Origin of the sequence: Marinactinospora thermotolerans DSM 45154 (genome assembly GCF_900167435.1) — a bacterium.
Classification (GTDB): domain Bacteria; phylum Actinomycetota; class Actinomycetes; order Streptosporangiales; family Streptosporangiaceae; genus Marinactinospora; species Marinactinospora thermotolerans.
This window is the reverse complement of sequence record NZ_FUWS01000001.1, coordinates 539,313-596,983: the sequence shown is the minus strand read 5'-3', so window position 1 is coordinate 596,983 and position 57,671 is coordinate 539,313. Positions and strand designations below refer to the sequence as shown.

At 70.8% G+C, this 57,671-nt stretch carries 48 protein-coding genes, 1 tRNA gene and 1 pseudogene (1 of these 50 only partly in view); 42 read left to right on the top strand and 8 right to left on the bottom strand.

The genetic code is table 11. The annotated features are described in order from the left end of the window. On the top strand, positions 1-951 hold the 3' portion of the coding sequence (locus B5D66_RS02530) for an ABC transporter ATP-binding protein (protein WP_078759903.1). It extends 891 nt beyond the left edge of the window; only the last 951 of its 1,842 coding nucleotides appear in the window; its start codon lies beyond the left edge, outside the window; its stop codon occupies positions 949-951. A 24-nt stretch (positions 952-975) separates the two neighbouring features. On the opposite strand, the gene B5D66_RS02525 is transcribed toward B5D66_RS02530, so the two are convergent. Continuing rightward, positions 976-1,971 carry an SIS domain-containing protein gene (locus B5D66_RS02525; protein ID WP_078759902.1) on the bottom strand — a complete coding sequence of 332 codons (996 nt, stop codon included), beginning with the start codon at positions 1,969-1,971 and terminating at the stop codon, positions 976-978. A gap of 137 nt (positions 1,972-2,108) precedes the next feature. Between B5D66_RS02525 and hisI the strand changes: the two genes are divergently transcribed. From hisI to B5D66_RS02460, 13 genes and pseudogenes are all read left to right on the top strand, one after another. Further along, positions 2,109-2,501: a phosphoribosyl-AMP cyclohydrolase gene (gene hisI / locus B5D66_RS02520; protein WP_078759901.1), complete on the top strand. Its 393-nt coding sequence runs from the start codon at positions 2,109-2,111 to the stop codon at positions 2,499-2,501. Next, entirely contained in the window at positions 2,498-3,175 is a 678-nt protein-coding gene (locus B5D66_RS02515; RefSeq protein ID WP_078759900.1) for a Trp biosynthesis-associated membrane protein, read from the top strand. The genes hisI and B5D66_RS02515 overlap by 4 nt, the downstream gene beginning before the upstream one ends. Continuing rightward, positions 3,175-3,555 (top strand): HGxxPAAW family protein, encoded by a 381-nt coding sequence (locus tag B5D66_RS02510; RefSeq protein WP_078759899.1) that lies wholly within the window; start codon positions 3,175-3,177, stop codon positions 3,553-3,555. The genes B5D66_RS02515 and B5D66_RS02510 overlap by 1 nt, the downstream gene beginning before the upstream one ends. Before the next feature lie 233 nt (positions 3,556-3,788). Continuing rightward, entirely contained in the window at positions 3,789-4,169 is a 381-nt protein-coding gene (locus tag B5D66_RS02505; protein WP_078759898.1) for a CD225/dispanin family protein, read from the top strand. Beyond that, positions 4,169-4,600: a DUF2752 domain-containing protein gene (locus tag B5D66_RS02500; protein ID WP_078759897.1), complete on the top strand. Its 432-nt coding sequence runs from the start codon at positions 4,169-4,171 to the stop codon at positions 4,598-4,600. The genes B5D66_RS02505 and B5D66_RS02500 overlap by 1 nt, the downstream gene beginning before the upstream one ends. Positions 4,601-4,866: 266 nt before the next feature. After that, a complete protein-coding gene (gene trpC / locus B5D66_RS02495; protein ID WP_078759896.1) occupies positions 4,867-5,673 on the top strand; it encodes an indole-3-glycerol phosphate synthase TrpC in 807 nt (268 codons plus the stop codon). 212 nt (positions 5,674-5,885) lie between these two features. Then, positions 5,886-7,115, top strand: coding sequence for a tryptophan synthase subunit beta (gene trpB / locus B5D66_RS02490; RefSeq protein ID WP_078759895.1), 1,230 nt, complete (start codon positions 5,886-5,888; stop codon positions 7,113-7,115). Further along, a complete protein-coding gene (gene trpA, locus B5D66_RS02485) occupies positions 7,112-7,927 on the top strand; it encodes a tryptophan synthase subunit alpha (RefSeq protein WP_078759894.1) in 816 nt (271 codons plus the stop codon). The genes trpB and trpA overlap by 4 nt, the downstream gene beginning before the upstream one ends. A 207-nt stretch (positions 7,928-8,134) precedes the next feature. Next, positions 8,135-8,695: a MauE/DoxX family redox-associated membrane protein gene (locus B5D66_RS02480; protein ID WP_078759893.1), complete on the top strand. Its 561-nt coding sequence runs from the start codon at positions 8,135-8,137 to the stop codon at positions 8,693-8,695. A gap of 130 nt (positions 8,696-8,825) precedes the next feature. Further along, a complete protein-coding gene (locus B5D66_RS02475) occupies positions 8,826-9,842 on the top strand; it encodes a DsbA family protein (protein WP_078759892.1) in 1,017 nt (338 codons plus the stop codon). Next, positions 9,839-10,796, top strand: a pseudogene (gene lgt / locus B5D66_RS02470) (prolipoprotein diacylglyceryl transferase); the annotation flags it as partial. The gene B5D66_RS02475 and the pseudogene lgt, both read left to right, overlap by 4 nt. Before the next feature lie 90 nt (positions 10,797-10,886). Continuing rightward, positions 10,887-12,008, top strand: coding sequence for a hypothetical protein (locus B5D66_RS02465; RefSeq protein ID WP_144290661.1), 1,122 nt, complete (start codon positions 10,887-10,889; stop codon positions 12,006-12,008). 300 nt (positions 12,009-12,308) lie between these two features. Continuing rightward, entirely contained in the window at positions 12,309-13,112 is an 804-nt protein-coding gene (locus B5D66_RS02460; protein WP_144290660.1) for a hypothetical protein, read from the top strand. A 69-nt stretch (positions 13,113-13,181) separates the two neighbouring features. On the opposite strand, the gene B5D66_RS02455 is transcribed toward B5D66_RS02460, so the two are convergent. Beyond that, entirely contained in the window at positions 13,182-14,795 is a 1,614-nt protein-coding gene (locus tag B5D66_RS02455) for a bis-aminopropyl spermidine synthase family protein (protein ID WP_078759890.1), read from the bottom strand. A gap of 718 nt (positions 14,796-15,513) precedes the next feature. Between B5D66_RS02455 and gltB the strand changes: the two genes are divergently transcribed. From gltB to pyk, 5 genes are all read left to right on the top strand, one after another. Next, positions 15,514-20,076 carry a glutamate synthase large subunit gene (gene gltB / locus B5D66_RS02450; protein ID WP_078759889.1) on the top strand — a complete coding sequence of 1,521 codons (4,563 nt, stop codon included), beginning with the start codon at positions 15,514-15,516 and terminating at the stop codon, positions 20,074-20,076. A gap of 31 nt (positions 20,077-20,107) precedes the next feature. Next, a complete protein-coding gene (locus B5D66_RS02445; RefSeq protein WP_078759888.1) occupies positions 20,108-21,562 on the top strand; it encodes a glutamate synthase subunit beta in 1,455 nt (484 codons plus the stop codon). A gap of 174 nt (positions 21,563-21,736) precedes the next feature. Further along, positions 21,737-22,639: a prenyltransferase gene (locus tag B5D66_RS02440; RefSeq protein ID WP_144290659.1), complete on the top strand. Its 903-nt coding sequence runs from the start codon at positions 21,737-21,739 to the stop codon at positions 22,637-22,639. Between the two features lie 302 nt (positions 22,640-22,941). Further along, positions 22,942-23,496 carry a type 1 glutamine amidotransferase domain-containing protein gene (locus B5D66_RS02435; protein WP_078759887.1) on the top strand — a complete coding sequence of 185 codons (555 nt, stop codon included), beginning with the start codon at positions 22,942-22,944 and terminating at the stop codon, positions 23,494-23,496. A gap of 71 nt (positions 23,497-23,567) precedes the next feature. Beyond that, complete coding sequence (gene pyk / locus B5D66_RS02430; RefSeq protein WP_078759886.1) at positions 23,568-24,998, top strand: pyruvate kinase; 1,431 nt, start codon at positions 23,568-23,570, stop codon at positions 24,996-24,998. A gap of 87 nt (positions 24,999-25,085) precedes the next feature. Here pyk and B5D66_RS02425 read toward each other — a convergent pair whose 3' ends face one another. The 3 genes from B5D66_RS02425 to B5D66_RS02415 all read right to left on the bottom strand — a co-directional run bounded on the left by B5D66_RS02425 (position 25,086) and on the right by B5D66_RS02415 (position 27,221). Beyond that, positions 25,086-26,030 carry a DUF1266 domain-containing protein gene (locus tag B5D66_RS02425; RefSeq protein WP_078759885.1) on the bottom strand — a complete coding sequence of 315 codons (945 nt, stop codon included), beginning with the start codon at positions 26,028-26,030 and terminating at the stop codon, positions 25,086-25,088. Positions 26,031-26,248: 218 nt separating this feature from the next. Further along, entirely contained in the window at positions 26,249-27,028 is a 780-nt protein-coding gene (locus B5D66_RS02420) for a hypothetical protein (protein ID WP_078759884.1), read from the bottom strand. A 109-nt stretch (positions 27,029-27,137) separates the two neighbouring features. Next, positions 27,138-27,221: transfer RNA gene (locus B5D66_RS02415), tRNA-Leu, on the bottom strand. A 120-nt stretch (positions 27,222-27,341) separates the two neighbouring features. Here B5D66_RS02415 and B5D66_RS02410 point away from each other — a divergent pair. From B5D66_RS02410 to B5D66_RS02390, 5 genes are all read left to right on the top strand, one after another. Beyond that, a complete protein-coding gene (locus B5D66_RS02410; RefSeq protein ID WP_078759883.1) occupies positions 27,342-27,938 on the top strand; it encodes an ANTAR domain-containing response regulator in 597 nt (198 codons plus the stop codon). Between the two features lie 254 nt (positions 27,939-28,192). Then, complete coding sequence (locus B5D66_RS02405) at positions 28,193-29,578, top strand: branched-chain amino acid ABC transporter permease (protein ID WP_200813482.1); 1,386 nt, start codon at positions 28,193-28,195, stop codon at positions 29,576-29,578. A gap of 9 nt (positions 29,579-29,587) precedes the next feature. Then, positions 29,588-30,574, top strand: coding sequence for a branched-chain amino acid ABC transporter permease (locus B5D66_RS02400; RefSeq protein ID WP_078759881.1), 987 nt, complete (start codon positions 29,588-29,590; stop codon positions 30,572-30,574). Continuing rightward, complete coding sequence (locus B5D66_RS02395; protein WP_394330022.1) at positions 30,564-31,445, top strand: ABC transporter ATP-binding protein; 882 nt, start codon at positions 30,564-30,566, stop codon at positions 31,443-31,445. The genes B5D66_RS02400 and B5D66_RS02395 overlap by 11 nt, the downstream gene beginning before the upstream one ends. After that, positions 31,442-32,281 carry an ABC transporter ATP-binding protein gene (locus B5D66_RS02390; protein WP_078759880.1) on the top strand — a complete coding sequence of 280 codons (840 nt, stop codon included), beginning with the start codon at positions 31,442-31,444 and terminating at the stop codon, positions 32,279-32,281. The genes B5D66_RS02395 and B5D66_RS02390 overlap by 4 nt, the downstream gene beginning before the upstream one ends. A gap of 307 nt (positions 32,282-32,588) precedes the next feature. Here B5D66_RS02390 and B5D66_RS02380 read toward each other — a convergent pair whose 3' ends face one another. From B5D66_RS02380 to B5D66_RS02370, 3 genes are all read right to left on the bottom strand, one after another. Then, positions 32,589-33,830, bottom strand: coding sequence for an ABC transporter substrate-binding protein (locus tag B5D66_RS02380; protein WP_078759878.1), 1,242 nt, complete (start codon positions 33,828-33,830; stop codon positions 32,589-32,591). 351 nt (positions 33,831-34,181) lie between these two features. Next, positions 34,182-34,988 carry a DUF554 domain-containing protein gene (locus B5D66_RS02375; protein ID WP_078759877.1) on the bottom strand — a complete coding sequence of 269 codons (807 nt, stop codon included), beginning with the start codon at positions 34,986-34,988 and terminating at the stop codon, positions 34,182-34,184. A 69-nt stretch (positions 34,989-35,057) separates the two neighbouring features. After that, entirely contained in the window at positions 35,058-35,483 is a 426-nt protein-coding gene (locus B5D66_RS02370) for a PaaI family thioesterase (protein ID WP_078759876.1), read from the bottom strand. A gap of 153 nt (positions 35,484-35,636) precedes the next feature. Here B5D66_RS02370 and polA point away from each other — a divergent pair, with 153 nt between their 5' ends. From polA to scpB, 18 genes are all read left to right on the top strand, one after another. Next, positions 35,637-38,408, top strand: coding sequence for a DNA polymerase I (polA, locus tag B5D66_RS02365; RefSeq protein WP_078759875.1), 2,772 nt, complete (start codon positions 35,637-35,639; stop codon positions 38,406-38,408). Positions 38,409-38,446: 38 nt separating this feature from the next. Beyond that, positions 38,447-38,863: an alternative ribosome rescue aminoacyl-tRNA hydrolase ArfB gene (gene arfB / locus B5D66_RS02360; protein WP_078759874.1), complete on the top strand. Its 417-nt coding sequence runs from the start codon at positions 38,447-38,449 to the stop codon at positions 38,861-38,863. Between the two features lie 381 nt (positions 38,864-39,244). Beyond that, the gene (rpsA, locus tag B5D66_RS02355) at positions 39,245-40,726 is read left to right on the top strand and encodes a 30S ribosomal protein S1 (protein WP_078759873.1); all 1,482 of its coding nucleotides are present in this window, start codon (positions 39,245-39,247) and stop codon (positions 40,724-40,726) included. A 122-nt stretch (positions 40,727-40,848) separates the two neighbouring features. Continuing rightward, positions 40,849-41,376: a GNAT family N-acetyltransferase gene (locus B5D66_RS02350; protein ID WP_078759872.1), complete on the top strand. Its 528-nt coding sequence runs from the start codon at positions 40,849-40,851 to the stop codon at positions 41,374-41,376. 9 nt (positions 41,377-41,385) lie between these two features. Next, a complete protein-coding gene (gene coaE / locus B5D66_RS02345; protein ID WP_200813481.1) occupies positions 41,386-41,985 on the top strand; it encodes a dephospho-CoA kinase in 600 nt (199 codons plus the stop codon). A 309-nt stretch (positions 41,986-42,294) separates the two neighbouring features. After that, the gene (locus B5D66_RS02340; RefSeq protein WP_235000655.1) at positions 42,295-43,548 is read left to right on the top strand and encodes an ArsB/NhaD family transporter; all 1,254 of its coding nucleotides are present in this window, start codon (positions 42,295-42,297) and stop codon (positions 43,546-43,548) included. Between the two features lie 103 nt (positions 43,549-43,651). Further along, positions 43,652-45,745, top strand: coding sequence for an excinuclease ABC subunit UvrB (gene uvrB / locus B5D66_RS02335; RefSeq protein WP_078759870.1), 2,094 nt, complete (start codon positions 43,652-43,654; stop codon positions 45,743-45,745). A 169-nt stretch (positions 45,746-45,914) separates the two neighbouring features. Further along, on the top strand, positions 45,915-46,400 hold the full coding sequence (locus B5D66_RS02330) for a DUF3060 domain-containing protein (protein WP_078759869.1): 486 nt from the start codon (positions 45,915-45,917) through the stop codon (positions 46,398-46,400). A 283-nt stretch (positions 46,401-46,683) separates the two neighbouring features. Continuing rightward, positions 46,684-47,679 carry a GNAT family N-acetyltransferase gene (locus tag B5D66_RS02325; protein WP_078759868.1) on the top strand — a complete coding sequence of 332 codons (996 nt, stop codon included), beginning with the start codon at positions 46,684-46,686 and terminating at the stop codon, positions 47,677-47,679. Between the two features lie 241 nt (positions 47,680-47,920). After that, positions 47,921-49,717, top strand: coding sequence for a gamma-glutamyltransferase (ggt, locus tag B5D66_RS02320; RefSeq protein WP_235000654.1), 1,797 nt, complete (start codon positions 47,921-47,923; stop codon positions 49,715-49,717). Positions 49,718-49,809: 92 nt separating this feature from the next. Beyond that, positions 49,810-50,712, top strand: coding sequence for a hydroxymethylglutaryl-CoA lyase (locus B5D66_RS02315; protein WP_078759867.1), 903 nt, complete (start codon positions 49,810-49,812; stop codon positions 50,710-50,712). 263 nt (positions 50,713-50,975) lie between these two features. Then, the gene (locus B5D66_RS02310) at positions 50,976-52,619 is read left to right on the top strand and encodes a CTP synthase (RefSeq protein WP_078759866.1); all 1,644 of its coding nucleotides are present in this window, start codon (positions 50,976-50,978) and stop codon (positions 52,617-52,619) included. Next, positions 52,616-53,260: an NUDIX domain-containing protein gene (locus B5D66_RS02305; protein ID WP_235000652.1), complete on the top strand. Its 645-nt coding sequence runs from the start codon at positions 52,616-52,618 to the stop codon at positions 53,258-53,260. Before B5D66_RS02310 ends, B5D66_RS02305 begins: the two co-directional genes overlap by 4 nt. Before the next feature lie 166 nt (positions 53,261-53,426). After that, positions 53,427-54,410, top strand: a complete 984-nt coding sequence (locus B5D66_RS02300; protein ID WP_078759865.1) for a site-specific tyrosine recombinase XerD — start codon at positions 53,427-53,429, stop codon at positions 54,408-54,410. A 204-nt stretch (positions 54,411-54,614) separates the two neighbouring features. Then, positions 54,615-55,580, top strand: a complete 966-nt coding sequence (locus B5D66_RS02295) for a ParA family protein (RefSeq protein WP_078759864.1) — start codon at positions 54,615-54,617, stop codon at positions 55,578-55,580. Then, positions 55,553-55,978 carry a hypothetical protein gene (locus B5D66_RS02290; RefSeq protein ID WP_078759863.1) on the top strand — a complete coding sequence of 142 codons (426 nt, stop codon included), beginning with the start codon at positions 55,553-55,555 and terminating at the stop codon, positions 55,976-55,978. Before B5D66_RS02295 ends, B5D66_RS02290 begins: the two co-directional genes overlap by 28 nt. A gap of 79 nt (positions 55,979-56,057) precedes the next feature. After that, positions 56,058-56,888, top strand: coding sequence for a segregation and condensation protein A (locus B5D66_RS02285; protein ID WP_078759862.1), 831 nt, complete (start codon positions 56,058-56,060; stop codon positions 56,886-56,888). Next, positions 56,885-57,487 (top strand): SMC-Scp complex subunit ScpB, encoded by a 603-nt coding sequence (gene scpB, locus B5D66_RS02280; protein ID WP_078759861.1) that lies wholly within the window; start codon positions 56,885-56,887, stop codon positions 57,485-57,487. The genes B5D66_RS02285 and scpB overlap by 4 nt, the downstream gene beginning before the upstream one ends. The last annotated feature ends 184 nt before the right edge of the window (positions 57,488-57,671 follow it).

Sequence of the window (57,671 nt, the reverse complement as noted above, 5' to 3'; positions counted from 1 at the left end):
GGCGTGCTCCTGGGGGTGGCCGGCGACCTCACGGCGGGCGAGCTCGTGGCGTTCCTGTTCCTGGTGACGCTCTTCGTGTCGCCGATGGTCATGGCCACCGAGATCTTCAACGAGGCGCAGAACGCGATCGCCGGCTGGCGGCGGGTCCTCGGTGTGCTCGACACCGTTCCCGACGTCGCCGACCCGGGAGAGGACGGCGTCCAGCTCCCGCGGGGCCCCGTGGGGGTGCGTTTCGAACGGGTCTCCTACGCCTATCCCGGCGGTCCCACCGTGCTCGACGAGGTGGACGAGGAGATCCGGCCCGGTACCCGCGTCGCCGTGGTCGGCGAGACCGGCTCCGGCAAGACGACCTTCGTCAAGCTCCTCACCCGCCTCATGGACCCCACCGAGGGGACCGTCCACCTCGACGGGGTCGACCTGCGCCGCGTCGCCTTCTCCTCGCTGCGCCGGCGTGTGGTCATGGTCCCCCAGGAGGGGTTCCTCTTCGACAGCTCGCTCGGCGACAACATCCGCTTCGCCCGGCCCGACGCCGGCGACGCCGAACTGGAGGCCGCGATCACCGACCTCGGGCTGTCCGACTGGCTCGCCGGCCTCGCCCACGGACTGGACACGCCCGTTGGCCAGCGCGGCGAGTCGCTGTCGGCGGGTGAACGCCAGCTCGTCGCCCTGGTACGGGCCTACATCGCCGACCCCGACCTGCTGGTCCTGGACGAGGCGACCTCGGCGGTGGATCCGGCGACCGAGGTGCGCATCCAACGCGCCCTGGACCGCCTCACCGCCGGTCGCACCTCCGTCACCATCGCCCACCGGCTGTCCACGGCCGAGGCGGCCGACGAGGTGTTCGTCTTCGACGCCGGACGTGTCGCGCAGCGCGGCTCCCACGCCGAATTGGTCGGACGTCCCGGTGTCTACGCCGACCTGCACGCTTCGTGGGTGCGCAGCTCGGCGTGAACCCGCCGTGGCGGGCCACCGGTCTCACACCGGTCGGCCCGCCCACCAGTGCGCCGCGAGCAGCTCGCCGACGATCGGCTCGGTCAGCAGGCGCACGTCGGGGTCGGTGTCGCCGAGATAGCGCACCTGCGCGGCGGCCCCCGTCACCTCGCCTCCCACCGCGACGAAGGTGCCGCGAAGCTGGAGAAGCTGTTCGGCCACCCGGTCGTCGTAGGCCGAACCGGTGAAGAGCAGCGCGCGGTAGTCCTCGATCGCGGCGAGGAAGCGGTCGGTGTGCGACCACTCGCCGCTCTCGCAGGCGTACGCGGCGACGACCGGCCCGTGCCGCATGGCCAGCGCCGCCTGCCAGGCCGAGGCGAGCCGGTCGGCGGGGGCGACCAGGTGCACCGGCCCTGGCCCGCCCGCCCCCGCCAGGACCGACGCCACCTCCGGCAACCAGGACCGGGCCCGTCCCAGCAGGTCGGAACTGGCGTTGGCGACCCGGCGCAAGGTCACCGAGAGGTCGTTGCCGGCCCCCAGCTGGGGTGCGCCGAGCCGGTGACCGAGCAGGAGCAGCAGGGCCAGCGCGTGCTGGTAGGCCCGACAGGCCAGGCCGCTCTTCTCCTGCCCGGCCAACAGCGGCACCAGCACGTCGGCGTAGCGCGCCACGGGGGCGTGGGGATCGTTCGCCAGCACGACGATCGGCGAGCGTTCGACGTAGCGTTCCAGGGCGCCGCACAGTTCGAGCTGTCCGCTGCCCAGCGAGACCGCGACCACCAACGTGTCGGGGCCGGCCGGAACGGACTCGGCGGCCGAGGCGTGTTCGGCGACCGCGCCCAGTCCCACCAGACGCATCCGCGCGGCGGCCGCCGCGCAGGCGTGCCGCGCGGCGCCGGTTCCCAGCAACAGGACGGTGGCCGGCTCGTCCTCCAGCAGCGACGGCAACGCGGCGTAGGGGTCGTGGCGGGCCAGACGGTCGGCCAGGCCGGTCAACGCGTCCGGTTTGCCGGCCAGGTCGGCGGCGAGTTGCTGGGCGGTCACGGGTCTCCTGTGGGTCGGGAACGGGGACGGCGACACGGTGGGGCACGGCGCCTATGGCCATTGTCACCCGTGGTCCCCGCCGGACGGACCCACGCCCCCGCGACGACCTCCCCGGACACGGTCATAGGGTGGACTCCATGAGCGCACGTCCCTCCGGGAACGGGTCCTACGAGCGGGACCTCGACCCCGCCATCGCGGCCCGGCTGAAGCGAACCCCCGACGGCCTGGTGCCCGCCGTCGTCCAGCAGCACGACACCGGAGAGGTGCTCATGCTGGCCTGGATGGACGACGAGGCGCTGGCGCGCACCCTCGCCACCCGGCGGGCCACCTACTGGTCGCGCAGCCGTGGCGAGTACTGGGTCAAGGGGGAGACCTCGGGCAACCCTCAGCACGTCGTCTCGGTGGCGCTGGACTGCGACGGCGACACGTTGCTGGTCCGCGTCGACCAGGTCGGCGTCGCCTGCCACACGGGTGACCGTACCTGCTTCGACGCCGGCGTCCTGCCGTTGGCCGACGCCGCCCGCCCGTGAACGCGGTTCCCGCGCGGCGGCGCCGCGAGTACACCCTCGTCCTCGCCCTGATCACCGTGGGCGCCGCGGGCCTGCTCGCCGCCACGGGCCGGCCCTGGGCGCGGGCCGCGGTCGAGGTGCCCGGACCACTCGCCCCCGCCCCCATTGTGGTCCAGGCCGACCTGCTCAGTCCCACCGCCGCGGCGCTGGGCTGGGCCTGCCTCGCCGCGCTCGCCGCGGTCGTGGCCACGCGCGGGGTGGCCCGCCGGCTGGTCGGCGTGCTGATCGCCCTGTTCGGCGTGGTCGCGCTGGTCGACCTGTGGCGCGGCACCCGCCCCGGCCACATCGTCGAGGTGGCGGCCGGGGTCGCGACCGCCGAAGGCGATGTCACCACCCCCGTCACCGAGCCGCTGTGGCCCTGGATCGGTGCGGTGGCGGCCCTGCTCCTGGTCGCGGTGGGCCTGCTCACCGCGGTCCGGGGTGCTGCGTGGCCCGCCATGAGCAGCAGGTACGATCGCCACAGTGCCCCGCGCGCGGCCTCCACCGGTGACCCCGCCGATCTGTGGAAGTCGTTCGACAGCGGGGCCGATCCCACCGCCGATCCCTCCCGGGACCCGGACGCCTGCCCAGACGGTGCGACGGGCGCCTCCGGGACGACGGCATCCGACGATAACGCCGACTCGAAGGAGCGTTGATGGCCGACGAACACCACGACGACCACGGCAACACCCTCTCCGCCTGGTTCCTGACCCTCTCCTGGATCGTGCTGTGGTCGGTGGCCGCCGTGTTCATCGTCCTCGGCAGCAGCCTGATCACCTGGACCGCCATCGCCCTGGTCGGCAGCATCGTGTGCGCGGTGATCGCCGGCGGCATGAAGAAGGCGGGCCTGGGCCGCAAGACCCCGCGTCCGGTTCCGATGACCCGCGAGGAGTGGGAGCGCCTGCAGACCCCGGCCGAGAAGGTCGTCGAGAAGGCCGAGAAGGTCGTCGAGAAGGCCGCCGAGGCCGTCACCGGATCCGGTGAGGGCAAGGAGACCGGCAAGGACGACGCCCCGGTCGCCGCGACGAGCAAGTGACCCACGGCGCCTAGGCGGCGGGTCACGTCTCCTCTGGTGGGAGCGTACGTCGCGAGCAGAGTGAGATCATATCGACTCAAGAACCATGTCGGTTTTTCCCCTGAAGTCTGGCATGATTCGGTCTGCTCGCGACGCGTGCTGCTCCGTGTCCCCAACCTTGCCCCCTGTTGGCGGTGTTCCTCGGATACGCGGCGCATCAACTCCGAAACCGTCTCAGGAAAGAAACACCGACCATGAGCTATGGCCCCCCTTCCGGTCCGCAGAACCCCGGTGGCTACGGACCTCCGCCCTCCGGCGGCTACCCCTCCGGTGGTTACCCCGGCGGGGGATACCCGGGCGGACAGCCGGCCGGCGACCCGCCGAACAACTGGATGTGGGCGGCGATCGTCTCCCTCCTGTGCTGCACCCTCTTCGGCATCATCAGCCTGATCTTCTCCCTTCAGGTCAGCAGCCGCTGGAGGATCGGTGACTTCCAGGGGGCGCAGGAGGCCTCGGACAAGGCGAAGCTGTTCGGCATCATCGGCCTGGTCGGCTCCGCGCTGCACGTGGTCTTCTGGATCTGCTACATCCTCTTCTTCGGCGCCCTGTTCGCCGCGACGCCGACCTACTACTGATGTTCCTTCGGGCATTTGAGCGTCTTCGGCGCCGTTCGCATCCCGCGGCGGCGCCGCTGCTCGTAGGGGTGGCCGGCCTGGCCGCCGCCACCATGGTCCACTTCGTCGACCCCAACGAGCCCGGTCACTATCCGACGTGTCCCTGGCTGATGGTGACCGGGACGTTCTGTCCCGGATGCGGCACCATGCGCTGCGTGCACGCGCTGACCGAGCTCGATCTGGTCGGCGCGCTCCAGATGAACGTCCTGACCGTGGCGTTGCTCCCCTTCCTCGCGGTCGGCTACGTCCGCTGGCTGTACCGTTCCTTCCGGCCGTCGCAACGCCCCGCCCGGGTCCTGCACCCCTTCTGGCTGTGGGTCCTGCTCGTGGCGATCGTCGGCTTCTGGATCCTGCGCAACCTTCCCTTCGCGGCCTTCCTCGCCCCCGGGTGACCTGGCGCCCCCGGCCGGGATACCAGGTGACCCGTCGATGCGGGCCTTTGGCGGCCGTTTCCGGAGTCGGTGACCCACATCCCGGGCGGGCTCGATACGATCGGGACACGGGCACGGCGCGTGACGATTTCACGACGACGCCGGGTCCGTGTCCTTCGCGTATCCGCGACCGACGTCCGTGACGCCGCCCGCCGGGCCCGTCCGCGCCCGTGGATGCCGACGGTCACAGCCACAACCGACAGGCAACATGGAGGGGGCAGTCTCACGTGAGCGTGCTCGACGAGATCCTCGACGGAGTACGCGCCGATCTCGCGGATCGGCAGGCCGCCACACCTCTGGAGCGGCTCAAGGAGAAGGCAGCCTCCGTGCCGTGGCCCAAGGACGTCGTCGCCGCGCTGCGCAGCCCGGGCGTCCAGGTCATCGCCGAGGTCAAGCGCTCCAGCCCGTCCAAGGGGGCCTTGGCCGCCATCGCCGACCCCGCCGCGCTCGCCCGCGACTACGCGGCCGGGGGCGCCTGCATGATCAGCGTCCTGACCGAACAGCGGCGCTTCGGGGGGAGCCTCGACGACCTCGCGGCCGTGCGGGCCGCGGTCGAGACCCCGCTGCTGCGCAAGGACTTCGTGGTCAGCTCCTACCAGTTGTGGGAGGCGCGGGTCCACGGTGCCGACGCGGTGCTGCTGATCGTCGCGGCCCTGCCCCAGGAGGCGCTGGTCTCCCTGGTCGAGCGGGCCGAGTCGTTGGGGCTGACCCCGCTCGTCGAGGTCCACTCCGAAGAGGAGGTCGAGCGCGCCCTCGACGCCGGGGCCACCGTCATCGGCGTCAACGCGCGCGACCTCAAGTCCCTCAAGGTCGACCGCTCCACCTTCGCCCGGCTCGCGCCGCTGATCCCCGACGACCGCATCAAGATCGCCGAGTCGGGTGTCCGGGGGCCCCACGACCTGCTGGCCTACGCCAGTTCGGGCGCCGACGCGGTCCTGGTCGGCGAGAGCCTGGTGATCGGGCGCAACCCGCGCGACGCCGTCGCCGACCTCGTCACCGCCGGCGCGCACCCCGCGCTGAGGGATCGGCACTGACCGTGCCGATGTCCTCGCGCCCCGCCGCCTCCCGGCGCCACGAGCGTCGATGGCTCTAGGGAGCCCGCGGTCCGGCACCTGCCGCCGCGGGCTCCCGTCGCCGTGCCGATCCGGCCGGCACGTCCGCGCTCCGTGTCGCCCGCGTGCCGCGCCTTCCCGTCGATATCCCGCGCAGCGTCCCCGACGGACCCGCGCGGTCCTGGAGAGCCAAGATGAGCACCACCGAACCGTCCGCCGCGTTTCCCGACGCCGGCGGACACTACGGCGTCTACGGCGGCCGTTTCAGCCCCGAAGCCCTCGTGGCGGCCCTTGACGAGGTCGCCGCGGCCTGGGAGAAGGCCAAGCAGGATCCCCAGTTCCAGGCGGAACTGAAGGAACTCCTGGCGAGCTACACCGGACGGCCCAGCCCGCTGACCGAGGCCCGCAACTTCAGCCGCCACTGTGGCGGGGCCCGGATCCTGCTCAAGCGCGAGGACCTCAACCACACGGGGTCCCACAAGATCAACAACGTGCTGGGACAGGCCCTGCTGACCAAGCGGATGGGCAAGACCCGCGTCATCGCCGAGACCGGCGCCGGACAGCACGGCGTGGCCACCGCGACCGCCTGCGCCCTGCTCGGCCTGGACTGCGTGATCTACATGGGCGAGGAGGACACCCGCCGCCAGGCGCTCAACGTCGCCCGCATGCACATGCTCGGCGCCGAGGTCGTCCCGGTCACGGTCGGCAGCCGCACCCTCAAGGACGCCGTCAACGAGGCGTTCCGTGACTGGGTCGCCAACGTGGACCACACCCACTACCTCCTGGGGACGGTCGCCGGTCCGCACCCCTTCCCGGCGATGGTCCGCGACCTGCACTACGTCATCGGGGCGGAGGCCCGCGAGCAGGTCCTCGACCTGACCGGGCGGCTTCCCGACGCCGTCGCCGCGTGCGTGGGCGGAGGCTCCAACGCGATCGGCATCTTCGCCGCCTTCATCCCCGACGAGCAGGTCCGCCTCTACGGCTTCGAGGCGGGGGGCGACGGGGTGGACAGCGGTCGCCACGCCGCCTCCATCACCGGCGGTTCCCCGGGCGTCTTCCAGGGAGCCCGCACCTACGTGCTCCAGGACGAGTACGGCCAGACCGTGCCCAGCCACTCGATCTCCGCCGGCCTGGACTATCCGGCCGTCGGTCCCGAACACGCCTGGCTCGCCGACAGCGGACGGGCCACCTACGCCCCCGTCACCGACGCCGAGGCCATGGAGGCGTTCCGGCTGCTGTGCCGCACCGAGGGCATCATCCCCGCCATCGAGAGCGCGCACGCGCTGGCCGGCGCCCGCCGGATCGGCGCCGAGCTCGGACCGGAGGCGACCATCCTGGTCAACCTCTCCGGACGCGGTGACAAGGACGTCAACACCGCCGCGGCCTACTTCGGGCTCGTGGCCGACAAGGAGGAGCAGGCGTGAGCGCCACCACACTGCAGCGCAGGCTGGGCGAGGCGCGCGAGGCCGGCCGCGCCGCCCTGATCGGCTACCTGCCGGCGGGCTTCCCCGACGTCGAGTCCTCCATCAAGGTCATCGAGGCCATGGTCGAGGGAGGGTGTGACGTCATCGAGGTCGGCCTGCCCTACTCCGACCCCACCATGGACGGCCCCACCATCCAGAAGGCCGCCGATCGCGCGCTGGCCGCCGGGACCACCCCCAAGGACGTCCTGCGCGTGGTCGAGGCCACCGCCCGCACCGGCGCGGCCGCGCTCGTCATGTCCTACTGGAATCCGATCGACCGCTACGGCGTCACCCGCTTCGCCGCCGACATGGCCGCGGCGGGGGGATCGGGGGTGATCACCCCCGACCTGCTGCCCGAGGAGGCCGGCCCCTGGATCGAGGCCACCGACGCCGCCGGCCTGGACCGCGTCTTCCTGGTCGCCCCCTCCTCCACCGACGAGCGCCTGGCCCTGACCACCGACGCCTGCCGCGGCTTCGTCTACGCCGCCTCGCTCATGGGGGTCACCGGCACCCGGGCCCAGGTCGCGGGGACCGCCAAGGAGCTCGTCACCCGCACCCGGGCGGTGACCCAACGCAGCGGGCTGCCCATCTGCGTCGGCCTGGGCATCTCGAACGGGGCCCAGGCCGCAGAGGTGGCCGGTTACGCCGACGGGGTCATCGTCGGGGCGGGCTTCTGCCAACGGGTCCTGGACGCCCCCGACCTGGAGACGGCGCTCACCGCGGTGCGTTCCTTCGCCCAGGAGCTGGCCGAAGGGGTACGCGGGCGCGCCTGAGGTCCGCCGGTCGGGGCACTCCCCCTCAGGGACCCGATGACCGGAAGGAAGACGGGGTCATTAGTGTTGCAATCGGCGACCGGAGACGGCGGGAGGACCGATCCCGTCAACCCCTCGTCACCGATCCATGACGCACAGTAGGCTCTGAGGGCAGATGGCGGCGCCCTGCGCGCGGCCCACGTCGTCCACGAGTCCCCCGGGGAAGGCATGTCCACCGAGATCGAACCACATCCGCCGGCCGAGCCCGAGCCCCGTCCCCAGGACGGGGCGGGCCGGTCCCGTTGGCAGACCGTCCAACCATGGATCACCCTGGTCGCCCGTCTCGCCCTGGTGGGCGTGCTCGGCTACGCCGGCATCTCCAAGATGGGGGCCCCGGCACTGTCGGTGCAGGCGGTCGAGGCCTACGAGCTGTTCCCCGACGGGGTGAACCAGTTCATCGGCTACACCCTGCCCTTCTTCGAGGTCGCCCTGGCCCTGCTGCTCCTCGTGGGGCTGGCCAGCCGCTACACGGCCGCCGTCGCCGCCCTGCTGATGGTCGTGTTCATCGCCGGGATCATCTCGGCCTGGGCGCGCGGGCTCACCATCGACTGCGGCTGCTTCGGCACCGGAGGGCAGGTGGCCCCGGGGGAGACCCGCTACGGTGTCGACATCCTGCGCGACATCGGATTCGCCGCGCTGGCCGGTATCGTCATGCTCTGGCCGCGCTCCCCGTTCTCGCTCGACAGCGCCCTCGGCCTGTATTCGAGCGACGAGCGGTCCAAGGACTAGGCGCGCCGGTACCGCGGCCCACATCGTGGTACCGCGCCGCCCACTTTAGTTGACCCGCCCTGACCAGGGCACCGCGCGGCTAAGGCGGCCGTGCCGGAGGACGATCCTAACGAGGAATGGTGATCGGCTGATGAGCAAGGCGTCGCGACGCGAGTCCCGCGAGCGACTCAGGCAGGAGCGGCTGAAGCAGCAGCAAAGGGCCAAACGCAACAAGCTCCTGGCCATCATCGGCGCGGCGGTCGTCGTCGTCGCCCTGGTCGTGGGCGTCGGCTACCTGGTCATGTCCTCCCGTGGACAGTCCTCCGAGTGGGACGGGGCCCTCGCCCCCCGCACGCTCCAGCAGGACGGCAGCGTGGTCATGGCCACCGAGGGGGCGCAGGCCCCGGTCGTCGAGGTCTACGCCGACTACCAGTGCCCGGCCTGCCGGCAGTTCGAGGCCGTCAACGGCGACAACCTCAAGCAGCTCGCGGCCGAGGGGAAGGCCATCGTCCACTACCGGCCGGTGTCGATCTTCTCGCAGCGCCCCGATCCCATCAGCACCAATTCGCTGCGCGGCGCGGCGGCGGCCCGCGCAGCGGCCGACCACGGCGCCTTCGTCGAGTACAACGACCTGCTGTTCGAGAACCAGCCGACCGAGGGCCGCGAGGGCTTCTCCGTCGACGAGCTCAAGGAGTGGGGCGAGGAGGCCGGCATCACCGACCCGGCCTTTGCCGAGCGCATCGACAGCGAGAGCGCGATCGTCGACCAGTGGGTCAACGACTACTATCCGGCCCTGGTGGAGAAGGCCCAGGCCGAGATGTCCGACGAGGAGATCTCGGGCATGCGCCTGCACGAGCTGATGGAGTGGGGTCGTGGCAACGGGGTGGACGACTCCTTCCTCGACGGAACCTACGTCGGTGAGGTGCTCGACGCCACCGCCGCGGTCAACGACCGCTACAGCAGCGGGGAGAATGCCTTCCAGGGCACCCCGTCGGTCTACATCAACGGTCAGCTCCAAGGCAACGACATCTACACCGTCGACGGCCTGACCGATGCCGTCGAGGCGGCGTCCCCCGGTCAGGTCGACACCGAGCCGCTCGCCGATGGGGACTCACCCACCACCAACCCCAGCGATCCTCCCACCGCCAAGGAAACAACGGACGAATGACGATTCCGTCGACCATCGACGTGGGCGCGGCCGGTACCGGCCGCGCCCTCGCCGCCATTCCCAGCCCCGATGTCAGCGCCTTCCAGTTGGGGCCGCTGACGATCCACTTCTACGCGCTGTGCATTCTCGCGGGGGTCATCGCCGCCGTGTACTGGAGCGAGCGCCGCTGGCAGGCCATGGGAGGCCAGGCCGGCACGATCATGGACCTCGCGGTCCCCGCGGTCCTGCTCGGTCTCGTCGGTGGCCGGCTCTACCACGTCATCACCGATTACCAGCTTTACTTCGGTCCGGGAAAAGAACCGATCCGGGCATTGTTCATATGGGAGGGCGGCCTAGGGATCTGGGGCGCGATTCCCATGGGCGCGCTGGGCGTCTGGCTCGTGGCACGCCGCCGCGGGTTGTCGATGTCACAGTTGTCGTTCGCCATCGCGCCGACGATCCCGCTCGCCCAGGCGTTCGGGCGTTGGGGGAACTACTTCAACCAGGAGCTGTTCGGCGCGCCCACGGACCTGCCGTGGGCCCTGGAGGTCTCCCCCTACCCCAGCGGCATGCTGCGGGACGGCATGGAGGCGGGGGTGACCACCTACCACCCCACCTTCCTGTACGAGTCGCTGTGGTGCCTTGTTCTGGCCGTGTTCCTCGCCTGGGCGGGACGGCGGTTCGACATGCGTGGTGGGCGGCTCTTCGCCCTCTACGTCATGGGATATTGCGTGGGGCGGTTCTGGATCGAATATCTTCGAGTCGACCCGGCGCACGACATCCTGGGACTGAGGCTGAACAACTGGACCTCGATTCTGGTGTTCCTCGGCGCCCTGGCCTACTTCCTGTGGGCCGGACGCCGGCTTGACCGCTTCTCCACCCGGGTCGTCCCCATCGGCGTCGACGCCGATAGTGAAGTGACCGACACCACCAACCCGGCCACGGCGCGACAGCGCGACGGTGACAAGCGCGCTGAGGGAGCCGACCGGAAGGAATGACGCGACCGTCCCCGAGCGCCGCGCCGAGCGCGGCGCCGGGGGCCTCGCGGGACGGATGAGTACCCACGTGAGCAGAACCGACCACGCAGAGCAGACCGGTCCGCGCCGGGGGCGTTCCGACGGCTCCTTCGAGGCCGAGGACCGTTACGACGACCGTTACGACGACGAGGAGCTCGCGCGTACCGATCCCGAGGGCATCGACCTCGCGGGTGACGCCCCCTCCGACCGTCCGGGCCGTTCGACGCGGCGTGGCAGCCGTCGGGCGAAGACCGGTCCCATCCCCGTGTCCTCGGGGGCCCGCCGCGGCCGTCGGGCCACCACCAACAGCGGGCCGATCGAACAGGTCTCGAAGTTCTCCGCCTCGGCGTTGCGCAAGGTCACCGTGCTCGGCGACCGTCCCAGCCAGGTCGTCTACTCCCTCGCCGAGCAGAGCCGGCGCAAGCGGGGCACCTACCTGCTGGGGGGCCTGCTGGGGCTGTTCGGCGTCGCCCTGATCGCTCTTCTGGGCCTGTTGAGCTACCAGCTCTTCGTTCCGGCCGAGGGCCGGGCCGATCAGGCCACGACACGTATCGTCGAGCCGCCCGAGGGGCACTCCACCCTGCAACCCGACCTGTTCCACGCCCAAGGACAGCAGGACATCTTCGCCCCCATCGCGACGCGCACCGAGGACGCGGGGCCGCTGGAGCAGGACAGGGTGTTCGGTCCCGGCAGCGAGAAGCTCCAGCTCGACGGGTTCGAGCTCACCCTGCGCGACTCCGAGGTGACCGACACCTGCACCGCCGCGGTGTGGGGTGACGAACTAGCCCAGGCGCTCGCCGACGGTTCCTGCAACTCCGCGGCCCGCGGGGTCTACCAGGACCAGGACGACACCTACGTGGCCCAGTTCACCCTGTTCAACCTCGCCGACACCGAGTCCGCCGCCAAGGTCGCAGATGAGCTCGACCCGGCCTCGGCTCCGGGGTTCGTCCTCCCGCTCAACACCGACATGAAGGGGTTGAACGAGGGCTACAGCCAGGCCACGGCCCAGGTCATGGGCCACTACCTCGCGGTGTTCTGGGTCGCCCGCGCCGACGGCGGCGAGCCGCGCGATGACGACTCCATGGCCACCGTGAACGTCGTCGCCATGGACGCCGCGGTCTCGGTCTACGAGGAGGTCCGCGACGCCGAGAAGGGCGGCGGCGAGGGCTGACCCGTGCGCGGATGCGGCTAGGATTCCGGACCGATGGGGCATGTCCCCGATCGGACCCCAGCGCACCCGTCCTGACCCGTGTGGTCGCCCGCCCTGTTCCCCACCCTTCGAGAGGTCCCGGTGTCTTCAGTCGATTCGTCCGCGTCTGGTTCCCCCGGCCGGCGGAGGAAGCCCGCCGGTTCCGGCCGGGCCGAACCCGGTTCGGCGGCGTCGTCGCGACGCAAGAGCGGCACGCGCCGACGCCGCGACGAGGAGGCCCCCGCAGGCCGTAAGGGGCGCCGCGGGGGACGGCTCCTCCCGGTGCTGTTCGTGGCGCTGGGCGTGGCCGTCGCCGCCCTCGCCGTGGTGCTGGTGATGGAGTTCACCGGAGGGGGCGGGGCGCGTCAGGCCGTGCCCGCCGCCTACCAGGTCTACTCCTCGGGGGAATCCACCGAGATGCTGGCCTCCCGCGAGGATGACCCCCGACCCCTCGCGGAGTCGGAGGTGTTCGAGCGGGGCAACGAGAAGATCGACAGCCAGGGGCTGGAGTTCACCCTGACGGCCAAGGCGCTCGACGACACCTGCGCGAACGCGGTGTGGGGTGACGCCCTCGTCGCGGCCCTGGAAGAGGCCGACTGTACGCAGGTCGCCCGGGGCGGCTACACCTCGGCCGACCATGTCGGCGTCGCCGCGATGTTCAAGCTGCGCGACACCGAGGCCGCCCAGGCGGTCGCCGCGGCGATGGAGCTCCCCGAGGGGGAGGAGGCCGAGCCCAGCGGTTTCCTCGTCCCGCCGAGCACCGATGAGCCCTTCGACAAGCTCGGCTCCGGGTACAGCGCCGCCGAGGCCACGGTCAACGGCCACTACCTCGTCGTGACCTGGGTCCAGCCGCTCGCCTCGACCTCGCCGGAGGAGCGGGAGGACCTGACCTCGCCGCTGATCGCGCTGGGCAACTTCGACTTCCCGCTGTACCGCCGGGTGCTGGAGCGCGAGAGCGTGCTCGGCGTCGAAGGAGGCGCGGCGGAGTCCTCAGGCGCGGAGGCCGGCACGACGGGCACCGACGCGGCACCGGGGACCGAGGGCGGCACTCTCGACGGCACGGGTACGGAGGTCCCGGTCGGCTGATCTCGCCGTGACGACCTCCGCGATGGTCCTCGTGCCCTTGGCGCGAGGACCATCGCCGTCTTCGGCGACTCACCCGGGCGTGCACAGATCCGCGGTGAGCAGGTCGGTCACCTCACCGAGCCGTTCCAGCCGGTGAAGGGGGAGATCCAGCAGGGTGTGCCCGGACAGCCACGGCGCGGCGGCGGCCACGGACGTGCGCGCGGTCTTCTTGTTGATCGACCGGCCCAGGTCCGCGGCGACGCGGATCAGGCCCTCGCGCAGGGCGCTCGCGACGGAGCCGTGCGCGCGCTCCTGGCAGTGGCGCAGCAGGCGTTGCCCGGGGGTGTCGTCGGGCCTGTCGGAACGGCGGCGGGCCAGGATCACGGTGTGCCGCGGGTCGGGCACACCGCGCAGGAAACGTAGGTCGTACAGGGGGGCGACGAGGCGGCGCAGCGCCTCTTGGCCGGCCTGGTCGCGCACGTCCGCCGAGGCGGAGGGGACCGCCACGTGGAGTTCGGGGGCGCGACCGGCGAGGATCGCGCGGCCGGCCAGGTGCTCCCAGCCGCCGGTGAGGTCGACCAGGGCACGGTGCGCGGAGACGGGGGAGGCGAACCAGGTGGACAGCCGTGCTCTCGGCAGGTCACGGTCCGCGCTGGGCCAGGCGCCGACCACGAGGTCGGCGTCCACACGTTCCAGCAGATCCCCGGCCGCGTCCGGGGCGAGGCCGCCACGCGCCTCCTTGGCGTTGGAGCCCTGGCTGTAGATCCGCGCGGCCTCGCGTTCGTCGGTGCCGACGGGGGTGCGCGAGGTGGCGCGCAGGACGTACAGGTCGCTGGCCGCGCCGATCCCCTCGGCCCCCAGGTAGCGGTTGAAGTCCGGCCAGATCGCCTCGGTCGCCAGGTTGAGCCTGGTCAGCCTGGCCTGGGTGCGGGCGACCAGGGCCGGTGTGGTCTCGCTGGCGCCGTAGGCGAGCAGGGTCCGGCCGTCGCCGGGGGAGGCGAGCCCCTCCAGACCGCGGCGGAGGAAGAGTTCAACACCCTCGGGGGTGTAGGGCGGGTCGGTGAAGACCAGATCGGCCCGTCCCCGCACGGCGGCGGGCAGGCCCAGTCTCAGGTCGGCGAAGTAGCAGCGTACCCGCAGGTCCAGCCGGGCCGCGGCGGAGTCGATGTAGTCGAGCATCCGTTCGTCGACGTCGACGACCACGGCCTCCAGACGGGGTTCGACCAGGGTGGCGGCCAGGGAGGTCAGGTCGTGGTCGCCCACGCACAGGAGGCGTGCTCCCGGTAGGTGGAAGCGGGTGGCCAGGAACAGGCCGCGGCGCAGCGCGGTGTCGGCGGTGGCCGCGACGTGGTCGAGGTCGATTCGCGACTCCGGGGCCTGGGCGACGAGGCGGCGCAGTTCGGCGGCGGCCCGTGGGTGCCGGCCGGCGAGGTGGGCGACGGGGTCGGCGGGCAGGGGGCGGTCGAAGACGGTGTAGCCCGCGGCGTCGCGCAACCGCACGCGCTGCCCGTCGTGTTCGAGATCCGGGCCCAGGGCGTCGAGGATCCGTTCGACGAGGCGGTGGGCGACGGCGGTGGAGCGCACGAGGTCGCGGGCGCTCCACCAGCCACCGTCGGCCAGGGCGGCGAGGACGCGGTGGCTACGGCTGGCGTCGACGCCCTGCTCCTCAAGCAGGGCGGACAGCTGCGGGGGAAGGTCGGTCATCGGTGAAATCGTAGGGCCAGGCGGGCCGGGGTCGGACCGGGGCGGGGGAGACGGGAGAACGAGGGGGCGGGGGAGCGACACGTGGCACCGGATCCACAAAGAGCTACATAACGTCCATAAAGGACAAAGAGCGAAGTTGGTGACTAAAGGGAAAGGGTGTGCTCTTCGTCACGGTGAGCCGTCACCTGTTCCCGCGTCTGCCAAGGACGCGGTCGCGACATGCCGCCGGGCGCGCGCGGCGCGGCAGGACCGGCCGGCGTGCACGTCGGATGAGGGGGAGAGGGGTCTGCGGGGGTGGGTGTCGTGGGGCGGGAGGGGCGTCTGTAAGCTGTCCCGGCCGTGGAGCTCCCCTGGGAGGTTTGCGGTGCCCGCTCGTGGGATACGAGTTGGCAAGGCCCGCGGAGATCGTGGGCCGGCGCCGTCGTATCCTGTGCGGGCCGGGGGACCCCCGTCGAGAACCGCCGCGATGTGGCGGCGGTTGGTCTAGACCTCACGATTGACATCGGAGGTGGACCCCCGGGTAACGTGAGTTACCTGCACGTGTTGCGTTGAACAGCCGATACACCGTTTGGCACGAGGAAGTGACCGTGGGTTTCCCCGTCCGGGGCCCGCGGAATGGGTGGAGGCGCACGCAACGATCGCACGCTGACGCAGCAGGGCCAATGTCGTCCCGAATGCGCTTTCTCGAAAGCCCAGACGAAAGACGACAGGAGGGTAGATGCCTGCTGGCCAGGTGCAGCGTCCGTCCGTCCCAACGGACGCCAAGACCACTTCCGAGGGCCTGTACGACAGCTCCTACGAACACGACGCCTGCGGTGTCGGGTTCGTCGCCGACCTCTCCGGCCGTCGTAGCCACGACATCGTCGAAAAGGCGCTGACCGTTCTGCGCAACCTCGACCACCGCGGCGCGTCCGGCGCCGACCCCGACGACGGCGACGGCGCGGGCATCCTCACCCAGATCCCCGACGAGCTGTACCGCGCCACCTGCGGGTTCGAGCTCCCCGAGGCGGGCGCCTACGCGGTGGGGATCGGCTTCCTGCCCACCGACGCCGCCGAGCGGGCCAGCGTCACCGCCGCCGTCGAGCGCATCGTCGAGGAGGAGGGGCTGACCCTGCTCGGATGGCGTGACCTGCCCTTCGAGCCCCGCTACTGCGGACCGGCCGCCCGCGAGGTCATGCCGTTCTTCGCCCAGCTCTTCGTCGCGGGCCGGCCCGGCACCGCCACGGAGGGGATCAGCGGCATCGAGCTGGAACGCTACGCCTACTGCGTGCGCAAGCGCGCCGAGCACGAGGCCGGCGTCTACTTCCCGAGCCTGTCCCCGCGCACCATCACCTACAAGGGCATGCTCACCACGCCGCAGCTGGAGCCCTTCTTCCCCGACCTGTCCGACCACCGCTACGCCTCCGGCCTGGCGCTGGTGCACTCCCGTTTCTCCACCAACACCTTCCCGTCCTGGCCGCTGGCGCACCCCTTCCGCTACGTCGCCCACAACGGCGAGATCAACACGGTCAAGGGCAACCGCAACTGGATGCGGGCCCGTGAGGCGACGCTGGCCAGCGACCTCCTCCCCGGGGACATCTCCCGGCTCTTCCCCATCGTCGACGCCGAGGACTCCGACACCGCCTCCTTCGACGCCGCGCTGGAACTGCTCCACCTGGGCGGGCGCTCCCTGCCGCACGCGGTGCTGATGATGATCCCCGAGCCGTGGGAGAACCACGCCGAGATGGACCCGGCGGTGCGGGCCTTCTACGAGTTCCACTCCATGCTGATGGAACCCTGGGACGGCCCGGCCTCCGTCACCTTCACCGACGGCTCCCTGATCGGCGCGGTCCTGGACCGCAACGGCCTGCGCCCGGGACGCTACTGGGTGACCGACGAGGGGCTCGTCGTGCTCGCCAGCGAGGTCGGCGTCCTCGACATCGACCCCGCCCGCGTCGTCCGCAAGGGGCGCCTCCAGCCGGGACGGATCTTCGTCGTCGACACGGCCCAGGGCCGCATCATCGAGGACGAGGAGATCAAGGCCGAACTCGCCGCCGAGCACCCCTACGCCGAATGGCTGGCGCGCGGTGTGGTCCGCCTGGAGGACCTGCCGGCGGCCGAGCCGGCCCCCGTCGCCGACCTCCTGCGGGAACAGCAGGTCTTCGGCTACACCGAGGAGGAGCTGCGGCTCATCCTCACCCCCATGGCGCGCACCGGTGCCGAGCCGATCGGGTCCATGGGCACCGACACGCCCGTCGCCGCGCTGTCGGACCGTTCCCGGCAGCTCTTCGACTACTTCTCCCAGGGCTTCGCGCAGGTCACCAACCCGCCGCTGGACGCCATCCGCGAGGAGCTCGTCACCAGCCTGCGCACCACGCTGGGCGCCGAGGAGAACGTCTTGTCCCCCGACCCGGAGGACTGCCGGCGCATCGTGCTGTCCACCCCGGTGATCGACGACGCCGAACTCGCGGCGATCGTCGCCGCGGGCGGGCCCGAAGGCGACCCGGCGTTGCGCGTCCACGTCGCCAACGGCACCTACCCCGTGGCCGGAGGCGGGACGGCGCTGGCGGCCCGCCTCGACGAGATCTGCGCCGAGGTGTCGCGGGCCATCGCCGATGGCGCCCACGTCATCGTGCTCAGCGACCGCGGCGCCGACGCCGAACGCGCGCCCATCCCCTCCCTGCTCCTCACCGGGGCGGTCCACCACCACCTGGTCCGGGAGAAGACCCGGACCGAGGTGGGCCTGGTGGTCGAGGCGGGCGACGTCCGCGAATGCCACCACGTCGCGCTGCTCGTCGGCTACGGGGCCTCGGCCGTCAACCCCTACCTGGCCCTGGCCGGGGTGCGCGACCTGGTCGAGCGGGGTGTCATCGGCGGCATCGACGCCGACACCGCCGTCCGCAACACGATCAAGGCGTTCGGCAAGGGCGTCTTGAAGATCATGTCCAAGATGGGCGTTTCCACGGTCAGCTCCTACACCGGTGCGCAGATCTTCGAGGCGCTGGGGCTGGGCGCCGAGGTGATCGAGCGCTGCTTCACCGGGACCACCTCGCGCCTGGGCGGTGTCGGGTTCGACGTCCTCGCCGAAGAGGTCCGGCTGCGCCACGCGGCGGCCCACGCCGGCAACCCCGCCGGGCACCGCCGCCTCGCCGTGGGCGGCGAGTACCAGTGGCGGCGCGAGGGCGAACCGCACCTGTTCAACCCCGAGACCGTCTTCAAGCTGCAGCACTCCACCCGGACGCGCCGCTACGAGATCTTCAAGGAGTACACCTCCAAGGTCGACGAGCAGGCCGGAAAGCTCATGACGCTGCGCGGCCTGTTCAAGCTGAAGGAGGGGGTGCGCGAGCCGGTCCCGCTGGAGGAGGTCGAGCCGGTCTCGCAGATCGTCAAGCGTTTCTCCACCGGCGCCATGTCCTACGGGTCGATCTCGGCCGAGGCCCACGAGACCCTCGCCATCGCGATGAACCGCCTCGGCGGCAAGTCCAACACCGGTGAGGGAGGGGAGGACCCCGATCGGTTCACCCCCGACGCCGACGGGAACCTGCGCCGCAGCGCGATCAAGCAGGTCGCCTCCGGCCGCTTCGGCGTCACCTCGCACTACCTCACCAACGCCGACGACATCCAGATCAAGATGGCCCAGGGCGCCAAGCCGGGGGAGGGCGGCCAGCTGCCCGGCCACAAGGTCTACCCGTGGGTCGCCCAGACCCGCCACTCCACGCCCGGCGTCGGCCTCATCTCGCCGCCGCCCCACCACGACATCTACTCCATCGAGGACCTCGCCCAGCTCATCCACGACCTCAAGAACGCCAACCCCTCGGCCCGGGTCCACGTCAAGCTGGTCTCCGAGGCCGGAGTGGGGACCGTCGCCGCGGGCGTCTCCAAGGCCCACGCCGACGTGGTGCTCATCTCCGGCCACGATGGTGGCACCGGAGCGTCGCCGCTGACCTCGCTCAAGCACGCGGGCACCCCCTGGGAGCTGGGCCTGGCCGAGACCCAGCAGACCCTCCTGCGCAACGGGCTGCGCGACCGCATCGTCGTGCAGGCCGACGGGCAGCTGAAGACCGGCCGTGACGTCATCATCGCCGCGCTGCTGGGCGCCGAGGAGTTCGGTTTCGCCACCGCCCCCCTCGTCGTCTCCGGTTGCGTCATGATGCGTGTCTGCCATCTCGACACCTGCCCGGTCGGCGTGGCCACCCAAAACCCCGAACTGCGCAAGCGCTTCTCGGGCAAGCCGGAGTTCGTGGTCAACTTCTTCGAGTTCATCGCCGAGGAGGTCCGCGAGCATCTGGCCGCGCTCGGCTTCCGCAGCCTCGACGAGGCCGTGGGCGCCGTGGAACTGCTCGACGTGGCCGACGCCGTGGACCACTGGAAGGCGTCGGGCCTGGACCTCTCGCCGATCCTGCACGAGGTCCAGCCCTGGGCCAGCGACCACCGCCGGCGCGTCCGCGTCCAAGACCACGGGCTGGAAAAGGCCCTGGACAACACGTTGATCCAGCTCTCCGAGGGGGCGCTGGAGTTCGGTCGGCCGCTGCGCCTGGACCTTCCCGTGCGCAACGTCAACCGCACCGTCGGCACCATGCTCGGCCACGAGGTGACCAAGCGCTACGGGGCGGCCGGGTTGCCCGACGACACCATCGACGTGACCTTCACCGGGTCGGCCGGGCAGTCCTTCGGGGCGTTCCTGCCCAAGGGCGTCACGTTGCGCCTGGTCGGCGACGCCAACGACTACGTGGCCAAGGGCCTGTCGGGCGGACGCATCACCGTGCGGCCCCCCGAGCACGTCCAGTTCAACGCCGAGGAGCAGATCATCGCCGGCAACGTCATCGCCTACGGGGCCACCTCGGGCGAGGTCTTCCTGCGCGGTGTCGTCGGCGAGCGCTTCTGCGTGCGCAACTCCGGGGCGCTCGCCGTCGTCGAGGGCGTCGGCGACCACGGCTGCGAGTACATGACCGGTGGCCGGGCCGTCGTCCTGGGCCCCACCGGCCGTAACTTCGCCGCCGGCATGTCGGGCGGGATCGCCTACGTGCTCGACCTGGACACCGCCCGCGTCAACGGCGAGATGGTCGACATCGACCCGCTCGACGACGAGGACCGCGCGTTCCTGGAGGACGTGTTGCGCCGCCACCACGCCGAGACCGGGTCGACCGTGGCCCAGCGCCTCCTCGCCGACTTCGACGTCGAGGCCGACCGGTTCGCCAAGGTCATGCCCCGTGACTACAAGCGGGTCCTGGCCGCCCGGGCCACGGCCGAGCGCGAAGGCCGCGACATCGACGAGGCCATCATGGCCTCCGCCCAGTCCTGACAGGCCCTTTCGGAAAGGAGGGAAGAACACGATGGCCGACCCCAAGGGTTTCCTCACCATCACCGAGCGGGAGCTCCCCAAGCACCGTCCCGTCGACGTCCGGATCCAGGACTGGCGCGAGGTCTATGCGGACTTCGAGCGGGGCAAGGTCGCCAAGCAGGCGTCCCGTTGTATGGACTGCGGCATCCCGTTCTGTCACAACGGCTGCCCCCTGGGCAACCTCATCCCCGAGTGGAACGACCTCGTCCACCGTCACGACTGGGGCGAGGCGATCGAGCGCCTGCACGCCACCAACAACTTCCCGGAGTTCACCGGCCGGCTGTGCCCTGCGCCGTGTGAGTCGGCGTGCGTGCTCGGCATCAACCAGCCCGCCGTGACGATCAAGAACGTCGAGGTCTCCATCATCGACCGAGCCTGGGAGGAGGGGTGGGTCCGCCCGCAGCCGCCGCGCGTGCGCACCGGCAAGAAGGTCGCCGTGGTCGGCTCCGGCCCGGCCGGCCTGGCCGCCGCCCAGCAGCTCACCCGGGCCGGCCACGAGGTGACCGTCTACGAACGGGCCGATCGGATCGGTGGGCTGCTGCGCTACGGCATCCCCGAGTTCAAGATGGAGAAGCGGCACATCGACCGCCGGCTCGGCCAGATGCGGGCCGAGGGAACGGTGTTCCGCGCCGGCGTGAACGTCGGGGTCGACATCACGGTGGAACAGCTGCGCGCCGACCACGACGCCGTGCTGCTGGCCGGTGGCGCCACCGCCTGGCGCGACCTTCCGGTGCCCGGACGCGAGCTCGAAGGCGTCCACCAGGCGATGGAGTACCTGCCGTTGGCCAACCGGGTCCAGGAGGGCGACTACGCCGAGCCGCCCATCACCGCCAAGGGCAAGCACGTCATCGTCATCGGCGGCGGCGACACCGGTGCCGACTGTGTCGGCACCGCGCACCGGCAGGGGGCCGCCTCGGTCACCCAGCTGGAGATCATGCCCAAGCCGCCCGCCTCCCGCCCGGCCGGCCAGCCCTGGCCGACCCACCCCATGCTCTACAAGGTGACCAGCGCCCACGAGGAGGGCGGCAAGCGCCTGTACTCGGTCAACACGCTGGAGTTCCTCGGCGACGAGCAGGGGCGGGTCCGCGCGCTCCGGCTCGTCGACGTCGAGCGCACCGACGCCGGTTTCACGCCGATCGAGGGCAGTGAGCGCGAGATCCCCGCTCAGCTGGTCACCCTGGCCATGGGGTTCGTCGGTCCGCAGAAGGCCGGGCTGATCGAGGAGCTGGGGGTCGATCTGGACGGGCGCGGCAACGTGGTGCGCGACCGGGACTACGCCACCTCGGTCGAGGGCGTGTTCTGCGCCGGGGACATGGGGCGTGGCCAGTCGCTGATCGTCTGGGCGATCGCCGAGGGCCGGTCCGCGGCCGCCGGCATCGACCGTTACCTCGGCGGTGAGGGGCTTCTGCCCGAGCCGATCGAGCCGACGGCGCGGCCCCTGACCTGACCCGCGCGTCCCGGGACCCCGGCCGTGTCCGCGGCCGGGGTCCCGGGCGTGGGAGGCGCTGAGGAGGCACGCCTGTTCCAGATGTCCGAAAGGGGACGTTGAACCGGTTAAAAGGCGGTGAAATAGGTCGAATGGCCATGTTTGGGGATGTCGGCGCGGGCGCACCTTCTCCATATGACCATGATGACGACGGACACCCTGCACGCCGCGGAACACTTCATCATGCGCAACGCCCGGCTCCTCGACCGGCACCGTTTCGCCTTCCACTTCCACAGCGGCCCCGACGCCCCCGTCCGCACCGTCCTCGACGGCTACCGTAACGTCGACGGAGGCTACGGCAACGCCCTGGAACCGGACTTACGCGGCCACGGCAGCCAACCCCGCGCCGTCGAGACCGCCCTGCGCGTCCTCGACGAACTGGGGCCGCTCCCCCGCGCCGACGTGGTCCGCGTCTGCTCCTTCCTCACCTACGCGACCGCCCGCAACGGCGGCGTTCCCCCCGTCCTGCCCTCCGTCCGCCACACCGAGACGGCCCCCCGCTGGCGCGCGCGGACCGACTTCGCCGGCGCCCTCGCCCCCACGGCCGCCATCGCCGGCCTCCTGCACCGGCACCACATCACCCACCCCTGGCGGGACCGCGCCACCGCCTTCTGCTGGAGTCGCATCGCCGCCCTGCACTGGACCGAACCCGAAGAGGCCGTCGCGGTGTGCACCTTCCTGGAACACGCCCCCGACCAGCAGCGGGCCCGGGCCGAACTCGCCCGCCTCGCCCCCATGATCCGCGCCACCATCGTCCTCGACGCCCACGCCCAAGGCGAGGTCCACACCCCACTGGACCTGGCCCCCCACCCGAACCACATCGCCCGCTCCCTCTTCGACGACGACCAGATCAACGCCCACCTCGACCGCCTGGCGGGCGCCCAGCACGCGGACGGCGGCTGGGACTTCCCGGGCGAGCACTGGTGCGCGGCCGCCACCGAAGAGGCACGCGGCGCCATCACCGTCCAGCGCCTGCTCACCCTGCGCGCCTACGGACGCCTCGGGGAACACGCGCCCGCCCCGCGCTCCGGCCGCTGAACGCCCCGGTGGGTGCCCGAGCCGAGTCCCGCCCCTCACCGCGCCTCCGGCGGCCACGCCCCACGGCCGTGACGCCACGGCGCAACGCGCCCCGCCGTTGAGCTCCCGCCCCTCGAACCCGTTCAGGACCCCGACAGGCCGGCATCCCTGCCCGCCGCGACCGGACACCCGCATCCGCCAACGTGAGAACCGTCATGTTCCGGCGTCACCACCCGGGGGCGTATCGACGGTCCGCGGCGGGCAGGGGAGGAGAAGGACGCGCCCGGCGCGCACCGTAGGACGCAACCGAGAGGAACACCACCATGGCCGACGAACTCACCGGTAAGACCATCGCCTTCCTCGCCGCACCCGAGGGGACCGAACAGGTCGAGCTCACCGAGCCCTGGGAGGCCGTCCGCCGGGCCGGCGGCACACCCAGGCTCATCTCCACCGACAGCGGGGAGATCCAGGGCTTCGACCACCTCGACAAGGCCGACACCTTCCCCGTCGACGCCACCGTCGCCGACGTCTCCGCCACCGACTTCGCCGGCCTCGTCCTGCCCGGCGGTGTCGCCAATCCCGACTTCCTGCGCACCGACGAGCGAGCCGTCGCCTTTGTCAAGGGGTTCTTCGACGCGGGCCTGCCCGTGGCCGCCATCTGCCACGCGCCATGGACCCTCGTGGAGGCCGACGTCCTGCGCGGCCGCGCCCTCACCTCCTGGCCCAGCCTGCGCACCGACATCGTTAACGCCGGTGGAACCTGGGAAGACAAGGAGGTTGTCGTCTGCGACGGCGGTCCCAACCGTCTCGTCACCAGCCGCAAGCCCGATGACCTGCCCGCTTTCTGCTCCGCGGCGGTTGAGGCGTTCGCCCGCTAGCCCCGCTGATGACGCCTGTTCGCAACCTGGTTTAGACCACTGCACGGCTGAGAAGCCCTAGAGTGTGTAATGTGACACGTCGAGCAAAAATCGTCGCGACCCTCGGCCCAGCCACATCGAGCCCGGAGAGCATCCGCGCGCTTGTCGAAGCCGGGCTGGACGTAGCGCGACTCAACCTCAGCCACGGTACGCACGATGACCACCGCGCGAACTACGAGAACGTACGCGCAGCAGCCGAAGCCACCGGCCGCAGCGTGGGCATCCTCGCCGACCTGCAGGGTCCCAAGATCCGGTTGGGCAGGTTCGCCGACGGACCCGTCGAACTGAAGCCAGGCGACGAGTTCACCGTCACCATCGACGACGTCCCCGGCGACAGGCACCGGGTGTCCACCACCTATAAGGGCCTGCCGGGGGACGTCCGTCCCGGCGACCGCGTCCTCGTCGACGACGGCCGCGTCGTGCTGGAATGCGTCAAGACCTCGACCACCGACGTCCACACGCGCGTCCTCATCGGCGGAACCGTCTCCAACAACAAGGGGCTCAACCTCCCCGGCGTCTCGGTCAGCGTTCCCGCGCTCACCGAGAAGGACGAGGCCGACCTGCGCTGGGCGCTGGAGCAGGGCGTGGACATGGTCGCCCTCTCCTTCGTCCGCAGCCCGGCCGACGCCGAGGACGTCCACAAGATCATGGACGAGGTGGGGCTGCGCGTCCCCCTCATCGCCAAGATCGAAAAGCCCCAGGCCGTCGAACGGCTCCAGGACATCATCGAGGTCTTCGACGGGGTCATGGTCGCCCGCGGCGACCTCGGCGTCGAACTCCCCCTCGAAAACGTCCCGATGGTTCAGAAACGCGCTGTCGAGCGCTGCCGCGACAAGGCCAAGCCGGTCATCGTCGCCACGCAGATGCTCGAGTCCATGATCAGCGCGCCCCGTCCCACCCGGGCCGAGGCCTCCGATGTCGCCAACGCCGTCCTCGACGGCGCCGACGCCGTCATGCTCTCCGGCGAGACCAGTGTCGGCCGCTACCCGATCGAGACCGTCCAGACGATGAGCCGCATCGTCGCCGCGGCCGAGCAGGAGTCGCTGCGGGCCTCGCACATCCTCAACCGGGTGCCCGAGACCACCGGCGGCGCCATCGCCCGCGCCGCCGCCGAGGTCGGGGCGACCGTGGGCGCCAAGGCGCTCATCGCCTTCACCATGAGCGGCGAGACCGCGCGCCGGCTGGCGCGTTACCGCTCGCCCATTCCGCTCATGGCCTTCACCACCGAGGCCTCCACCCGGGCCCAGCTCTCGCTGACCTGGGGCGTCGAGACCTACTGCGTGCCCTGGGTCGACCACACCGACGAGATGGTCCGCCAGGTCGAGAGCGAGCTCCTCGACATGGGCCGGTACCAGAAGGGCGACAAGGTCGTCATCGTCTCGGGGAGCCCGCCCGGCACCCCGGGGTCCACCAACTCGCTGCGAGTCCACCGCATCGGCGACGCGATCGCCCACGGCAAGTAGGCTCCCGGCCCTTGACGGCTCCCCGTACCGGCGCCTCGGCACCGGAACGGGGAGCCGTCCCCGTTGTGGCGGAGGCGCCGCGCCGGTTCACTGCGGCTGGGCGTTGGGGACGTTGTGGTCGTTGGGCACCCGCTCCAGCGGCATGTCCCAGGGCAGCATGTTCCACGGGCTCGCCGGATCGGTGGTCAACAGGCCCAGCGCCGTCCAGACCCGGTCGCAGTCCGCCTCCTCAAAACCGCCCCCCTGCCACAGCAGGTAGCCGCCGTGGAACGCCTCGGCCAGTTGCCGCCAGCTCGCGTAGCGACGCTGCAGGTCCGAGGCGACCCGACGCAGCAGGCTCTGGGTCTCGACCGGACTCAACCAGTCGAGCGTGGCACCGCCACAGGCCAGCCTGACCAGGTGGACCGACTTCCACCACTGGTAGGCGCTGATGACCACGGTCTGCGTGGAGTCGTCGGCGCCGGTGACCTCGCGCATCCGCTCCACCTGCTCGGGGGTCAGCGAGATCGTGCGCTCCGGACGCCGGCCCTCGGGGTCGCGGCTGCGCGCCGTCGCGGCGCGGAAGTCCACGATCAGGTCCGGGCTGTGCCCGGTGTGCAGCTCCTCCCACAACCGTTCCACCGCCGCCAACAGCGACTCCCGGTCGACCACGCCCCATTCCAGCTCGAAGATCTTGCGGTAGCGGCGCCGCAGCTGGGGACGGACCACGACGTCCCAGGGCTCGGCCAACGCGACCCGAAACGGTGCGGCGACCGCGGCGGCCCACCGTTCCGTGCTCAGGGGGGCGTCGGGGTCCTTGGTGCGCAGCGTGGGGGCCTCGCGCGTGCCCACCACCAGTTCGGTGAAGGTGCCCGCCCCCAGGGCCACGATCGGGAGCAGGGCCCAAACGGGGAGGTCGAAGGCGACGAGAGCGACGATGAGGAGGGCCACCGGCGCGAGATACCAGGGTTGGCGGCGTCGGGAGGCCCACGCGACCACGACCCAGGCGATGATGACCAAACCACCCAGGACGCCGGTCACCGCGGTGAACACCAGCCACTCCCTTCGAACGGGTGGGCGGCGGACGGGAAGAGTCGCGCCGCAGACCCCTTGACGACTCCCGCTTTCCAGGATCGGGGACCACGACCTCCCCTGGCGACCGAACCTGCGTGTTGTGCTCAGGTTGTAGCCGGGATGTGACCGCATCCGGCCGCGCGTCATTTACAGAACGCCACAAAAGGCGTATTAGGGCCGGAAAAGGTGGTGGCGGCTCAGTGTTTCGGCCCCACGAACTCGTCCAGGCGAGCCACCGAGGCCCGCTTGGCGACGGAGATCATGCCGACGCTCCCCTCGGTGACGGGGCGGCTCTGGCGCCAGTCGACTCCCAGGGAGTCGAGACTGCGTCCCAGGAGACCGAGGATGTCCTGGGAGGCGTTGGAGAAGAGGTAGCGAGGATATTCGTACCGTCTGACCGACCCCTGGACCCGCCTCTTCGTGGAGTTGGTCGCGCGACACCCGTCCGAGTGGAACAGGCCCCGGACGAACTGGTCCAGACGCCGGTCGACGGCCTCGCGCTGCCACGGGGCCAGCCGGATCGGGCGGCGGTGCTTGGGGCCCGGGCCGTGCTGGGGGAACAGGCAGGGCCAGTGGCTGGACGTGGACTTGACCTCGGTGCATCCGCTCCGCCGGACCCGAAAGACCGATACGGGAAGCACCGCGCCCATGGCCTCGGCGCAGAGCCCTATGAGCCCCGGCCAGTCGTCGCAACAGGTGATCGACAGGCCATAGACGCTTCGGACCGGGGTGATGTGACCGTCCCCCAGGTAGAGCCCCAGGAGATAGGGATAGGCGGAGGAAAGGGGTCTGCCGTGGCAACGTGGACAGTAGGCGTCCCCGGTCGGGTCCCTGCGGAGGGGGGCGGCCCTGCTGGTGCCACGGCGCCAGTTCCCGATGGTGCTTCTGGGGACTCCCAGGAGCGTCGAGACGACCTGATCGGAGAACCCCTGGCGGGTGAGACGGCGGGTCTCGTCGACCAGTTCACGCGGGTGCATGGGACCAGCATCGAGGGTGCAGAAGCCGGAGGAGGGGACTTTCCGCGACGGTGTGGGTACAGAAGTGAAGAAGAGCACCCTGAGGGTGCTCTTCTTGTCCCGTGATGCGTGCCGGAAGTGGGACTCGAACCCACAAGCCCTTTCAGGCAGAGGTGTTTGAGACCTCCGTGTCTGCCTATTCCACCATTCCGGCCTTTTGTGCAAGAGGACATGTATGAGTGGTATGTCCGCTTCACTTGATCGAAGTCGCCTGTCGCGCCTGGACGGGGGAGGCGATCCGACGTCCGCAAGTCTACACGTTCTCGGTAGGCTCATGCGCGTGACGCAGACGCAGAGCCGCGTGGTGATCGCGGAAGACGAGGCCCTGATCCGACTGGACCTCAAGGAGATGCTTGAGGAGGACGGCTATGCCGTCGTGGGTGAGGCGGGGGACGGGGAGACCGCCATCCGGCTGGCCACCGAGCTCAAACCCGATCTCGTCATCCTCGACATCAAGATGCCGGTGCTCGACGGGATCTCGGCGGCCGAGCGGATCGCGGCGGAGCGCATCGCGCCCGTCGTCATCCTGACGGCCTTCTCCCAGCGCGAGCTCGTCGAGCGGGCGCGCGACGCCGGGGCAATGGCCTACCTGGTCAAACCGTTCAGCAAGGCTGATCTCGTTCCGGCCATCGAGATGGCGGTCAGCCGCTACGCCGAGCTCACCGCCCTGGAGGCCGAGGTGAGCGGGCTGACCGAGCGCCTGGAGACGCGCAAGCTCGTCGAACGCGCCAAGGGGCTCCTGCAGAGCCGGCACGGGTTGAGCGAGCCGGAGGCGTTCCGCTGGATTCAGAAGAACTCCATGGACCGCCGGCTGACCATGCGCAAGGTCGCCGAGACCGTCATCGAGACGTTGGAGGGTCGGCAGGGGTAACGCCGTCACCCGTCTTCGTCAAGGGGCCCGTCGCGTGTGCGGCGGGCCCTTCGTCGTCTCTCGCCCCGACGATCACCGCGGATCTCGCTCCGGTCACGGTTGTGAACGAAGCCGTGACGTTTGGATCACGCACCTTAAGCAGTGCTGAATAAATAGGCTAAATCGGGCTAAACTCGCGCCACCCATGGCAATCGACCAGCTCCGGATATTTCGTCTCGGAGTTGTACATGACTGAAATGCGCTAAGGAGCGCGCGTGCGCAGACGCCTCGTGACTGTGCTGCTCGCCGTGATCACCGCCATCCTGGTGATCCCGGCCGGAGCGGTGGCAGACGACCAGGGCGGGGAGACGCTGAACGGTCAGATCCGCAAGCCCGAGACCGTCGAGGGAATCGACATCACGGTCTACCAGGGCTCGGAGGAGATCGGAACGGCGACGACCGGCCCCGACGGAGAGTGGGAAGTGGAGGTGCCCGGACCGGGCGCCTACCGCGTCGTCCTGGACCAAGAGTCCGTACCCGACGAGTACGTCGTCTCGGAAAGGCCGGGTCCCGAACACGATGAGGTCCAAGTCCGCGAAGGACAGCAACGGACCGTGATCTTCAACCTCGCGCGGCCGGGCGAGGAGGAGGGGGGCTCCTCCGCCTCCCCCAGCGAGCCCGCCCAGGAGGCCGCCGAGGAGGAACCGGCGCAGGGGGAGGGGACACCCGAGGGGGTCACCACCGCCCCCGGGGTGAGCTCCGCCACCCCGTTCGGGACGAAGGTCGTGCAGCTGACGGTCGCGGGCATCAGCTTCGGCCTGGTCATCGCGATCTCGGCGATCGGCCTGTCCCTGATCTTCGGCACCACCCGCATGATCAACTTCGCCCACGGTGACATGGTCACCTTCGGCGCGATGATGGCGCTGCTGTTCAGCACGGGTGCCACCTTCAACGACGTCCCCCTCGTGGTGGCGGCGCTCATCGCGGTCGTGCTGGGCGCGCTGTTGGGCATCGGCCTGGAACGGTTCCTGTGGCGTCCGCTGCGCCGGCGCAACGTGGCCCTGATCCAGATGTTCATCGTCTCGATCGGCGTCGCGCTGATCCTGCGCCACCTGCTGCTGGTCGGCTTCGGGGGCAACCGCGAACGCTATGACGAGTACCAGCTTCAGGAGATGATCCGGCTGGGTCCGGTGGGGGTCACGCCCCGCGAGCTGACGATCATCTGCCTGTCGGTCCTGGTTCTCGTGGCGGTCGCGGCGATGTTGCAGTTCACCCGTATCGGCAAGGCCATGCGGGCGGTGGCCGACAACCGGGACCTGGCGGAGTCGTCGGGGATCGACGTGGACCGGGTCACCCTCTACGTGTGGGGTCTGGGCGGCGGGCTGTCCGCGCTGGGCGGCGTCTTCTACGGCCTGAGCCAGTCGGTGTACTGGCAGATGGGTTTCCACCTGCTCCTGCTGATGTTCGCCGCGGTGATCCTGGGCGGACTGGGCACCGCCTACGGGGCCATGGTGGGTGGTCTGGTCATCGGCCTGGTCGCGCAGTTGTCGACGCTGTGGTTCCCCTCGGAACTCATGAACGCCTGGGCGCTGGCGATCATGATCGTCGTGTTGTTGGTCCGGCCGCAGGGCATCCTGGGCCGTCGCGAGCGGGTGGGCTAGGAGACGCACGTGGACTTCATGTACATCCTCTCCAGCGCATTCGAAACGGCGATCGGTCCGATCGCCGCGATCTACGCGCTCGCCGCGATCGGGCTGAACCTGCACTTCGGCTACACCGGTCTGCTCAACTTCGGTCAGGTCGGGTTCATGCTGGTCGGCGCCTACGGTGTCGCGGTCAGCGTGACGACCTTCGGGCTGCCCCTGTGGGCGGGGTTCGCCGTCAGCGTGGCCTGCGCCGTGGTGCTGGCGTTGCTGCTGGGCATCCCGACGCTGCGCCTGCGCGCCGACTACCTGTCGATCTGCACGATCGCGGTGGCCGAGGTGGCGCGGCTGCTCTACCGGGCGAGTTTCGCCCAGGAGGTCACCGGCGGTGTCTACGGTCTCCAGCGCTTCGCCGGCGACTTCTACGACGCGAACCCGTTCCCGCCGGGCGACTACGGGGTGGGCGACATCTCCTTCTCGGCCCGCGACCTTTGGCTGATGACGGTGCTGTGGGGCCTGGTCGCCCTGGCCTGCCTGGTCATGTGGCTGCTGATCCACAGTCCGTGGGGCCGGGTCATCAAGGGCATCCGCGAGGACGAGGAGGCGGTGCGCAGCCTCGGCAAGAACGTCTTCGTCTACAAGATGCAGAGCCTGGTGCTGGGCGGCGTGTTCGGGGCGTTGGCCGGCGCGATGATCGCGATCAACCAGCAGACGATCACCCCCGACCAGTTCATGCCGCAGGTGACGTTCTACCTGTGGGCGATGCTGCTGCTGGGCGGCGCGGGCCGCACGCTCGGTCCGGTTCTGGGCGCGGTCGTCATGTGGTTCCTGCTCACCGTCTTCGACGAGCTGCTGCGTTCGCTGTCCTCCACCGGGATCCTGCCGTTCCTGCAGGGCTCCGACGTCGGCGCGCTGCGCCACGCGATGGTGGGCCTGACGTTGTTGCTGCTGATCGTCTACCGGCCGCAGGGAATCATCGGTAACCGCAAGGAGATGCTGGTCAATGTCAAGTGACCCGACCCCGGTGGACCGGATGGCGGGCGTCGCCCCGGAGCCGGGGGTGACCAAGCCCGACCCCATCCTCACGGTGGACGGCGTGCGCCGTTCCTTCGGCGGGCTCACCGCGGTGGACGTGGAGCACCTGGAGGTCCAGCGCGGCACGATCACCGCGCTGATCGGCCCCAACGGTGCCGGCAAGTCGACGCTGTTCAACCTGCTGACCGGGTTCGACCGGGTGGACGCGGGGGAGTGGTCGTTCGAGGGGCGTCGCCTCAACCGGCTGGGCGGCCACCAGGTGGCCCGGACCGGGATGGTGCGCACCTTCCAGCTGACCAAGGCCCTGACCCGGTTGACGGTGATGGACAACATGCTGCTGGCGGCGCCCGGCCAGACGGGTGAGCGCATGTGGGGGGCGTTCGCGCGCGGTCTGTGGGGCCGTCAGGAACGCGCCAACGCCGAGCGCGCCGAGGCGCTGCTGGAGCGCTTCAAGCTGCTGGCCAAGAAGGACGAGATGGCGGGCAGTCTCTCGGGCGGTCAGCGCAAGCTGTTGGAGATGGCGCGTTCCCTGATGGTGAACCCGTCGATGGTGATGCTGGACGAGCCGATGGCGGGGGTCAACCCCGCGCTGGTCCAGTCGTTGCTCGGCCACATCACGGCGTTGCGCGACGAGGGCATGACGGTGCTGTTCGTCGAGCACGACATGGACGTGATCATGGGCATCAGCGACTGGATCGTGGTGCTGGCCCAGGGCAGGGTGATCGCCGAGGGCCGACCGGCCGACATCCGGGCCAACAAGGAGGTGGTGGACGCCTACCTGGGCACCCACCACGAGGAGCCGTCGGACACGGCGGTGCCCGCGGCGGCAGAGCCGGAGGAGGACCGATGAGCGGGAACCCGGAGCAGGAACGCCCCTCGGGTGTCGAGGCCGCCGTGGAGGCCCAGCACGTCCGCGAGGAGGTGCTGGAGCGGGCCGGGACGGCGCCGGCGGGGGACCCGCGCGACCACCTGGTCTTCGCCGACGAGCTGGTGGCCGGGTACGTGCCCGAGGTGAACATCCTCAACGGCTGCACCCTGACCCTGGACGAGGGGGAGGTCGTGGGGATCATCGGCCCCAACGGCGCGGGCAAGTCGACGTTGATCAAGACGATCTTCGGGCTGATCCCGGTGCGCTCGGGCGGGCTGTCGCTGAGGGGGGAGAGCATCGCCAACCTCGCGGCGCACGAACTGGTGTCGCGTGGGGTGGGCTACGTTCCGCAGACGCAGAACGTGTTCCCGACGTTGACCGTCGAGGAGAACCTCCAGATGGGGGCCTACCTGCGTCCCAAGTCGTTCGCCGCGCGTTTCGACGCGGTGGCCGAGCTGTTCCCGCTGCTGGCGCAGCGGCGGCGGCAGAAGGCGGGCGCGCTGTCGGGCGGTGAGCGCCAGATGGTGGCGATGGGACGGGCGCTGATGATGGAGCCGTCGGTGCTGCTGTTGGACGAGCCGACGGCCGGGCTGTCGCCGATCTACCAGGAGGAGGTGTTCCAGCGGGTCAAGCAGATCAACGCCACCGGTGTCTCGGTGATCATGGTCGAGCAGAACGCGCGCCGGTGCCTGCAGATCTGCGACCGCGGCTACGTGCTGGACCAGGGCCGCAACGCCTACACCGGGACGGGGCGGGAGCTGCTGGAGGACCCCAACGTGGTGGAGCTGTACCTGGGGACGTTGGCGAAGTCGGCCTGATGGAGGCGGCCGTCCGGTCTCGCGGTTCGCGGGGGCGCGGGGCGGCTGTTGACGCAGGAGGGCGCCCGGCCGGGGATCCGGCCGGGCGCCCTTCGTGTCGGGACCGGTCCCGACACGAAGGGCGGCGGCGTCAGAGGGGATGCCGCCGCCCTAGGGAGGGGGCGGCGGTGGTGCCGGGCGGCGGTGCGGCCCCGCGGGCCGGGCGCGGGCGCTCGGGGAGGCGGGGGCTTCGGGGGGCGGCCGGAGACGACGTGCGCCCCGGGCCGGGGGCCCGGGGCGCAGGTGGGGGATGGTGCGGGGTGGGACGTTACGGCTTGGACTCGACGTATTCGAGGGCCTGGTGGGTGCCCTCTTCGTCGAAGCCGTAGATCATGAACGAGGCGACGGTGACGTCACCGTTCTCGTCGAAGTCCAGGGGGCCGCTGGCACCCTGGTAGTCGATGCTCTGGCCCTCGGCGAGCAGGTCGCGGCACTCGGCGAAGCCCGAGCACTGCGTGTCGCCCTGCGTGACGGCGGTCATCTGCTCGACGAACACCGTCGGGTCGGTGCTCTCGGCCGCCTCGGCGGCCAGGGCGATCACGATGGCGCAGTCGTAGACCTGCGGCGCGTACTGGAACACCTCGAGCTCGGAGTCGAACTCGGTCAGGGCGGTGGTGAACTGCTCGTTGTCGACGCCGGGGGCGGTGCCCTGGAATCCGGCGATCGCCCCGGGGTCGTCGGCGTTGACCAGTTCGCCCAGGCCCTCGTTGTTGAGGCCGTCGGCGCTGTACATCTGCTCGGGGCTGAAGCCCTCTTCGATGAGGCCGGTGATGATCTGGACGCCCTCCTCGAAGGAGACCAGGACGGCCGCGTCGGCGCCGGAACCGGCGACCTGCTGCACCACCGAGGTGAAGTTGGTCGAGTTGGGGTCGTAGCCCTCGTTGAGGACGACCTCGGCGCCGTTCTCCTCCAGCGCGGTGGCGGTGGCCTCGGCGAGGCCCTGGCCGTAGTCGTCGGCGCGGTAGACGACGGCGACGCTCTGGTGGCCGTCGTCGACGACCTTCTGGCCGAGGATGGGGCCCTGGAGCAGGTCGCTGGGGGCGGTGCGGAAGTAGTAGCCGCCGTCCTCGTAGGTGCTGAGGTCGGGGGAGGTGTTGGAACCGGAGCACTGGACGACCTCGGCGCCGGTGATCCGGTCGATGACCGCCATCGTCATGCCCGAGGCCGCCGCGCCGAGGACGGCGTCGACGTCCTGGCCGAGCAGGCGGTCCGCGGCGTCGTTGGCCTGGGCGGCGTCGTTGGCCTCGTCGCCGGTCAGGATCTCGGGGACCTCCTGACCGAGCACGCCGCCGGCCTCGTTGATCTCGTGCAGCGCGTACTTGGCGGCGCTGATCTGGGGCGGGCCGAGGTGGGAGAGGTCGCCCGTCTCGGGGAAGATGTACCCGAACCGTAGCGCGTCGGCTTCTCCGCCTTCGCCGCCGCCGCTCTCTCCGCCGCCGCCACACGCACTCAGTCCGAGGGCCAGGGCCGCGACCGCAGCCGTGAGGCCGAGGGCCTTCTTGCTTGGCATTCAGGTCTCTCCGTTTCAACCGGCGTTCCACGCGCTTGGTCAGCACGCGCTCCGGAGCGGAAGATCGGGGGTCGGTCCCGCTTAACCCGGAGCATTAGCGGAGCTTAAGCAGAGTTGTCCTACTTCGGGAAGATGCTCCGTCGGCTCGGTGCCAATTTTGATTCATGCTGTTATGTCCCCGTAGTCATTCGAGGTGCTGGAAAAGGAAATAGCGGCTTATTCGCACGTTCTGTGGTTGGGAAATCACGTGAAGTGGTGAAACGTGGGCATAACTCCACCGCCCGTCGAATCGATGTGGCGGGCGGTGATGTTAAGGCGGACTACAGAACCGGGTGAGGGTTCCGGCGCGGCTCAGAAGGCGGCGACGACGGCGGTGAGGAGCGGCGCGACGAACAGCGCGGGCAGCATGTCGGCCACCGGCAGCGACCGGACGCGCAACAGCCGCAGCGCCACCCCGACCAGGAGCAACCCCCCGGTCGCGGTGAGCGCGCTGATGTGGGAGTCGGGCAGGAAACCCCCGAGGAACACCCCCAACAGGGTGAACGCCCCCTGGTAGAGCAGGACCGGTCCGGCCGACGCCATGACCCCCACTCCCAGCGCGGCGGCGAAGGCGACCGCGGCGAACCCGTCCAGCGCCGCCTTCAACACGAGCTGGTCGATGCCGTTGCCCAGACCGTCGCTGATGGCTCCCAGGATCGCCAACGGTCCGATGAGGAAGACGAGGGAGGAGCTGACGAAGCCCTCGACGAAGCGGTCCTGGCCCGTGGCCACAGGAGGGGTGGTCTCCTGCGTCGCGTCGGGACCGCCGCTGTGGCCCGCCACGGCCGCGGCGGGCACGGGACGGCGGCTCAGCCGGCGGCGGAGGAATTCGCCCAGCCGTTCCAGGCGCGCCTCCAGCCGCAGCAGCGACCCCACGAACCCGCCCACGAGCAGGGAGCCCAGGACGATGAGCGTGGGGGCGGAGGAGCCCACCGCGGCGACGAACTCCCCGTCCAGCACGCTCGCGGCGTTCAGCGCCGCGATGAGCAGGACCACCAGGCCCAGCGCGTCGGTGACGACGTCGCGGGTGCGCTGGGGCAGCCGACCTCCCAGGGCCATGCCCAGCGCGGCGCCGACGACGATCGCCGCGACGTTGATGAGTGTGCCCAGGCCCGGCATCGGTGGTCCCCCTCGGTGGTCGGTGGTCGGTGTGGGCGGCTGTGCGCGCGGTGGCCGCCCACGCGCGGGTCAGGCGCCCGGGGCGTCGCGCAGCATGCAGGTCAACCGCGAGGTGCACACGCGCCTGCCGTCGTCGTCGGTGATCTCGATGTCCCAGGTGGCCAGGGTGCGGCCCAGGTGGACCGGGGTGGCCACGCCGGTGATGTGCCCCTCGGTCGCGCTGCGGTGGTGGGTGGCGTTGATCTCGATTCCCACGGCGATGCGGCCCTCGCCCGCGTGGATCGCCGATCCGAGCGACCCCAGTGTCTCGGCCAGGACGCAGGAGGCGCCTCCGTGCAGCAGCCCGTAGGGCTGGGTGTTGCCCTTGACCGGCATGCGCCCGACCACGCGCTGGGCCGAGGCCTGTGAGATCTCCAGTCCCATGCGTGTTCCCAGGTCACCCCCGACCTGGCTGCTCCCCGTGAGCTCGGCCAGGCGTGCGGCGTCCAGCGTCATTGTGCACCTTCCCCTCGGGTCCTGTGTGCTCGCCGTCGCGCGGTGGGCGCGGCGCCGCCCACGCGCGGCGGTGGTGGTCGCCCGTACGGGGACGGGGCCGCGGGGTGGCGGAGTGCAGCGAAAAAGTCCGCACCGCATCCTAGGATTCCTCCTGTGGTGAAGACACAGGCGACCCCCGAGCAGTCCGGTTCCCCCTCGGCGCGGAAGGAGGGGAGCGGTGTGCCACGGTTGTTGTTGCTCGACGGCCACTCCATGGCCTTCCGCGCCTTCTTCGCGCTGCCGGTGGACAAGTTCGCCACCAGCACGGGGCAGTCCACCAACGCCGTCTACGGCTTCACCTCGATGCTGATCAAGCTGTTGCGTGACGAGCGGCCCACCCACGTCGCGGTGGCCTGGGACCGTTCCGAGCCGACCTTCCGGCACGAGGTCTACGACGCCTACAAGGCGGGCCGCGCCGAGACCCCGCCGGAGTTCCCGGGCCAGGTGGCGCTGCTCCAGGAACTGCTCGGGCTGATGGGGGTGGCCAGTCTCTCGGTCGCCGGGTTCGAGGCCGACGACCTCATCGCCACGCTGGCGGTCGAGGGGGGCGCCAAGGGGATGGAGGTCCTGATCGCCTCCGGCGACCGCGACGCCTTCCAGCTCGTCACCGACACCTGCACGGTGCTGTACCCGGGCAAGAGCCTGTCGGACCTGACCCGCATGACGCCCTCGGCGGTCGAGACCAAGTACGGCGTCTCCCCGCAGCGCTACCGCGACCTCGCGGCGCTGGTCGGTGAGAAGTCCGACAACCTGCCGGGGGTGCCCGGGGTGGGCCCCAAGACCGCGGCCAAGTGGATCGCCAAGTACGGTTCGCTCGACGACCTCATCGCCCGCGCCGACGAGATCACCGGCAAGGCCGGGCAGAGCTTCCGGGACCATCTCGACGACGTTCTGCGCAACCAGCGGCTCAACGCCCTGTCCACCGACGTCGAGATCGGCGTGCCCGTCGAGGAGCTGACGATGGGCGCCTGGGACCGTCCGGGCATCAACACGCTGTTCGACACCCTGGAGTTCGCCGGCACGCTGCGCGAACGTCTCTTCTCCGTCCTCGGCGAGGAGGACGCGGCCGGCTCCGGGGAGGGCTCCCCGGCCTCCGACGAGGGCTTCGAGGTCGAGTTGGTCTCTCCGGTCGCGGGGGAGCTGGGGGCCTGGCTGGAGCGCCACGCCGGCCCCGACGGGCGATGCGGCCTGGCCGTCACGGGGTCCTGGGGGCGCGGCACCGGCGAGATCACCGGTCTGGCCATCGCCACGCCCGCGGGGACCGCCGTCCACGTCGATCCCGCCGGCCTGGACGCGGCCGACGAGTCCGCGCTCGCCGCGTGGCTGGCCGACCCCGACCGGACCAAGGCCGTGCACGACGCCAAGGGCCCCATGTTGGCCCTGGCCGCGCACGGCTGGGACCTCGCCGGTCTCACCGCCGACACCGCCCTGGCCGCCTACCTCGCGCTGCCCGGCCAGCGCAACGTCGGCCTGGGCGACCTGTGCCTGCGCTACCTCAACCGTGAACTGTCCCCCCAGGAGGAGGGCGGGCGGCAGCTCGCGCTGGACATCGACGGCGGGGGGGACGCGGCCGAGGCCCTGCGCCGGGACCTCGCGTTGCGCGCCCGGGCCACGCTGGAGCTCGCCGACGCCCTCGACGCCGACCTGGAGCGGCGTGGCGCCACCCGTCTGCTGCGCGAGGTGGAACTGCCGTTGGTGCGCGTGCTGGCGGCCATGGAGCGCACCGGGATCGCGGCCGACCGCGCCTATCTCGACGAACTCGAGGCCGAGTTCGCTGCGGCGGTGCGCCAGGCGGTCCAGGAGGCCCACCGCGTGGTGGGCCGCGAGTTCAACCTGGGGTCGCCCAAGCAGCTCCAGCAGATCCTGTTCACCGAGCTCGACCTGCCCAAGACCAAGCGGATCAAGACCGGCTACACCACCGACGCCGACGCGCTGGCCTGGCTGGCCACCCGCACCGACAACGAGCTGCCGGTCATCCTGCTGCGCCACCGCGACCAGACCAAGCTGCGCACCACGGTCGAGGGCCTGATCAAGACGATCGCCGACGACGGGCGCATCCACACCACCTTCAACCAGATGATCGCCGCCACGGGCCGGCTCAGCTCGACCGATCCCAACCTCCAGAACATCCCGGTGCGCACCGACGCCGGGCGGCGGATCCGCCGGGCCTTCGTCGTGGGCGAGGGCTATGAGCACCTGCTCACCGCCGACTACAGCCAGATCGAGCTGCGCATCATGGCGCACCTGTCGGGCGACGAGTCGCTGATCGAGGCGTTCGAGACCGGCCACGACTTCCACAGCGAGATCGCCGCCCGGGTCTTCGGGGTCCCGGCCGGTCAGGTCGGAGGCGAGGAGCGCGCCCGGATCAAGGCCATGAACTACGGTCTGGCCTACGGGCTGAGCGCCTTCGGGCTGTCCCAGCAGCTGGGGACCACCCCCGAGGAGGCCCGCCGCCTCATGGACGACTACTTCGCCCAGTTCGGCCGGGTCCGCGACTACCTGCACGAGGTGGTGGAGCAGGCCCGCCGCGCGGGCTACACCGAGACCATGCTGGGCCGGCGCCGCTACCTGCCCGACCTCACCAGCGACAACCGCCAGCGCCGGGAGATGGCCGAGCGGATGGCGCTCAACGCCCCGATCCAGGGGTCGGCCGCCGACATCATCAAGGTCGCGATGCTCGACGTCGACGCGGCGCTGCGCGAGGGGGGGTTCTCCTCCCGGCTGCTGCTGCAGGTCCACGACGAACTCGTCCTCGAGGTGGTCGCGGACGAACTCGACGCGGTGCGTAAATTGGTGTCGGAGAACATGGCGAACGCCTATGATCTGCGGGTGCCGCTGGCGGTCTCCGTCGGTGTCGGGCCCAACTGGCACGACGCCGCGCACTGACCCGGCGGCCCGGCCGATGCGACGGGGAGGCGAGGACGATGGCGGCCCGTGTCCGCGTGGTCGTGCCCGAGGAGGAGCTGAACTGGCGTTTCTCCCGGTCCAGCGGGCCGGGAGGACAGCACGTCAACACCTCGGCCACCCGGGTCTCGCTCTCCCTGGACCTCACCTCGACGACCGCGCTCTCCCCGACCCAGCGTGAACGCGCGCTGGAGCGGTTGGCCGGCCGGCTCGTGGACGGGGTGGTGACGGTCACGGTGCAGGACTCCCGCTCACAGGCGCGCAATCGCGAGCTCGCGGTCGCGCGCCTGGCGGAGCTGTTGGGCGAGGCGGCCGCTCCGCCCGCGCGTCCGCGACGCGGCACCCGCCCCTCGCGTGCCGCCAAGGAGCGTCGGCTCGACGCCAAACGCCGTCGTTCTCAGGTGAAACGGTCCCGTTCGCGGCGATTCGACGACTGAATCGTCTGCCCTGTCCAGCTTCCTGTGATAAAGAGTGAGGCTGGGAGAACCGTAAAATGTGACGATAAAGACATAGACCTGTTTAGGGGACGCGCTTCCGATTGACCAGGGCGCTCTCGTCTCATATTCTGGCCGGAGCGTTGTGGATTCGCATGCGCTACTCGTCCCCGGGGGACGCTCCGGATGGGCTGGCTTGCTCGCCCCTCCGGTACGGCTCCCGGAAACGGTGGCGCGGCGGTCGGTCGGTGGTCGAGGCCGATGGAGATAGGGCGCCCAGGCGCCGTTGACCCGCCGTTCGGTCGTGGTGCCGAGCCGAGCCGTTGCGGATCCAGGACGTCAACGAACTTTCAATCCATGTCCGTATCCGGAGTCCACCCACACATGACGAGCAGCACCGAGGCCACCTCGACACCGAAGGTAGCGGTCAACGACATCGGGTCCGAGGAAGCCTTCCTCGCGGCGATCGACGAGACCATCAAGTACTTCAACGACGGTGACATTGTCGAAGGCACCATCGTGAAGGTCGATCGAGACGAGGTCTTGCTCGACATCGGTTACAAGACCGAGGGCGTCATCCCCTCGCGTGAGCTGTCGATCAAGCACGACGTCGACCCCAGCGAGGTCGTGGCCGTCGGCGACCACGTCGAGGCCCTTGTCCTCCAGAAGGAGGACAAGGAAGGCCGCCTGATCCTCTCCAAGAAGCGCGCCCAGTACGAGCGCGCCTGGGGCACGATCGAGAAGATCAAGGAAGAGGACGGCGTCGTCACCGGCACCGTCATCGAGGTCGTCAAGGGTGGTCTCATCCTCGACATCGGCCTGCGCGGCTTCCTGCCGGCTTCCCTGGTCGAGATGCGTCGCGTGCGTGACCTCCAGCCCTACGTGGGCCGCGAGCTCGAGGCCAAGATCATCGAGCTGGACAAGAACCGCAACAACGTGGTCCTGTCCCGTCGCGCCTGGCTGGAGCAGACCCAGTCCGAGGTCCGCCAGACCTTCCTCAACACCCTTCAGAAGGGTCAGATCCGCAAGGGCGTCGTCTCTTCGATCGTCAACTTCGGCGCGTTCGTCGACCTCGGCGGCGTCGACGGTCTGGTGCACGTCTCCGAGCTGTCCTGGAAGCACATCGACCACCCGAGCGAGGTCGTCGAGGTCGGCCAGGAGGTCACGGTCGAGGTCCTCGACGTCGACATGGAGCGCGAGCGCGTCTCCCTGTCGCTCAAGGCGACCCAGGAAGACCCGTGGCAGCAGTTCGCCCGCACCCACCAGATCGGACAGGTCGTCCCGGGTAAGGTCACCAAGCTGGTGCCGTTCGGTGCGTTCGTCCGCGTCGAGGAGGGCATCGAGGGCCTGGTCCACATCTCCGAGCTGGCCGAGCGCCACGTCGAGATCCCCGAGCAGGTCGTCCAGGTCGGCACCGAGATCTTCGTCAAGATCATCGACATCGACCTCGACCGTCGCCGGATCAGCCTGTCCCTCAAGCAGGCCAACGAGAGCGTCGCCCCGGACCAGACCGAGTTCGACCCGACGCTGTACGGCATGGCCGCCGAGTACGACGAGCAGGGGAACTACAAGTACCCCGAGGGCTTCGACCCCGAGACCGGCGACTGGATGGAGGGCTTCGAGGCCCAGCGCGACGAGTGGGAGCGCCAGTACGCCCAGGCGCAGGCCCGCTTCGAGGCGCACCGCAAGCAGGTCGAGGAGGCCCGCGCGGCCGAGGCCGAGGCCGAGGCCGGCGTCCCGTCGCAGTACGAGAGCGAGGCGGACACCTCCGGCTCCTCCACCAGCTCCTCCTCCGGTGGCGCCCTCGCCTCCGACGAGGCGCTGGCCGCGCTGCGCGAGAAGCTGGCCGGCGGCAGCGACAGCTGATCACGTTCCCGGACTCCGGGATCGCGAATCACCGAGGGCCGCTCCCCGTACGGGGAGCGGCCCTCCGCTATGGTCGGGACCGATCGGGCGGTGCGGACCGCCCGCCCCTTCGAGGAGCCGGCATGAGCCTCCCGACCGACATCGCCCCCGATATCACCATCGGCCCGGCCGAAGCCGAGGACGTGGGGGAGATCTGGACGCTCCAGCTCGCCGCCTACGTCTTCGAGGCGCAGGCGTGCGGCGATCCCTGTATCCCCCCGCTCACCGAGACCGTCCCCCAGATCCGCTCCGCCATGGACCAGGGGGCGCTGCTGCTCAAGGCGACCCGGGGCGGCCGGATCGTCGGCGCCGCGCGCGGCAGGTCCGCCGGCCGCACCTTCCTCATCGGCAGGCTCGCGGTGGCCCCCGACCAACGCCGCCGCGGGCTGGGGCGGACCCTGGCCGGCGCCATCGAGCGGTACGCGCTGGAGCGCCACCCCGGCCTGTCGGCCTTCGCCCTGACCACGACCCACACCGGTGACGCGGGGCTGCGCCTGTACCGCGGGCTGGGATACCAGGAGACGACGCGTGAGCGCATCGCCGGGCACCTGACGATGGTGCATCTCCGCAAGGAGGTCCCCGGGCGGGTTCCCATCGCCGGCACCCCGTAGGCTCGGCCCATGCTGCGCGTGGGACTCACCGGGGGAATCGGCTCGGGTAAGAGCGAGGTGGCGCGACGCCTCGCCGAGCGTGGTGCCGTCGTCATCGACGCGGACCGGATCGCCCGGGAGGTCGTCGAACCCGGTACCGACGGGCTGGCCGAGGTCGTGGCCGAGTTCGGGGAGGGGGTGCTCACCCCCGAGGGCCGCCTGGACCGGCCCCGTCTCGGCGAGATCGTCTTCGCCGACGAGGACAGGCTCGCCCGCCTCAACGCGATCGTGCACCCCAGGGTCGCCGCGCGCACCGAGGAGCTCATGGCGGCCGCTCCACGGGACGCGGTCGTCGTCTACGACGTGCCCCTCCTGGTGGAGAACGGGCTGGCCGACCTCTACGACGTGGTGGTCGTCGTGGATGCCCCGGTGGAGACCCGGATCGAGCGGGTCGTCACCAACCGCGGCATGCCCGAGGAACAGGCGCGCGCCCGGGTACGGGCCCAGGCCTCTCGCGAGCAGCGTCTGGCAGTCGCCGACCTGGTGATTGACAACTCCGGCGGCGTCGCCGAGCTGGAGGAGCGTGTCGCCCGCGTCTGGGAGGAGCTGCGGCGCCGGGCCGAGACCTGATCGGGCGCGGGGCGCCCTCGCGTAGGACCGCCGGCGCTCTCCGCCCTTCCGCGCCGACCGTCGGACAGCCCACCACGCCGTTCACGCGAACGCCGCCACCGCCCAGCGGGGACAGGAGGCGGGACAGCGGGCCGCGTGACCGTGGGCCGCCCCCAGCGGGTTCCGCGCGTGGGAGCGGGGCCGGTCGTGGTGGCGCCGGACCCGGACCACCGGGAGGAAGACGGGGACGGGCGTGGCCCTTCGTCGGGGCCGGGCGAGAGAGCCGCGGCGAACCGACGGGAGGAAATCCGACATGTCATCATGGCGGCCGTGTCCTCCTCACCCCCGTCCCCTCCGCTTCCCGATCCCTCCCCCACAACGGGGGAGGGGCGCCCCGCCCGGCCGTCGGGGTGGCGCCGGTTCGGCGTGCTCGACCTGGTCCGCCTCGGCCTGTTGGTCCTGGGGCTGCTGTTCGTGCTGACCGGCGTGCTGCCGACCGCCGTCGCCGTCGACAGCGTCGCCCGGGTCTCCCCCCTGCTGCTGTTCCTGACGGCCGTCATCGTCCTGGCGGAACTGGCGAGACGCGACGGGCTCTTCGACGTGATCGCCACCCGCGTCGCGATCCTCGGCCGGGGGAACTACGCGCTGCTGTTCGCCCTGTGCCTGGCCTTCGCGTCGCTGACCACCGCCCTGTTCAACCTGGACACCACCGCGGTGCTGCTCACCCCCGTTCTGCTGGCCCTGGCGGCCAGGGCCGGGATCGCCGCGCTGCCGTTGGCGATGACGACCGTGTGGACGGCCAACACCGCGAGCCTGCTGCTTCCGGTGTCCAATCTGACCAACCTGCTCGCCATGGACCGCGCCGGCCTGTCCACCCACGAGTTCGCGGCGCGGATGTGGGCGCCGCAACTCGCGGCGATCGCGGTGACGGCGCTGTTCCTGTGGTTCGGCTACTGGCGACGTGGCGCGCGCGGCGCGCGGCGTTACGAGGTTCCATCCCCGACCCCGGTGGGGGACCGGCCGCTGTTGTGGGCCGCGGCGACGGCCTGCCTGCTGTTCGCGGTGGGGGTGCTGGCGGGTGCCCCCGTCGAGCTCGTCGCGACGGTCGCAGCGGCGTTGCTCGTCGTGGCGCACGTCCTGCGCGACCGCGCGGCCCTGACTTCGACCCTGATCCCCTGGAGGCTCCTGGTCTTTGTGACCGGGCTCTTCCTCGTCGTCCCGGCGCTCAACGAGCTCGGGCTGGCCGCGCTCCTGGCGCCGTTCGCGGGCGAGGGGGCCGGGTCGGCCCTGCGCGTCGCCGCGGTGGGGGCCGCGCTGGGCAACCTGGTCAACAACCTGCCGGCCTACACCGCCGTGGAGGCGGTGCTTCCGGCGGGGGAGCCGGGCCTGGTGCTGGCGCTGCTGATCGGCACCAACGTCGGTGTCCTGGTGACGCCGTGGGCGTCGCTGGCGACCCTGCTGTGGCTGGAGTCGTGCCGCAGGCACGGGGTGCGGATCGCGCCGGTGAGGTTCGCGCTCCTGGGCGGGGGGCTCGCGGTGGTGGCGACGGGGGCGGCCGTGGCCGCGCTGCCGGCGGGCGGTTGATCCCGGGCGGCGGGGAATCGGTACGCGCCGGGCCGTGTTGTCACCACCCGGCTATACGGTGGGAACGAGGCCGGGAATCCGAGTCAGGGGGAGTTGAGGCGACGTGCGTCCGGTGAGCGACATCCAGCGCAAGGTGGCGCCCTTCCAGGTGGTCTCGGAGATGACCCCGGCGGGCGACCAGCCCGCGGCCATCGCCGAGCTGTCCCGCAGGGTCCAGGCCGGCGACACCGACACCGTCCTGCTGGGGGCGACCGGTACCGGTAAGACCGCGACGGTGGCCTGGCTCGTGGAACAGGTGCAGCGTCCCACCCTGGTGATGCAGCCGAACAAGACGCTGGCCGCCCAGTTCGCCAACGAGCTCCGGGAGATGCTGCCCAACAACGCGGTCGAGTACTTCGTCTCCTACTACGACTACTACCAGCCCGAGGCCTACGTCCCGCAGACCGACACCTACATCGAGAAGGACTCCTCGATCAACGAGGAGGTGGAGCGGCTGCGCCACTCGGCGACGAACTCGCTGCTGACCCGGCGCGACACGATCGTGGTGGCCTCGGTGTCGTGCATCTACGGCCTGGGCACCCCGCAGGAGTACGTCGACCGGATGACCACGCTCAAGGTCGGCATGGAGATCGACCGCGACCAGTTGCTGCGCAAGCTCGTCGAGATGCAGTACGCCCGCAACGACGTGGCCTTCACCCGCGGCACCTTCCGGGTCCGGGGCGACACCATCGAGATCATCCCGGTCTACGAGGAGCTCGCGGTGCGGATCGAGATGTTCGGCGATGAGATCGAGCGTCTCATGACGCTGCACCCGCTCACCGGTGAGGTCCTGGGCGAGGACGACGAGTACTACATCTTCCCGGCCTCGCACTATGTCGCCGGCCCCGAGCGGATGGAACGCGCCATCGCCGCGATCGAGGCCGAGCTCGCCGGACGCCTGGCCGAGCTGGAGCGGGACGGCAAGCTCCTGGAGGCGCAGCGGCTGCGCATGCGCACCACCTACGACATCGAGATGATGCGCCAGGTCGGCACCTGCTCGGGGATCGAGAACTACTCGCGGCACTTCGACGACCGCGAGCCCGGCAGCCCGCCGAACACGCTGCTGGACTACTTCCCCGAGGACTTCCTCCTCGTCGTCGACGAGTCGCACGTGACCGTCCCCCAGATCGGCGGCATGTACGAGGGCGACGCCTCCCGCAAGCGCACGCTCGTCGACCACGGTTTCCGGCTGCCCTCCGCGCTGGACAACCGGCCGCTGAAATGGGACGAGTTCGTCGAGCGCATCGGCCAGACCGTCTACCTCTCCGCCACCCCCGGCCCCTACGAGCTGGGGCGCAGCGGGGGCGACGTCGTCGAACAGGTCATCCGCCCCACCGGGTTGGTCGACCCCGAGGTCAAGGTCAAGCCCACCGAGGGGCAGATCGACGACCTGGTGCACGAGATCCGCGAGCGCGCCGAGCGCGACGAGCGGGTGCTGGTCACCACGCTGACCAAGAAGATGGCCGAGGATCTCACCGACTACCTCACCGACCTGGGGATCCGGGTGCGCTACCTGCACAGCGAGGTCGACACCCTGCGCCGGGTGGAGCTGCTGCGCGAGCTGCGCATCGGCGAGTACGACGTGCTGGTCGGCATCAACCTGTTGCGCGAGGGCCTGGACCTGCCCGAGGTGTCGCTGGTGGCGATCCTGGACGCCGACAAGGAGGGCTTCCTGCGCTCGGAGACCTCGCTGATCCAGACGATCGGCCGGGCCGCGCGCAATGTCGCCGGTCAGGTGCACATGTACGCCGACCAGGTGACCGAGTCGATGCGCAGGGCGATCGATGAGACCAACCGGCGCCGGGCCAAGCAGCTCGCCTACAACGCCGAGCACGGGATCGACCCGCAGCCGTTGCGGAAGAAGATCGCCGACATCCTCGACTCGCTGGCGCGCGAGGACGCCGACACCGCGTCGCTGATCGGGGGGCGCCAGGAGCGGGCCGGCCGCGCACCGGTGCCCGTCCTGGGCGCAGAGGGCCAGACCAGGGACGTCTCGGCGCTGCCGCGCAACGAGCTGGCCGATCTCATCGACCAGCTCAGCGCCCAGATGCACCAGGCGGCGGCCGACCTCCAGTTCGAGGTGGCGGCACGGCTGCGCGACGAGGTCAAGGAGCTCAAGCGCGAGCTGCGCGGGATGGACGCGGCCGGCGTCTCCTGAGGCGCGGCAGGGCCGCCGCGCCGCCGGGGTGTGGCGGGCGGCGCGGGGGCGTGTTCCCGCGGGGTGAGCGGGTTGTGGCCGCCCTGGGGGAACCCTTCGGGCCGCTGTCACGTCCTAGAGGGCGGAGCACCGGTGGCTGCACCGGTGGGGACGAAGGGGAGAGTGCAACATGCGGCGCCGGATCGCGACGGTGGTGGGTGCGACGGCCCTCCTGGCCCTGTTCGGGGCTGGGTGTGGGGTGTCGGTGTCGGAGGAGGGCGTCTCGGTCTCCGGGGAGAACGGCGAGGTCACGCTCCGGGAGGACGGGGTCTCGGTCTCCGGTGACGAGGGTGGCGGCGTGTCGGTGGGCGAGGAGGGTGGTCTGTCGGTGAGCGACGGCCAGACCCTGACGATCGCCTCCGACGGCCAGAACACCACCGAGGACTGCGCGGGACGCGACGTGAGCGTCGTGGCCAGTGGGGCCGTGGTCACGCTCAACGGCCAGTGCGGGTCGGTGTCGGTCACCGGCAACGAGAACGAGGTCCACGTGGGCACCGCCGACTCCGTGCGCATGACCGGGGCGGAGAACACCGTCCACTACGCCTCGGGCGAGCCCGAGGTGACGAACACGGGAATCAACAACACCGCCGCTCAGGGGGGTGACGCGACTCCCTGAGTCCGGGGGCGTCCGTTCGACCGGCGGCCCGGGGGAGCCCCTCCGGGCCGCCGGTTCGTCATGAGGCCGGAGGCCCATCCGGGTTCCCGCAGAAGAAATTGCACGGCGACAATTTCAAAACAAAGTCGGAAAGTTCGAGGTTTGTCTCTACGATCGACGGGCCGAGGCGGTAGCGTCTCCTGTCGTATCCGAGAAGCGACGGACCGTGATCGACACGGAAGTGCCGGTAGCGTAGCGCCGGCGTGTGACCGCCAGGGGCGCGTGTGCGGTCAGGGAGGGATAGATGAGTGGTTATGTCGCGCGCGTGCGACATGACGATCCGCCCGACGGCAGTGCGGAGTTCGATCTGCTGGTGGGATCGGTCGCCAAGCGCTGGTCGGCAGTCGACCCGTTGCTACCGAGGCCGTCCCTGCCACGGCTGACGACCTATCCGCTGTTGACGGTCAGCGACGAGGAAGGGCGCCCGGTCGCCACCGGGACGATGCGCTATTCGTGGTATCAGCCCGGCGAGGTGGGGCGCACCTGGGGCATGCCCGACCAGCACTGGCTGACTCCGGTCGTGGGTGGTCCCGACCCCGAGGGGGCCCTCGACTCGCTGCTGACGAGTTGGCGCGATCAGCTGGAGGAGCTTCCCAGCGGGACGGGGTCGGAGTCGGCCGCGCTCCTGTCCTGGCCGGCCCGGGACATCTGCGGGGTGCGCCCGTTGCAGCGCCACGGGCTCCAGCCGTTCACGGTGCTCGCCGTACGCCAGCGGCGCAGGGGCGTGCCGCCCTCGCTGCCGCCGCGCGACGTGACGATCCGGCTCGCGGACTTCCACGACCTGGCCGCCGTGGTCGGCCTGCTCATGGAGGAGCACCGCTACGGCGAGCACTTCGGCGGTGTCTTCATCCAGCCGGAGACCGCGGAGCAGACCCGCCGCGTGGTGGCGCGGGCGCTGAGCCGGCCGCCGTCGTGGATCTGGCTGGCCGAACGGCGGGGACGTCCGGTCGGGCTGGTGTGGGTGTCGCCGCCCGAGCGCGCTCGCTGGGTGGCGCCGTTGGTGTCGACCGGACCCGCGGCCTACGTCGGCTACGGGGTGGTGGCCGACGAGGAGCGCGGCCAGGGGATCGGCACCGCGCTGGTGGACCAGGCGCACCAGGCGTTGGACACCCACGGCGTCGGGGCCACCCTGCTCAACTACGCGGTGATGAACCCCCTGTCGGGTCCGTTCTGGAGCCGTATGGGGTACCGCCCGCTGTGGACCACCTGGGAGGTCCGTCCAGCGCTCGCGCTGCGCTGAGAGCGGGCCGGGAGCGGTCGGGCGGGGCGTCACAGCACCCAATCCGGATCTACGCCGTAAAAGTGGAGTGGATGATAACCATTCCATGAACCTCGCACAGCGGACCAGCGGCGATTCATCCTGACATCACCGCCACACCGAGGCCCCTCTGGCGGTCGACCCGACCCGCGGGTTACCGTCGGCGCGTGCTCCGCCCCGGAGCGTCGTGGCACGGGGTCAGGGTGAGACGGAGGTAACCGAGGTGAAACGCAGGACCTACCGATTGGGCGCTCTCGCGGGGGCGTTCGCGCTCGTGACCACGACCATGGCCACACCGGCGACGGCCGGTCCCCTCAGCCCTCCCGACCGTGACCCGGTCGCGGTGGGACGGGGCGGCGCCGTGGTCACCGTCGACCCCGACGCCACGAGCGCCGGCATGGAGATGCTGCGCTCGGGCGGCAACGCCGTTGACGCGGCGATCGCCGCCGCCGCCGCGCTGGGGGTCACCGAGCCCTACTCCGCCGGATTCGGGGGCGGTGGCTACTTCGTCTACTACGAGGCCGCCACCGGGCGCGTCCACACGCTGGACGGCCGTGAGACCGCTCCCGCGGCCATGGGGGAGGACGCCTTCCTTGAGGACGGCGCCCCCATCCCCTTCGCCGAGGCGGTCACCTCCGGGCTGTCCGTCGGTGTTCCGGGGACGCCGGCCACCTGGGAGCACGCCCTGGACGAGTGGGGACGCAAGAGACCGGCGACGGTGCTGCGGCCGGCCATCGAACTCGCCGAGGAGGGGTTCGTCGTCGACGAGACCTTCCGCTCCCAGACCCGCGACAACGCCGAGCGGTTCGCGGACTTCCCCGCGACGGCGGAGCTGTTCCTCCCCGGCGGCGCCCCGCCCGAGGTGGGGACCGTGCTGCGCAATCCCGACCTCGCCGACACCTACCGGGCGTTCGCCCGTGAGGGGGCCGCGGTCCTGGAGGGCGACATCGGCGCCGACATCGTCGCCACCGTCACCGACCCGCCGGTGGCGCCCGATGCCACGCGCGAGGTGCGAGCGGGACTCATGACCACCGACGACCTGGCGGCCTACGAGCTGGTCGAGCGCGCGCCGACCCACGTCGACTACCGCGGGCTCGACGTCTACGGGATGCCGCCGTCCTCCTCCGGGGGGTCCACGGTCGGCGAGGCGCTGAACATCCTCTCCACCTTCGACCCCGCGGAACTGTCGCAGGAGGAGATCCGGCACGTCACGCTGGAGGCGAGCAAGCTCGCCTACGCCGACCGCAACGTCCACATCGGCGACCCCGACCACGTCGACGTCCCCCTGGAGCGGCTGCTGTCTCCGGAGTACGCCGCGCAGCGCGCCTGCCACATCGATACCGCCTCCGTCCTGGCCGCGCCCGTCGCCCCCGGCGACCTGGACGCCGGCGCCGGATGCGCCGAGGAGGGCGCGCCCGCGGCGGAGAACCGTGAGGGACCCTCGACCACCCACCTGGTCACCGCCGACCGTTGGGGCAACGTCGTCTCCTACACCCTCACCATCGAACAGACCGGGGGCAGCGCCATCACGGTGCCCGGGCGCGGCTTCATCCTCAACAACGAGCTGACCGACTTCGACTTCCAGGTCTCGGCCAGCGGCGCGGGGGCGGCGAACCTGCCCGGTCCCGGCAAACGTCCGCGTTCCAGCATGGCGCCCACCATCGTGCTGCGAGACGGCGAACCGTGGCTGGCCCTGGGCAGCCCCGGGGGCGCCACGATCATCACCACGGTGCTACAGGTGCTCGTCGACCGGGTCGACGCGGGCCGATCGCTTCCCGAGGCGGTGGCCGCGCCCCGGCTGTCGCAGCGCAACGCCGAGCGCGTCCAGGCCGAACCCGCCTTCTTCGGCACCCCCGACGAGAAGGCGCTGAGCGAACTGGGGCATCTGTTCTCCCAGACCGCGGAGATCGGGGCCGTGGCGGCGCTGGAGTACCTGCCCGACGGGCGGATCCAGGCCGTCGCCGAACCCGAGCGGCGCGGTGGCGGGGACGCCCAGGTCCTGCGCCCCTCCTGGCGCTGACCAGGGCCGCGGCCCCCTCCGGTAGGGGAGGGGGCCGCGGCCGAGGGCGCGCCGGGGATGATGGGACCTGGTAGAGACGAACGGAGGGCGCCATGGAGACCGCACGGGTGGAGATCGTCGAGGTCGGGCCGCGAGACGGCCTCCAAAACGAGGAGGCGGTCCTGTCGGTGGCCGACAAGGTCGAGTTGATCGGCCGGGCCGTCGCCGCGGGGATCCGCCGCATCGAGGCGGTGAGCTTCGTCAACCCCCGTAGGGTTCCGCAGATGGCGGGAGCCGAGGAGGTCATGGCCTCGGTCCCCCGCGAGAACGGCGTCTCCTACATCGGCCTGGTCCTCAACCGCAAGGGGCTGGACCGCGCCCTGACGTCGGGGGTGGACGAGATCAACGTCGCGGTCCCGGCCACCGACGGATTCTGCCTGCGCAACCAGGGCTGCACGGTCGAGGAGATGCTCGCCGTCTGCGACGACATCGCCGCGGCCGCGGAAACGGCCGGCCTGCCGCTCAGCGTGACGATCTCCACGGCCTTCGGCTGTCCCTTCGACGGCGAGACCCCGCCGGAGCGGGTGGCCGAGATCGCGCGGCGGGCCGCGCGGGCCGGCGCGGTGGAGATCGCCATCGCCGACACGATCGGCGTGGGCGTTCCCCGTCAGGTCGCCGACCTGGTCGCCAGGGTGCGCGACGTGGCGGAGGGGGCCCGGTTGCGCTGCCACTTCCACAACACCCGCAACACCGGTTACGCCAACGCGCTGGCAGCCTACGAGCAGGGGGTGAGCGTTTTGGACTCCAGCGTCGGGGGGTTCGGCGGTTGCCCGTTCGCTCCGGCCGCGACCGGCAACATCGCGACCGAGGACCTGCTCTACCTGCTGCACCGCAGCGGAGTGCGGAGCGGGGTGGACGAGCGCGAGATCGCCGCGACCGGGACCTGGCTGGGGACGCTGCTGGGCAAGGAGCCCCCGGCGCTGCTGGGCAGGGCGGGCGGGTTCCCCGCCTCCTGACCGCGGGGGCGCGCCGGCGCGGAATTCCCGGGGCGGCTATGGTGTTGGCAGGGGCGAGACCGTGTGGTAGGGGCGCTCGGCCGCGCCCCTTCGGTCGGACCGTGCCCGGGGTGAGCGGCGCTCACACAGGTGGGGCGCTGTTATCCTGGTGGCCCGTGGGTCCGCGGTGGCCGCACAGGCCGAGCCTCCGCCGCCGCAGGACACCGCACGGTCGCCTGGCGCATTCGGGCGATCCGTAGCCATTCGACCACGGGAGCATCACTTTGGCATCCGCCGCGAGCACCAAACACCTCTTCGTCACCGGCGGCGTCGCCTCCAGTCTCGGTAAGGGCCTCACCGCCTCCAGCCTCGGGCGGCTGTTGAAGTCCCGCGGCCTGCGGGTCACCATGCAGAAGCTGGACCCCTACCTCAATGTCGACCCTGGAACGATGAACCCGTTCCAGCACGGAGAGGTGTTCGTCACCGACGACGGCGCCGAGACCGACCTCGACATCGGTCACTACGAGCGTTTCCTCGACACCGAGCTTTCGGGGTCGGCCAACGTCACCACCGGCCAGGTCTACTCCAGCGTGATCGCCAAGGAGCGGCAGGGCGCCTACCTCGGCGACACCGTCCAGGTGATCCCGCACATCACCAACGAGATCAAGGCGCGCATCTACGCGATGGAGGACGCCGACGTCGACCTGGTCATCACCGAGATCGGCGGAACGGTCGGCGACATCGAGTCGCAGCCCTTCCTGGAGGCGGTGCGCCAGATCCGCCACGAGATCGGGCGGGACAACTGCTTCTTCCTGCACGTGTCGCTGCTGCCCTACCTCGGCCCCTCCGGCGAGCTCAAGACCAAGCCGACCCAGCACTCCGTCGCGGCGCTGCGCAGCATCGGTATCCAGCCCGACGCGATCGTGTGCCGTTCGGACCGGCCGATCACGCAGAGCCTGAAGAACAAGATCAGCCTGATGTGCGACGTGGACCAGGGCGGTGTGGTCTCCACGCCCGACGCGCCGTCCATCTACGACATCCCCAAGGTGCTGCACCGCGAGGGCCTGGACGCCTACGTCGTGCGGCGGCTGGGGCTGGCCTTCCGGGACGTCGACTGGACCGAGTGGGACGACCTGCTGCGCCGCGTCCACCAGCCCGAGCACGAGGTCACCATCGCCCTGGTGGGCAAGTACATCGACCTTCCCGACGCCTACCTGTCGGTCACCGAGGCGCTGCGCGCCGGCGGCTTCGCGAAGGACACCCGGGTCAACATCCGCTGGGTGGCCAGCGACAACTGCGCCAGCCCCGAGGGGGCGGCGGCCGAGTTGGCCGACGTCGACGGCGTGCTGATCCCCGGAGGGTTCGGCGTGCGCGGCATCGAGGGCAAGCTCGGCGCGATCCGCTACGCCCGCGAGCACAAGCTCCCGCTCCTGGGCATCTGCCTGGGGCTGCAGTGCATGGTCATCGAGTACGCCCGCAACGTCGTGGGCCTGGAGGGCGCCAACAGCGCCGAGTTCGACGACAAGGCCAAGCACGCGGTGATCGCGACGATGGCCGACCAGACCGACGTCGTCGCGGGCGAGCGCGACATGGGCGGCACCATGCGACTGGGCATGTACCCGGCCCGGCTCCTTGAGGGGTCCCAGGTGCGCGACCTCTACGAGGCCGCCGAGGTGTCGGAGCGCCACCGGCACCGCTACGAGGTCAACAACGCCTACCGGTCCCGGCTGGAGGAGGCCGGCCTGGTCTTCTCGGGGCTGTCGCCCGACGGCCACCTGGTGGAGTACGTCGAACTGCCCCGCGAGGAGCACCCCTTCTTCGTCGCCACCCAGGCCCACCCCGAACTCCGCTCCCGGCCCACCCGCCCGCACCCGCTGTTCGCCGGGCTGATCTCGGCCGCGCTGGAGCGGTCCGGTAGCCAGCGGTGAGCGGGGATCGGGAGGTGGCCGAATGGTCGGAGGAGATCGCCGACAGGCCGCAGACCTGGGAGGTCCGTGACAGCGTCGAGCGGTACCGCGGCGCCAAGGCGGGGATGCGCACCGACTGGGTGGTGATGCCGGGTGAGAACGGTTCCGAGACGGTCGCCCGCGACTACCTGGACCACCCCGGCGCCGTCGTCGTGCTGGCGATGGACGACAAGGGGCGGGTGCTCCTGCTGCGTCAGTACCGTCACCCCGTCGGCCACTACCTGTGGGAGCTTCCCGCGGGCCTGCGCGACATGGACGGCGAGTCCCCGCTGCGCACTGCGCAGCGGGAGCTGCTGGAGGAGACCGGGCACCGGGCCGAGGCGTGGTACGAGCTGGCCGAGGTGTTCCCCTCAACGGGGTTCTCCAACGAGAAGATCGTCGTCTACCTGGCCCGGGAGATCAGCGAGGTCCCCCCGAGCGAGATCGATTTCGTGCGGGTGCACGAAGAGGCGGACATGCCGCTGGCCTGGGTGCCGCTGGAGGAGGCGGTGCGGGCCGTGCTGGAGGGCCGGTTGCACAACGCCGCCACGGTGGTGGGCATCCTCGCCGCGCACGCCGCCGCGCGCGAGGGGTTCGCGGCACTGCGTCCCGCTCGCGACTAGGAGCGACGAAAGGGGCCGGTGGGGACGGGGTCCCGTCCCCACCGGCCCCTTCGGCGTCGAATGCGGTGATTCGGGGCTGGATCGCCGTGTTCGCGGTTGGATCTTCCTGTTATGTGGCATCATCTCCCCGAAACCAGGTGAGGGGGCAGCCACGACGGTCACGCGTGTGGAAGAGGACGGTGCGGAGCCGGCGCCCGCGCTGACCTCGGCCGTGCGCGGTTACCTCGACCACCTCACGGTCGAGCGGGGTCTGGCCTCCAACACGCTCACCTCCTACCGGCGCGACCTACGGCGCTACCTGGCGTTCTTGGACGCTCGCGGTCTCACCGACCTCGCCGAGGTCACCGAGGGGGACGTCACGGCCTTCCTACGGGAACTCCGCGAGGGGGACGGGACCCGCCCCCCGCTGGGGGTCGCCTCGGCGGGACGGGCCGTGGTCGCCGTGCGCGGCCTGCACCGTTTCGCGATGCGCGAGGGGCTCACCCCCGACGATCCGGCGAGCGCCGTACGGCCGCCCGCCCCGGCCCGGCGGCTGCCCAAGGCGATCTCGCTGGACCAGGTCGAGACGCTGCTGGCCGCCGTGGACTCCGCCGAGGACCCGCGGGGAATGCGTGATCACGCCCTGCTGGAGCTGCTCTACGGCACCGGGGCGCGCATCTCCGAGGCGGTGGGGCTCGACGTCGACGACATCGACCGGGTCCCCGCCGGCGATCCCGCGGAGGGGGGCGGCGAGGTCGACGTGGTGCGCTTCCGCGGCAAGGGGGGAAGGGAACGCCTGGTCCCGATCGGCCGGTTCGCCCGCCACGCCATCGACACCTACCTGGTCCGGGCCCGGCCGGTACTGGCCGCCTCGGGCCGCGGCACGCCCGCCCTGTTCCTCAACGCGCGCGGCGGGCGGCTCACCCGGCAGGGGGCGTGGTCGGTGCTGCGGGCCGCCGCGGAACGCGCGGGGATCGGCGCGGTCTCGCCCCACACGCTCCGCCACTCCTTCGCCACCCATCTGCTCGACGGCGGAGCCGACGTCCGTGTCGTCCAGGAGCTCCTCGGCCACGCTTCGGTCACCACGACCCAGGTCTACACCCTGGTCACCGTCGACCGGTTGCGCGAGGTCTATGCGTCCAGCCATCCTCGATCCGGCGCCAGGGCATAGGCGAATCCGGACGTGACGGCATGAAACGGTCGGCTCGGGGCGTCCGGCACCACAGAGAGTGTCACGTTGATTCGGCCATGACGACGTTCTAGAGTCGCCGCACGACGGTTCGAAGCTGTCGACATATTGAGTTTTTCCGGCGGACGGTCAACCGGTTCGGGTGAATCGGCCGGTCATGGTCGGTCCGTAGGGAGGTCAAGGGTTGTGAGCTGGTCAGGAAACGACGGCGCGGGAGCGGTTGCGACCGCCTCCGGCGCAGAAGGCGTGACGGCCGGACCGGTGGGCAACCCACGGGGGGAAACACGCACCACGGGGGCGGCACTGACCATCAACAGACCGAAACCGGAGTTCCCGGAGCCGGCACCGTTGGACGACCACGGCCCGGCCAGGGTCGTCGCACTCTGTAACCAGAAAGGCGGGGTCGGAAAGACCACCACGACCATCAATCTCGGCGCGGCGCTGGCGGAGTTCGGCCGCCGGGTGCTCCTCGTCGACTTCGATCCCCAGGGCGCGCTGTCGGTCGGCCTTGGCAGACTCGATCCGCGTGAACTCGACCTGACCGTCTACAACCTGCTCATGCAGCGTGACGTCACGGTCGAGGAGGTGCTGCTGAAGACCAACGTCGACGGTCTCGACCTGATCCCGAGCAACATCGACCTGTCGGCGGCCGAGGTCCAGCTCGTCGGCGAGGTGGCCCGCGAACAGATGCTGGCCCGCGCCCTGGCGCCGGTCATGGACGACTACGACGTCGTGCTCATCGACTGCCAGCCGTCGCTCGGCCTGCTCACGGTCAACGCCCTCACCGCCGCGCACGGTGTCATCGTGCCGTTGGAGTGCGAGTTCTTCGCGCTGCGCGGGGTGGCGTTGCTCATGGACACCATCCAAAAGGTCCAGGAACGGCTCAACGACCGGCTGGTCATCGACGGCTTCCTCGGCACCATGTACGACCCGCGCACGTTGCACGCGCGCGAGGTGTTGTCCACGATCGTCGACGGATTCGGCGACAAGGTCTACAGCACCGTCATCAACCGGACCATCCGCTTTCCCGACGCCAGTGTCGCGGGCGAGCCGATCACCCGCTTCGACTCCTCGTCCGCGGGCGCCAACGCCTATCGGGAACTGGCCAAGGAGGTGCTGGCCAGATGGCCTCTCAACGGTCACGGAGGGTAAACCTCCCGGGTGCGGCCGAACTGTTCTTCCGGCCCACCAGCGTGGAGCCCGGGCCGGGGACCCAGCCTCCGGCCGAGGCGCCGCCGGCCGTGCCCGAGCCGGCTCCGGCCGGTGACGCGCGCGCCGAGACACCGGCCAAACGGTCCCGCAAGCCCCGGGCCCAACGGGCCCGCGCTCCACAGCCCAGCGGACGTCAGCGCCACGACGAGAAGATCACGGTCTACATCTCCCGTCCCGAGCTGCTCGCCCTTGAGCAGACCAGACTGACGCTGCGCGCCAACTACGGGATCACGGCCGACCGGGGCCGCATCGTCCGCGAGGCGGTGGCCGTGCTCCTCGCCGACTTCGAGGAACACGGCGAGACCAGCCGGCTGGTCCAGCGACTGACCGACGACTGAGCGAGGACGGAACGGCGGTGGCACCGGTTCACCGGTGCCACCCTAGAGACATGACCGCATCTCGACCGCCCCGTACCGCATGACCGCGGAGGAGGCGAGCAACGGCGGTGGCTTCCAGGTCCACCTCGACAACTTCGAAGGCCCCTTCGACCTGCTCCTGGGGTTGATCTCCAAACACAAGCTGGACATCACCGAAGTCTCGTTGTCGAAGGTCACCGACGAGTTCATCGCCTACATCAAGGCCCACGGGGACAGCTGGGACCTCGACCAGGCGAGCCACTTCCTGCTGGTCGCGGCCACGCTGCTGGACCTCAAGGCGGCGCGGCTGCTGCCCCGTGGGGAGATCGAGGACGAGGGCGACCTCGCGCTGCTGGAGGCCCGTGACCTGCTCTTCGCGCGGTTGCTCCAGTACCGCGCCTACAAGGAGGTGGCGGCGATCTTCGCCGGCCGTCTCACCACCCAGGGACGCCGTTTCCCCCGCGCGGTCCCCCTGGAGCCGCGCTTCGCGCAATCGCGTCCCGACGTGTTCATCAAGCTGGGGCCACAGGAGTTCGCCGCGCTGGCCGCGCGCGCCCTCACCCCGAAGGAACCGCCGAGCGTTCCCGTCACCCACATCCACCAGACCAAGACGTCGGTCCGTGAGCAGGGTGTGCTGGTGGTCGAGGCGCTGCGCGCGGCCGGCACGCTGACCTTCGCCGAGCTCACGGCGGACTGCGTCGGGACCTTCGAGGTCGTCGCGCGCTTCCTGGCCCTGCTGGAGCTGTACCGGGCCGCCAACGTCGGTTTCGACCAGCCCGAACCGCTCGGGGAGTTGCGGGTCACCTGGACCGGTGACGCCGAAGGCGACGTGACGGTCGCCGACGAATACGGGCGCACCGCCCCGTCGGAGCGAGACGAGAAGGAGGAGTGAACGTGGGGGAGGCCACGGCCACGGTCCCACCGGCAGGTGAGGAGGGCCGGGCGCGCCTACGGCGCGACCTGGAGGCGGTCTTGATGGTGGTGGACCAGCCGGTCGCCGTCTATGACCTGGCCCGCGCCTTCGACCTTCCGGTCGAGGAGGTCGAGGCGACGTTGGAGGAGTTGTCGAGGGAATACACCGCGCAGGGGCGTGGTTTCGACCTGAGGCAGGTCGCGGAGGGATGGCGCTTCTACACCCGGCCCGAGTGCGCCGACGTGGTCGAGCACTTCCTGAGGGACGGCCACGAGGTCCGGCTCACCCAGGCGGCGCTCGAGACGCTGGCCGTGGTCGCCTACCGGCAACCGGTGTCGCGTGGCCGTGTTTCGGCCGTGCGCGGTGTGAACTGTGACGGTGTTATGCGTACCCTCGTACTGAGAGGGTTGATCGAAGAAGCCGGACACGACCCGGAATCGGGTGCGCTGCTCTACCGCACCACGACCTACTTCCTGGAGCGCCTGGGCCTACGCGGCCTTGACGAACTCCCCGATCTCGCCCCATTCCTGCCCGACGACATCGAAGGTCTCGACGACACCGGTGAATACACCACGTAATGACAGGTCCCGCGACGCGCGGGACGCCCGAGGTCCGCGCGGTGAGCGCGACCGTTCCACCCCGCGCGGTGAGCGCGGCGACTCCAGTTTCGACGCCCGCCGCCGCGACGGCGACCGTCGTGGTTCTTATGGCCGGGATCGCGATGAGCGTGGTTCCTTCCGGGACCGTGATGATCGTCGTGGT

What these genes read in the sequence shown, in the direction of transcription:
- hisI (WP_078759901.1), top strand. Translation starts at nt 2,109, where the DNA reads ATGAGCGCACGTCCCTCCGGGAACGGGTCCTACGAGCGGGACCTCGAC.
- B5D66_RS02510 (WP_078759899.1), top strand. Translation starts at nt 3,175, where the DNA reads ATGGCCGACGAACACCACGACGACCACGGCAACACCCTCTCCGCCTGG.
- B5D66_RS02505 (WP_078759898.1), top strand. Translation starts at nt 3,789, where the DNA reads ATGAGCTATGGCCCCCCTTCCGGTCCGCAGAACCCCGGTGGCTACGGA.
- B5D66_RS02500 (WP_078759897.1), top strand. Translation starts at nt 4,169, where the DNA reads ATGTTCCTTCGGGCATTTGAGCGTCTTCGGCGCCGTTCGCATCCCGCG.
- trpB (WP_078759895.1), top strand. Translation starts at nt 5,886, where the DNA reads ATGAGCACCACCGAACCGTCCGCCGCGTTTCCCGACGCCGGCGGACAC.
- B5D66_RS02480 (WP_078759893.1), top strand. Translation starts at nt 8,135, where the DNA reads ATGTCCACCGAGATCGAACCACATCCGCCGGCCGAGCCCGAGCCCCGT.
- B5D66_RS02475 (WP_078759892.1), top strand. Translation starts at nt 8,826, where the DNA reads ATGAGCAAGGCGTCGCGACGCGAGTCCCGCGAGCGACTCAGGCAGGAG.
- B5D66_RS02455 (WP_078759890.1), bottom strand. Translation starts at nt 14,795, where the DNA reads ATGACCGACCTTCCCCCGCAGCTGTCCGCCCTGCTTGAGGAGCAGGGC.
- gltB (WP_078759889.1), top strand. Translation starts at nt 15,514, where the DNA reads ATGCCTGCTGGCCAGGTGCAGCGTCCGTCCGTCCCAACGGACGCCAAG.
- B5D66_RS02445 (WP_078759888.1), top strand. Translation starts at nt 20,108, where the DNA reads ATGGCCGACCCCAAGGGTTTCCTCACCATCACCGAGCGGGAGCTCCCC.
- B5D66_RS02440 (WP_144290659.1), top strand. Translation starts at nt 21,737, where the DNA reads ATGACCATGATGACGACGGACACCCTGCACGCCGCGGAACACTTCATC.
- B5D66_RS02435 (WP_078759887.1), top strand. Translation starts at nt 22,942, where the DNA reads ATGGCCGACGAACTCACCGGTAAGACCATCGCCTTCCTCGCCGCACCC.
- B5D66_RS02420 (WP_078759884.1), bottom strand. Translation starts at nt 27,028, where the DNA reads ATGCACCCGCGTGAACTGGTCGACGAGACCCGCCGTCTCACCCGCCAG.
- B5D66_RS02410 (WP_078759883.1), top strand. Translation starts at nt 27,342, where the DNA reads ATGCGCGTGACGCAGACGCAGAGCCGCGTGGTGATCGCGGAAGACGAG.
- B5D66_RS02395 (WP_394330022.1), top strand. Translation starts at nt 30,564, where the DNA reads ATGTCAAGTGACCCGACCCCGGTGGACCGGATGGCGGGCGTCGCCCCG.
- B5D66_RS02390 (WP_078759880.1), top strand. Translation starts at nt 31,442, where the DNA reads ATGAGCGGGAACCCGGAGCAGGAACGCCCCTCGGGTGTCGAGGCCGCC.
- B5D66_RS02380 (WP_078759878.1), bottom strand. Translation starts at nt 33,830, where the DNA reads ATGCCAAGCAAGAAGGCCCTCGGCCTCACGGCTGCGGTCGCGGCCCTG.
- B5D66_RS02375 (WP_078759877.1), bottom strand. Translation starts at nt 34,988, where the DNA reads ATGCCGGGCCTGGGCACACTCATCAACGTCGCGGCGATCGTCGTCGGC.
- B5D66_RS02370 (WP_078759876.1), bottom strand. Translation starts at nt 35,483, where the DNA reads ATGACGCTGGACGCCGCACGCCTGGCCGAGCTCACGGGGAGCAGCCAG.
- arfB (WP_078759874.1), top strand. Translation starts at nt 38,447, where the DNA reads ATGGCGGCCCGTGTCCGCGTGGTCGTGCCCGAGGAGGAGCTGAACTGG.
- rpsA (WP_078759873.1), top strand. Translation starts at nt 39,245, where the DNA reads ATGACGAGCAGCACCGAGGCCACCTCGACACCGAAGGTAGCGGTCAAC.
- B5D66_RS02350 (WP_078759872.1), top strand. Translation starts at nt 40,849, where the DNA reads ATGAGCCTCCCGACCGACATCGCCCCCGATATCACCATCGGCCCGGCC.
- coaE (WP_200813481.1), top strand. Translation starts at nt 41,386, where the DNA reads ATGCTGCGCGTGGGACTCACCGGGGGAATCGGCTCGGGTAAGAGCGAG.
- B5D66_RS02330 (WP_078759869.1), top strand. Translation starts at nt 45,915, where the DNA reads ATGCGGCGCCGGATCGCGACGGTGGTGGGTGCGACGGCCCTCCTGGCC.
- B5D66_RS02325 (WP_078759868.1), top strand. Translation starts at nt 46,684, where the DNA reads ATGAGTGGTTATGTCGCGCGCGTGCGACATGACGATCCGCCCGACGGC.
- B5D66_RS02315 (WP_078759867.1), top strand. Translation starts at nt 49,810, where the DNA reads ATGGAGACCGCACGGGTGGAGATCGTCGAGGTCGGGCCGCGAGACGGC.
- B5D66_RS02290 (WP_078759863.1), top strand. Translation starts at nt 55,553, where the DNA reads ATGGCCTCTCAACGGTCACGGAGGGTAAACCTCCCGGGTGCGGCCGAA.
- B5D66_RS02285 (WP_078759862.1), top strand. Translation starts at nt 56,058, where the DNA reads ATGACCGCGGAGGAGGCGAGCAACGGCGGTGGCTTCCAGGTCCACCTC.